Source organism: Mesorhizobium sp. HAY1-8B (genome assembly GCF_056868045.1).
In genome coordinates this window covers 1979556-2034256 of the sequence record NZ_CP200321.1, presented here as the reverse complement: position 1 = coordinate 2034256, position 54701 = coordinate 1979556, and the positions used below count along the sequence as shown (strand labels likewise).

58 protein-coding genes, 2 tRNA genes and 3 pseudogenes (1 of these 63 only partly in view) are annotated in these 54701 nt (G+C 59.7%); 30 read left to right on the top strand and 33 right to left on the bottom strand.

Features of this window, described 5'->3' with window-relative positions:
• Nucleotides 1-141 precede the first annotated feature (141 nt).
• From AC1VON_RS09910 to AC1VON_RS09895, 4 genes are all read right to left on the bottom strand, one after another.
• Nucleotides 142-609: a hypothetical protein gene (locus AC1VON_RS09910; protein ID WP_483121819.1), complete on the bottom strand. Its 468-nt coding sequence runs from the start codon at nucleotides 607-609 to the stop codon at nucleotides 142-144.
• Entirely contained in the window at nucleotides 606-896 is a 291-nt protein-coding gene (locus AC1VON_RS09905) for a hypothetical protein (protein ID WP_483121817.1), read from the bottom strand. Before AC1VON_RS09905 ends, AC1VON_RS09910 begins: the two co-directional genes overlap by 4 nt.
• Before the next feature lie 115 nt (nucleotides 897-1011).
• Nucleotides 1012-1452 carry a hypothetical protein gene (locus AC1VON_RS09900; RefSeq protein WP_483121816.1) on the bottom strand — a complete coding sequence of 147 codons (441 nt, stop codon included), beginning with the start codon at nucleotides 1450-1452 and terminating at the stop codon, nucleotides 1012-1014.
• A gap of 567 nt (nucleotides 1453-2019) precedes the next feature.
• A complete protein-coding gene (locus tag AC1VON_RS09895; RefSeq protein WP_483121814.1) occupies nucleotides 2020-2343 on the bottom strand; it encodes a hypothetical protein in 324 nt (107 codons plus the stop codon).
• Between the two features lie 863 nt (nucleotides 2344-3206).
• Between AC1VON_RS09895 and AC1VON_RS09890 the strand changes: the two genes are divergently transcribed.
• Complete coding sequence (locus tag AC1VON_RS09890) at nucleotides 3207-3818, top strand: cell envelope biogenesis protein TolA (protein ID WP_483121812.1); 612 nt, start codon at nucleotides 3207-3209, stop codon at nucleotides 3816-3818.
• A gap of 186 nt (nucleotides 3819-4004) precedes the next feature.
• Here the strand turns inward: AC1VON_RS09890 and AC1VON_RS09885 are convergent, their stop codons facing one another.
• Together AC1VON_RS09885 and AC1VON_RS09880 are read right to left on the bottom strand one after the other, a co-directional pair.
• Nucleotides 4005-5492 carry a site-specific integrase gene (locus tag AC1VON_RS09885; protein ID WP_483121810.1) on the bottom strand — a complete coding sequence of 496 codons (1488 nt, stop codon included), beginning with the start codon at nucleotides 5490-5492 and terminating at the stop codon, nucleotides 4005-4007.
• A gap of 176 nt (nucleotides 5493-5668) precedes the next feature.
• A tRNA-Thr gene (locus AC1VON_RS09880) sits at nucleotides 5669-5743 on the bottom strand.
• A gap of 162 nt (nucleotides 5744-5905) precedes the next feature.
• On the opposite strand from AC1VON_RS09880, the gene AC1VON_RS09875 reads away from it, so the two are divergent.
• The 9 genes from AC1VON_RS09875 (at nucleotide 5906) to yacG (ending at nucleotide 11557) form a co-directional block, all read left to right on the top strand.
• The gene (locus tag AC1VON_RS09875; protein ID WP_172352262.1) at nucleotides 5906-6082 is read left to right on the top strand and encodes a hypothetical protein; all 177 of its coding nucleotides are present in this window, start codon (nucleotides 5906-5908) and stop codon (nucleotides 6080-6082) included.
• A gap of 129 nt (nucleotides 6083-6211) precedes the next feature.
• Nucleotides 6212-7504, top strand: a complete 1293-nt coding sequence (murA, locus tag AC1VON_RS09870; protein ID WP_483121808.1) for a UDP-N-acetylglucosamine 1-carboxyvinyltransferase — start codon at nucleotides 6212-6214, stop codon at nucleotides 7502-7504.
• Nucleotides 7505-7712: 208 nt separating this feature from the next.
• On the top strand, nucleotides 7713-8147 hold the full coding sequence (locus tag AC1VON_RS09865) for a DUF2948 family protein (protein ID WP_172352264.1): 435 nt from the start codon (nucleotides 7713-7715) through the stop codon (nucleotides 8145-8147).
• 7 nt (nucleotides 8148-8154) lie between these two features.
• The gene (gene hisD / locus AC1VON_RS09860; protein WP_483121805.1) at nucleotides 8155-9447 is read left to right on the top strand and encodes a histidinol dehydrogenase; all 1293 of its coding nucleotides are present in this window, start codon (nucleotides 8155-8157) and stop codon (nucleotides 9445-9447) included.
• Nucleotides 9448-9453: 6 nt separating this feature from the next.
• Nucleotides 9454-9939 (top strand): UPF0262 family protein, encoded by a 486-nt coding sequence (locus tag AC1VON_RS09855; protein WP_056565905.1) that lies wholly within the window; start codon nucleotides 9454-9456, stop codon nucleotides 9937-9939.
• On the top strand, nucleotides 9927-10397 hold the full coding sequence (locus tag AC1VON_RS09850) for an arsenate-mycothiol transferase ArsC (RefSeq protein ID WP_172353107.1): 471 nt from the start codon (nucleotides 9927-9929) through the stop codon (nucleotides 10395-10397). The genes AC1VON_RS09855 and AC1VON_RS09850 overlap by 13 nt, the downstream gene beginning before the upstream one ends.
• 97 nt (nucleotides 10398-10494) lie before the next feature.
• Nucleotides 10495-10713 (top strand): translation initiation factor IF-1, encoded by a 219-nt coding sequence (gene infA, locus AC1VON_RS09845; RefSeq protein WP_006200926.1) that lies wholly within the window; start codon nucleotides 10495-10497, stop codon nucleotides 10711-10713.
• Between the two features lie 23 nt (nucleotides 10714-10736).
• Complete coding sequence (locus tag AC1VON_RS09840) at nucleotides 10737-11363, top strand: Maf-like protein (protein ID WP_483121801.1); 627 nt, start codon at nucleotides 10737-10739, stop codon at nucleotides 11361-11363.
• Complete coding sequence (gene yacG / locus AC1VON_RS09835) at nucleotides 11360-11557, top strand: DNA gyrase inhibitor YacG (protein ID WP_172352267.1); 198 nt, start codon at nucleotides 11360-11362, stop codon at nucleotides 11555-11557. The genes AC1VON_RS09840 and yacG overlap by 4 nt, the downstream gene beginning before the upstream one ends.
• Before the next feature lie 32 nt (nucleotides 11558-11589).
• Here yacG and AC1VON_RS09830 read toward each other — a convergent pair whose 3' ends face one another.
• The gene (locus AC1VON_RS09830) at nucleotides 11590-12795 is read right to left on the bottom strand and encodes an ROK family transcriptional regulator (RefSeq protein WP_172352268.1); all 1206 of its coding nucleotides are present in this window, start codon (nucleotides 12793-12795) and stop codon (nucleotides 11590-11592) included.
• Nucleotides 12796-12963: 168 nt separating this feature from the next.
• Between AC1VON_RS09830 and AC1VON_RS09825 the strand changes: the two genes are divergently transcribed.
• The 4 genes from AC1VON_RS09825 to AC1VON_RS09810 all read left to right on the top strand — a co-directional run bounded on the left by AC1VON_RS09825 (nucleotide 12964) and on the right by AC1VON_RS09810 (nucleotide 17004).
• Entirely contained in the window at nucleotides 12964-14133 is a 1170-nt protein-coding gene (locus tag AC1VON_RS09825; protein WP_483121798.1) for an SGNH/GDSL hydrolase family protein, read from the top strand.
• A 111-nt stretch (nucleotides 14134-14244) separates the two neighbouring features.
• Nucleotides 14245-15198, top strand: a complete 954-nt coding sequence (locus AC1VON_RS09820) for a sugar ABC transporter substrate-binding protein (protein WP_483121796.1) — start codon at nucleotides 14245-14247, stop codon at nucleotides 15196-15198.
• Complete coding sequence (locus tag AC1VON_RS09815; RefSeq protein WP_206681875.1) at nucleotides 15198-15986, top strand: ATP-binding cassette domain-containing protein; 789 nt, start codon at nucleotides 15198-15200, stop codon at nucleotides 15984-15986. Before AC1VON_RS09820 ends, AC1VON_RS09815 begins: the two co-directional genes overlap by 1 nt.
• A gap of 100 nt (nucleotides 15987-16086) precedes the next feature.
• Nucleotides 16087-17004: an ABC transporter permease gene (locus AC1VON_RS09810; RefSeq protein WP_483121794.1), complete on the top strand. Its 918-nt coding sequence runs from the start codon at nucleotides 16087-16089 to the stop codon at nucleotides 17002-17004.
• Nucleotides 17005-17027: 23 nt separating this feature from the next.
• On the opposite strand, the gene melA is transcribed toward AC1VON_RS09810, so the two are convergent.
• A complete protein-coding gene (gene melA / locus AC1VON_RS09805; protein ID WP_483121793.1) occupies nucleotides 17028-18398 on the bottom strand; it encodes an alpha-galactosidase in 1371 nt (456 codons plus the stop codon).
• Nucleotides 18399-18803: 405 nt separating this feature from the next.
• Here melA and AC1VON_RS09800 point away from each other — a divergent pair.
• Both AC1VON_RS09800 and AC1VON_RS09795 read left to right on the top strand, forming a co-directional pair.
• Nucleotides 18804-18879: transfer RNA gene (locus AC1VON_RS09800), tRNA-Phe, on the top strand.
• 161 nt (nucleotides 18880-19040) lie between these two features.
• A complete protein-coding gene (locus AC1VON_RS09795) occupies nucleotides 19041-20228 on the top strand; it encodes a tyrosine-type recombinase/integrase (protein WP_483121791.1) in 1188 nt (395 codons plus the stop codon).
• A 77-nt stretch (nucleotides 20229-20305) separates the two neighbouring features.
• On the opposite strand, the gene AC1VON_RS09790 is transcribed toward AC1VON_RS09795, so the two are convergent.
• Entirely contained in the window at nucleotides 20306-20710 is a 405-nt protein-coding gene (locus AC1VON_RS09790; RefSeq protein ID WP_483121789.1) for a hypothetical protein, read from the bottom strand.
• A gap of 245 nt (nucleotides 20711-20955) precedes the next feature.
• Between AC1VON_RS09790 and AC1VON_RS09785 the strand changes: the two genes are divergently transcribed.
• The gene (locus tag AC1VON_RS09785; RefSeq protein ID WP_483126299.1) at nucleotides 20956-21162 is read left to right on the top strand and encodes a helix-turn-helix domain-containing protein; all 207 of its coding nucleotides are present in this window, start codon (nucleotides 20956-20958) and stop codon (nucleotides 21160-21162) included.
• Nucleotides 21163-21199: 37 nt separating this feature from the next.
• Here the strand turns inward: AC1VON_RS09785 and AC1VON_RS09780 are convergent, their stop codons facing one another.
• A complete protein-coding gene (locus AC1VON_RS09780; protein WP_483121787.1) occupies nucleotides 21200-22348 on the bottom strand; it encodes a type I restriction-modification system subunit M in 1149 nt (382 codons plus the stop codon).
• 217 nt (nucleotides 22349-22565) lie between these two features.
• On the opposite strand from AC1VON_RS09780, the gene AC1VON_RS09775 reads away from it, so the two are divergent.
• Nucleotides 22566-22679: a hypothetical protein gene (locus AC1VON_RS09775; RefSeq protein ID WP_483121785.1), complete on the top strand. Its 114-nt coding sequence runs from the start codon at nucleotides 22566-22568 to the stop codon at nucleotides 22677-22679.
• A gap of 113 nt (nucleotides 22680-22792) precedes the next feature.
• On the opposite strand, the gene AC1VON_RS09770 is transcribed toward AC1VON_RS09775, so the two are convergent.
• Nucleotides 22793-23476, bottom strand: coding sequence for an outer membrane protein (locus AC1VON_RS09770; RefSeq protein WP_483121783.1), 684 nt, complete (start codon nucleotides 23474-23476; stop codon nucleotides 22793-22795).
• Nucleotides 23477-24477: 1001 nt separating this feature from the next.
• Between AC1VON_RS09770 and AC1VON_RS09765 the strand changes: the two genes are divergently transcribed.
• Nucleotides 24478-24696, top strand: a complete 219-nt coding sequence (locus AC1VON_RS09765) for a hypothetical protein (protein WP_483121781.1) — start codon at nucleotides 24478-24480, stop codon at nucleotides 24694-24696.
• A gap of 562 nt (nucleotides 24697-25258) precedes the next feature.
• Here the strand turns inward: AC1VON_RS09765 and AC1VON_RS09760 are convergent.
• The gene (locus tag AC1VON_RS09760; protein ID WP_483121779.1) at nucleotides 25259-25555 is read right to left on the bottom strand and encodes a hypothetical protein; all 297 of its coding nucleotides are present in this window, start codon (nucleotides 25553-25555) and stop codon (nucleotides 25259-25261) included.
• A 145-nt stretch (nucleotides 25556-25700) separates the two neighbouring features.
• Here AC1VON_RS09760 and AC1VON_RS09755 point away from each other — a divergent pair, with 145 nt between their 5' ends.
• The 3 genes from AC1VON_RS09755 (at nucleotide 25701) to AC1VON_RS09745 (ending at nucleotide 26702) form a co-directional block, all read left to right on the top strand.
• Entirely contained in the window at nucleotides 25701-25892 is a 192-nt protein-coding gene (locus AC1VON_RS09755; protein WP_483121777.1) for a hypothetical protein, read from the top strand.
• Between the two features lie 45 nt (nucleotides 25893-25937).
• Nucleotides 25938-26144: a hypothetical protein gene (locus AC1VON_RS09750; protein WP_483121776.1), complete on the top strand. Its 207-nt coding sequence runs from the start codon at nucleotides 25938-25940 to the stop codon at nucleotides 26142-26144.
• 366 nt (nucleotides 26145-26510) lie between these two features.
• Nucleotides 26511-26702, top strand: a complete 192-nt coding sequence (locus tag AC1VON_RS09745; protein ID WP_483121774.1) for a hypothetical protein — start codon at nucleotides 26511-26513, stop codon at nucleotides 26700-26702.
• A gap of 332 nt (nucleotides 26703-27034) precedes the next feature.
• Here AC1VON_RS09745 and AC1VON_RS09740 read toward each other — a convergent pair whose 3' ends face one another.
• A complete protein-coding gene (locus tag AC1VON_RS09740; protein ID WP_483121773.1) occupies nucleotides 27035-27244 on the bottom strand; it encodes a hypothetical protein in 210 nt (69 codons plus the stop codon).
• A 513-nt stretch (nucleotides 27245-27757) separates the two neighbouring features.
• Here AC1VON_RS09740 and AC1VON_RS09735 point away from each other — a divergent pair.
• The 4 genes from AC1VON_RS09735 (at nucleotide 27758) to AC1VON_RS09720 (ending at nucleotide 30693) form a co-directional block, all read left to right on the top strand.
• On the top strand, nucleotides 27758-28150 hold the full coding sequence (locus tag AC1VON_RS09735; RefSeq protein ID WP_483121771.1) for a cyclic nucleotide-binding domain-containing protein: 393 nt from the start codon (nucleotides 27758-27760) through the stop codon (nucleotides 28148-28150).
• Nucleotides 28075-28422, top strand: a complete 348-nt coding sequence (locus AC1VON_RS09730) for a Crp/Fnr family transcriptional regulator (protein ID WP_483121769.1) — start codon at nucleotides 28075-28077, stop codon at nucleotides 28420-28422. Before AC1VON_RS09735 ends, AC1VON_RS09730 begins: the two co-directional genes overlap by 76 nt.
• 80 nt (nucleotides 28423-28502) lie before the next feature.
• Nucleotides 28503-28739 carry a DUF6894 family protein gene (locus tag AC1VON_RS09725; protein WP_483121768.1) on the top strand — a complete coding sequence of 79 codons (237 nt, stop codon included), beginning with the start codon at nucleotides 28503-28505 and terminating at the stop codon, nucleotides 28737-28739.
• Between the two features lie 682 nt (nucleotides 28740-29421).
• The gene (locus tag AC1VON_RS09720; RefSeq protein ID WP_483121766.1) at nucleotides 29422-30693 is read left to right on the top strand and encodes a phospholipase D-like domain-containing protein; all 1272 of its coding nucleotides are present in this window, start codon (nucleotides 29422-29424) and stop codon (nucleotides 30691-30693) included.
• 796 nt (nucleotides 30694-31489) lie between these two features.
• Here the strand turns inward: AC1VON_RS09720 and AC1VON_RS09715 are convergent.
• Nucleotides 31490-31990: pseudogene (locus AC1VON_RS09715) on the bottom strand (sigma-70 family RNA polymerase sigma factor).
• Nucleotides 31991-32252: 262 nt separating this feature from the next.
• Here AC1VON_RS09715 and AC1VON_RS09710 point away from each other — a divergent pair.
• Nucleotides 32253-32618, top strand: coding sequence for a hypothetical protein (locus AC1VON_RS09710; protein WP_483121764.1), 366 nt, complete (start codon nucleotides 32253-32255; stop codon nucleotides 32616-32618).
• Between the two features lie 362 nt (nucleotides 32619-32980).
• On the opposite strand, the gene AC1VON_RS09705 is transcribed toward AC1VON_RS09710, so the two are convergent.
• The 5 genes from AC1VON_RS09705 to AC1VON_RS09685 form a co-directional block, all read right to left on the bottom strand.
• Nucleotides 32981-33223 (bottom strand): hypothetical protein, encoded by a 243-nt coding sequence (locus tag AC1VON_RS09705; RefSeq protein WP_483121762.1) that lies wholly within the window; start codon nucleotides 33221-33223, stop codon nucleotides 32981-32983.
• 988 nt (nucleotides 33224-34211) lie between these two features.
• A complete protein-coding gene (locus tag AC1VON_RS09700; RefSeq protein ID WP_483121760.1) occupies nucleotides 34212-34877 on the bottom strand; it encodes a hypothetical protein in 666 nt (221 codons plus the stop codon).
• Nucleotides 34858-35271, bottom strand: coding sequence for a phage holin family protein (locus tag AC1VON_RS09695; protein WP_483121758.1), 414 nt, complete (start codon nucleotides 35269-35271; stop codon nucleotides 34858-34860). Before AC1VON_RS09695 ends, AC1VON_RS09700 begins: the two co-directional genes overlap by 20 nt.
• Nucleotides 35272-35285: 14 nt before the next feature.
• The gene (locus tag AC1VON_RS09690) at nucleotides 35286-35696 is read right to left on the bottom strand and encodes a hypothetical protein (protein ID WP_483121756.1); all 411 of its coding nucleotides are present in this window, start codon (nucleotides 35694-35696) and stop codon (nucleotides 35286-35288) included.
• A 737-nt stretch (nucleotides 35697-36433) separates the two neighbouring features.
• Entirely contained in the window at nucleotides 36434-37435 is a 1002-nt protein-coding gene (locus AC1VON_RS09685; protein WP_483121754.1) for a helix-turn-helix transcriptional regulator, read from the bottom strand.
• Nucleotides 37436-37780: 345 nt separating this feature from the next.
• Here AC1VON_RS09685 and AC1VON_RS09680 point away from each other — a divergent pair, with 345 nt between their 5' ends.
• Nucleotides 37781-41329 carry an autotransporter outer membrane beta-barrel domain-containing protein gene (locus AC1VON_RS09680; protein ID WP_483121752.1) on the top strand — a complete coding sequence of 1183 codons (3549 nt, stop codon included), beginning with the start codon at nucleotides 37781-37783 and terminating at the stop codon, nucleotides 41327-41329.
• A gap of 172 nt (nucleotides 41330-41501) precedes the next feature.
• On the opposite strand, the gene AC1VON_RS09675 is transcribed toward AC1VON_RS09680, so the two are convergent.
• The 10 genes and pseudogenes from AC1VON_RS09675 to AC1VON_RS09630 form a co-directional block, all read right to left on the bottom strand.
• Nucleotides 41502-41669 carry a helix-turn-helix transcriptional regulator gene (locus AC1VON_RS09675; protein ID WP_483121750.1) on the bottom strand — a complete coding sequence of 56 codons (168 nt, stop codon included), beginning with the start codon at nucleotides 41667-41669 and terminating at the stop codon, nucleotides 41502-41504.
• 128 nt (nucleotides 41670-41797) lie between these two features.
• A pseudogene (locus AC1VON_RS09670) lies at nucleotides 41798-42773 on the bottom strand (Ti-type conjugative transfer relaxase TraA); the annotation flags it as partial.
• Nucleotides 42774-43784: 1011 nt separating this feature from the next.
• Nucleotides 43785-43991 carry a hypothetical protein gene (locus AC1VON_RS09665; protein ID WP_483121748.1) on the bottom strand — a complete coding sequence of 69 codons (207 nt, stop codon included), beginning with the start codon at nucleotides 43989-43991 and terminating at the stop codon, nucleotides 43785-43787.
• A gap of 83 nt (nucleotides 43992-44074) precedes the next feature.
• Nucleotides 44075-44374, bottom strand: a complete 300-nt coding sequence (locus AC1VON_RS09660) for a DUF1236 domain-containing protein (protein ID WP_483121747.1) — start codon at nucleotides 44372-44374, stop codon at nucleotides 44075-44077.
• A 1138-nt stretch (nucleotides 44375-45512) separates the two neighbouring features.
• Complete coding sequence (locus tag AC1VON_RS09655; RefSeq protein ID WP_483121745.1) at nucleotides 45513-45959, bottom strand: hypothetical protein; 447 nt, start codon at nucleotides 45957-45959, stop codon at nucleotides 45513-45515.
• Nucleotides 45959-46702 (bottom strand): annotated as a pseudogene (locus AC1VON_RS09650) (SOS response-associated peptidase); the annotation flags it as partial. The gene AC1VON_RS09655 and the pseudogene AC1VON_RS09650, both read right to left, overlap by 1 nt.
• A gap of 75 nt (nucleotides 46703-46777) precedes the next feature.
• On the bottom strand, nucleotides 46778-46966 hold the full coding sequence (locus tag AC1VON_RS09645; RefSeq protein WP_483121743.1) for a hypothetical protein: 189 nt from the start codon (nucleotides 46964-46966) through the stop codon (nucleotides 46778-46780).
• A gap of 27 nt (nucleotides 46967-46993) precedes the next feature.
• The gene (locus AC1VON_RS09640; RefSeq protein ID WP_483121741.1) at nucleotides 46994-47212 is read right to left on the bottom strand and encodes a hypothetical protein; all 219 of its coding nucleotides are present in this window, start codon (nucleotides 47210-47212) and stop codon (nucleotides 46994-46996) included.
• 106 nt (nucleotides 47213-47318) lie between these two features.
• Nucleotides 47319-47480 carry a hypothetical protein gene (locus tag AC1VON_RS09635; protein WP_483121739.1) on the bottom strand — a complete coding sequence of 54 codons (162 nt, stop codon included), beginning with the start codon at nucleotides 47478-47480 and terminating at the stop codon, nucleotides 47319-47321.
• A gap of 1451 nt (nucleotides 47481-48931) precedes the next feature.
• On the bottom strand, nucleotides 48932-49153 hold the full coding sequence (locus AC1VON_RS09630) for a DUF768 domain-containing protein (RefSeq protein ID WP_483121737.1): 222 nt from the start codon (nucleotides 49151-49153) through the stop codon (nucleotides 48932-48934).
• A 138-nt stretch (nucleotides 49154-49291) separates the two neighbouring features.
• Here AC1VON_RS09630 and AC1VON_RS09625 point away from each other — a divergent pair, with 138 nt between their 5' ends.
• Entirely contained in the window at nucleotides 49292-50044 is a 753-nt protein-coding gene (locus AC1VON_RS09625) for a Crp/Fnr family transcriptional regulator (RefSeq protein WP_483121735.1), read from the top strand.
• A gap of 118 nt (nucleotides 50045-50162) precedes the next feature.
• On the opposite strand, the gene AC1VON_RS09620 is transcribed toward AC1VON_RS09625, so the two are convergent.
• The 3 genes from AC1VON_RS09620 to AC1VON_RS09610 all read right to left on the bottom strand — a co-directional run bounded on the left by AC1VON_RS09620 (nucleotide 50163) and on the right by AC1VON_RS09610 (nucleotide 54047).
• Complete coding sequence (locus AC1VON_RS09620; protein ID WP_483121733.1) at nucleotides 50163-50882, bottom strand: nucleoside/nucleotide kinase family protein; 720 nt, start codon at nucleotides 50880-50882, stop codon at nucleotides 50163-50165.
• Nucleotides 50883-52646: 1764 nt separating this feature from the next.
• Nucleotides 52647-53480 (bottom strand): ATP-dependent DNA ligase, encoded by an 834-nt coding sequence (locus AC1VON_RS09615; RefSeq protein WP_483121731.1) that lies wholly within the window; start codon nucleotides 53478-53480, stop codon nucleotides 52647-52649.
• 162 nt (nucleotides 53481-53642) lie between these two features.
• Nucleotides 53643-54047 carry a hypothetical protein gene (locus AC1VON_RS09610; protein WP_483121730.1) on the bottom strand — a complete coding sequence of 135 codons (405 nt, stop codon included), beginning with the start codon at nucleotides 54045-54047 and terminating at the stop codon, nucleotides 53643-53645.
• 186 nt (nucleotides 54048-54233) lie between these two features.
• On the opposite strand from AC1VON_RS09610, the gene AC1VON_RS09605 reads away from it, so the two are divergent.
• Nucleotides 54234-54548, top strand: a complete 315-nt coding sequence (locus AC1VON_RS09605; protein ID WP_483121728.1) for a DUF7662 domain-containing protein — start codon at nucleotides 54234-54236, stop codon at nucleotides 54546-54548.
• Between the two features lie 24 nt (nucleotides 54549-54572).
• On the opposite strand, the gene AC1VON_RS09600 is transcribed toward AC1VON_RS09605, so the two are convergent.
• A protein-coding gene (locus tag AC1VON_RS09600) for a hypothetical protein (protein WP_483121726.1) crosses the window boundary here: on the bottom strand, nucleotides 54573-54701 show its 3' portion. It continues 93 nt past the right edge of the window; the window shows 129 of its 222 coding nt (coding positions 94-222); its start codon lies off the right edge, out of view — the gene reads right to left on this strand; its stop codon occupies nucleotides 54573-54575.

The window sequence follows — 54701 nt, the reverse complement described above, 5'->3', positions numbered from 1 at the left end:
TGCGATTGCCGTTGATGGAGCGTCTCGGTGCGATATCCCCAGTCCCAGGGGCCAAGGCTGATCTCACAGATCTGCCTTGGCCAACGGCACGGGTCAAAGTTATAGCGCGTTGAGCGACGGGTGTCGGTCGGATTGTCGAGGCTACTTCGTGGCCGGCTTGGAGGGTTTGTGCCGAGGGTCCTTCGGCTGAGTCATACCGCGCGGGGCAGCCCGGACGACTTCGCGCTCCGCCGCTGCGATCGCAGCGGCGATCGCGTCCTCACGCCAGGCAAATTGCTCAGAACCCCTAGCTGCGCGCGCCACGAGCCAGACATCGTCGGCGGGAGCGATCAAACTGGGCAAATGAAAACTGCCACTGGGATACCCTTCAGTTATGCCTCTCATCCGCTTGAGCAGCCGGACTGCCATGGCGTCATCCGTCGCGTTAGGACGGCTGTCATCCTCTTTTACTGCCTCGGCTTCTTGGGCTCGAAACTTAGATACCTTCTCTCGATAGGCTTCCTCCTTCGCGCGCAGTTCGACCATGCTCTTTTTGAACGAGTTTTTGGAAATGAAAGAGGCCGCGACGACGATCGCACCGGCCGCGCCGAGAAGCAGGATCATCATCATTTGAACGCCTCCTCGAGAATCTCCCGTCCGTTGTAATGTAGGAACATTGCCCAGATTAGGCAAATACCGATCGCGAACCCCATCTCCACATAGTCGTTCAGCGCCCACGTTTTGGTGCCAACGACGTAACTAACGAGCGGGCTGAGAAAGCCGCCTGTGACAAAGCCAGTCGCAGCCCTGTCCCATGAGGCCGCTCTAAACTTGCCCATCTCCAATTTCAGGATTCTTGACCTTTCAAGCTCTGCCTTCTCGGCCGCCAACTCGACCGGATCTTGATCACTTGCCATGGAATCCCCTCAAAGCCCTCTCAGAATAGCCCATACGCTGGATTGGCGCGATAGAGACGTTCCTGGCGTTCTCTCGCAGCCTGCTCCTCGGCTCTGCTCTCTGGCCCAATCCACGTCATCGGCAAAAGATATCGCCCAGAGCTGCGTCCAGGTGCTCCTTGATGAGTTGCATGGCGAACCGGTTCTGATCCATGCACTCGAAACCATTCAGCCATTCGCTTATACAGCTCGCACCTTGGCGACGTTGGTGGCTGTAGCCGAACGCAGCGGGCCGTGCGCCCTGTAGTAATAGATTTGGCAGACCATGGTTGGAGTTCATTGAAGTAGGGGGTTTGGTCGCCGCTTCCTCAGTGTCTCGCCGGGCTCGGCGAACAACAGCCTCGTAGAAGGCGCCTTTCATCGAATCCGGCTTGGCGATGCGCGGTAGCCATAAGGCGAACATCCCACGAGGGGAGGTGGTTCCCGAATTTTTGATCTGGTGGCGCCAAAAGGTATCCGGATAGAAGGACCGAGGCTCACCTAGGACTTCGATCCGCTGGATGAAGCTTGCGATCAAAGTCGATTGGTTCCTGGGGCGCAAGACGTCCGGAAAACTGCAGGTGGTCTTTAGGTCGGCTTGAGGTGGTATCGGGAGCAATATGGCTCACGCGCACCGCTTGATAGAGTGACCCTCGTCGTTATCTGGACCGACCCTCACCCATCCCATGGCTGTTGCCGACAACAAGCTGAGCCATCTCGTCCCTTCAGCGCTGTTTCCTGCGCACGGACCTCTCGCATCTGCTTTTGGAAGCTCCATTTCGAGATATAGGAAGCTCCAACAACGAGAACGCCGACTGCCGTAACCATCGCAAGCATCATTTAACCGCCTCCTTTACGACATGCCGTTGTTTTTGAATTCTGTGAACAGTCAAAGACGATAGCGGCTACGTTCTGAAAGCACGTTTGCCGAGGCGCGCGCGCAGACTATGCTCGCCCAACTGCAATTGCGGGAGCACTGTCGATGTTTGGTTCGACATTTCGGCAAACAGGTGATGCTGAACGAGATCCTGTTTGGAGTGATCGCTTGGCGCGGGGAAAGCGCTGGAGCGCTTTGCCCAAAGCCCACCTCCTGCGAATACCTTCCTTAGTCGCCCATCCAACGCATTGCCCTGCGTTTGTCGTTGAGACGCTTCTCCGGCGGCCATGCGGTAATGATGTGCTTGCCGTCTGACAGCACGTAAACCCGTTCACCTAGGCGAGCGATTCTGACTGAATAGATCGCTGTCCTTTTCGACCGTCTCTCAATCAGCTTGGCGTAGCCATGTTTGATGTCGTGAACGATATCTGAGAATTCGCCTGGCCCCAGGACGATTCCGTAACGGATCAGGAGCTGACGATGAAAATGCCAGTGCCTCGCTGGAATTGATGCACCATTCCAACGAGGATTGAAGTGGGGCTTCTTGCTCACTGACCACCTCGACGGTCACTGAAGATCAGTCGCAGCTTTTGGATACGGTCGAGCGTTGGAGACGGGTCTGTGTCCCCACTTGCAAGCCTGATGAATTCGATCCACCCGAGTTCATTTGACGTGATGGCTCTTTCCGAAGTGCGCCTCTGACAGACGACGACGGAGACTTCGTCGGCGGCGCCGCTCATTTGCCGAAGATCCCACGGAGAGCGGCCCTGGATCTGGATGTGAGGCTCGGATCCGAATAGTCGGAGGCCTTTCGGATTTCCTCCAACCAGGCGGTCTCGTTTTCAGTCACGAGGGTCCCGAAGATCTTGCGGATGGCGAGTTCGGTTGTATCGCCGCCAAGCTGTTCAACGGCCATCATGAAGAGCAAGGCTGGATCGCATTCGAGCGCTTGGCCAGAGCCGGGACGCGGTCGAGCGGCAACTTGCTAGAGCCTACCTTGATGTTCGTCAGCATGTTGTGCTGTGCGAAGCCCGCCTCGCCTGAGATCAGCGACTGCGTCTTACGCGCCTTCAGCTCTAGAATGCGTCTCTCGACGAATTTTGCCAGCCTGGTTTCAGAATACGGCCTATTTGTCTCGCGTCTAACCATTGTTTCATTCTCTTATTTTCGCAATCGTCTTGCTTGCTACAGACATATAGCAGTATATCGATGGATATATTAACTAATACTGCGGACAAATGAGTTGCATTCCCTTTCGCCACGCTAATTCTTGGTGGCGATGTGCCTGTGACGACAGCTGGGGCCATTTTCGCATTTGCTCCGCACGGGCGGGGCTGCTTGACTCGCGGCCCGCACGAGCTACGTCCATCGACAGCACAATCCAAGCGGTGGCGTTTTGCGAGGGTCTCTATCGGATGGCGAAGAAACTCAAAGTCTATCAAACCTCTATCGGCTTCTTTGACCTTGCCGTGGCCGCGCCGTCGATGAAGGCAGCAGCAGAGGCTTGGGGGACTGATCCCGACATCTTTAAACGCGGCTTCGCGAAACAGACGGAAGACCCGAAGTTGGTGGAGGCAACGACAGCCACGCCAGGCGTGGTTCTGCGACGGCCAGTCGGCTCGCATGGACAATTCACAGACAACGCTAAACTTCCGAAAGCGCCCGAGGCGGTTCAGCGCCTCCCTGACGATCGTGCGCAACGCGGGGGCGTCAGCAAAAAGGGCAAGACGAAATCCGATGGGAAAGCGGAACGGATCGAGGCGGCTGCTCTCGAAAAGAAGCAGAGGCGTGAAGCCCTTGATCTCGCCAAAGCCGAAGCGGACCGCGCGCGCGCAACGGAGCGACGCGACCGCATGATCGCCAAGGCCAACGCCGCTTTCGAACGGGCCGGCTGTCGCCATAAGGACACCATGAATTCCATTAGGCAGCGTCGAGATAGCCTAGACAGAGAGGAAGCCGACGAGAACGAGAGATGGGGACGTGAGCAGCAGGCTCGTGATGACGCGTTGGACCGGGCAAGAGAGTAAGGCCGCGAGCCGGTCAGCTGTTCTGCCCCTACCCGATGGTAAGAAATTGGCCCAAATCGACCTGCGGTCAATGTGCCCCCGCAACATCTCTGCTATTGGCCGCGCTGCCGACGGCGTGCAGACACTTTGTAGAAGGCTACCCTGGTTCAGGTCGCGTTAACGGCACAAACATGGAGCTGCGAGGGTCTAAGGGGATAAGTTGTAACTGGGGAACTTGTCCAGAGCCGCCTTCTTAGCGGCAATTGTCACGTCGCCGTAGTCGTCGCCGGCAGTTTTACCTGCATGCCCTTGGATCGCATCCAGAATTCGCCTGGAAATCCCCAGCTCTGTCCCAACTGTTTTGAATCGATGCCGCCATGCATGGTTGGGTGGAACACCTTCGGGTATTAAGTCCAGGCGCTGAAGCCACTGGCTCACGCGACCGGCGACGGTGCGTGCCGCGGTAATCCCATCCTTGCTGTTTGTATGAAACAGGGGGCCGTCGGGCGCGGCATCGACGAAATTCACGAAGCCCATTTCGACTATCTGCAGGTGCAGCGGCACGTCCCGGTAACCACCTGCCTTTACGGTGCCAGCATCTGGGGTGATGCGCATGATATAGGTCTCACCTTCTTTGCGGAAGTCTTGCTTTCGCAGCTGAGTGATTTCGGCAATGCGCGCGCCGGTGAAGGCACAGAGGAGCGGAGACCATCTCTTCGCTGCTGATGTTTGTGGCGCTTCAGTTGTTCGAGGATTGTCCGTTTTGGTGGGAACATAGTCGCGGGCTGTGCAGAGAATCGCAATCGCTTCAGGCAACGTGAACCCCTTCTCACGGCTGAGTGACTTCCTCGGCACGCCTTGCCGAACCCGCTCGGCGACATTCGATTGCAGGCGGTCGTTGTCTACAGCCCACGACAGGACAGCGCGCAGAGATGCAAGGTCGACGTCGGCCACCGTCTTGGCCGACAATGTCTTTAGTCGCTCGTCGCGCCACTCCATGACATTCTGTTTTGTCAGGCGTCTTGCATCATTGTGGCCGACGAATTTCGCCAGGTTGGCAAACACCGGCGTCCAGCGCCTTTCGGCCTCCCTGCCCTTTCCAACTGCCTTGCGTGACTTGATATAATCCACCAGCAATCCCTTCAGCGGAACGGGTGGCAGTTCATCCTCAATCGGCTTCGTCTCGGCGATGAGGGGGTGGGTCGGCTTGCCTGTGAAATCGCCCTCATCCCTTTCGGCGACACGGGATAGGGCCTCGTATTCGGAAATGCAGATCGCACGCGCCAGTGTGCGCCACTCTTCGGTTCCAAACTCGGCAGTCGTGTTTCCGATCACCCTGAAACGGTCAATCCGATTTTCGACCAATTCGGCAAGATCCCGATCGTTCAATTGACCGGCCATGCCCCGTCGCAACTGGGCTACGTTGCCATCGTCAATAGAGACGGAGGCCCACTGCGGACCGGCATTTCTGAGCCGCTCATCTTGAGCAAGCCGATCATTGTAATTGCGGAGGGCGATCTGGTCGAACGACAACGGGTAGCGGCCGATCACGACGGGTCGATTGCCCGCTTCCGCTGCACGGCGTTCCGCCAGGGCGATTCTGTGCTGTAGGGCAGCAACGGCGCCTGGAAGAGCCTTAAGTGCAGTTCTATAATCGCCTCCGAGCGGCGTTCGAAGTTCGCTCTTGCCATCCATAAAGGCCCTCAGGTCTTTCGGAATGACTAGTCTTGCGAAATAGCGACCGTCTCGATCAAGGAGATTTCGGACTGGCCTCCGCATGTTTTCCCGCCATTTTGTTACATGTTTTGTAACATCAGAATGGACAAGAAGCCTTGCATGTCAAGGGTTCCAGCGATTTCAATGGGATAAGATGGTGCTGCGAGAGAGGATTGAACTCTCGACCTCTCCCTTACCAAGGGAGTGCTCTACCACTGAGCTACCGCAGCCGCCGATGGCGGGGCTTCTGCCATATCGAACCGGCAAGCGCAAGGCCAAGAACAACGCTTCTGTGAAAGCCTTTGCCGGATAGCTTTTAATGACATGGCGGCGCCACAATGTTGGCTATCCCTGAACAACAGGGTTGGCCGGCCGCCGGCCGGGACGGGACGATGAGCGACAAGACGATATCACCGAAAAAGGGCAGCACGGACCGCAAGGGCCGGCTCGCCGAGCAGTTGCGCGCCAATCTGCAGAAACGCAAGGCGCAATCGCGCTCGCGCCGTACAGGTGAAGCCGACCAGAGGCCGGACGGGCTCGGCACGGCCAGGGAAATACAAAAAGATTAACTCAAATCGGCCACTCTTGGACCGGAGCGGGCGAAATCCTATTTCTTGAACCAGATTGGCCAATGGTCTAGACGGGCCGATACTCAAACGATTGAACCGGCCTTTTTGAGCCGAGAGGGACGTTCTTCCATGGATCGCATCAGAATTGTCGGCGGCAACAAGCTCGTCGGAAGCATTCCGATCTCGGGTGCGAAAAATGCCGCTTTGCCGCTGATGATCGCCTCGCTTCTGACCGACGACACGCTGACGCTGGAAAACGTGCCGCATCTGGCCGATGTCGAGCAGCTGATCCGCATTCTCGGCAATCACGGCGTCGACTATTCGGTCAATGGCCGCCGCGAGAAACAGAACGAGGGCTATTCGCGCACCATCAATTTCTCCGCCCGCAACATTGTCGACACGACGGCACCTTACGAGCTGGTGTCGAAGATGCGTGCGTCTTTCTGGGTGATCGGCCCGCTGCTGGCCCGCATGGGCGAAGCCAAGGTGTCGCTGCCCGGCGGCTGCGCCATCGGCACGCGCCCGGTCGACCTGTTCCTCGAAGGTCTGCAGGCGCTCGGCGCCGATCTCGACGTCGACACCGGCTATGTCATAGCCAAGACCAAGAATGGCCGCCTGGTCGGCAACCGCTATGTCTTCCCGAAAATCTCGGTCGGCGCTACCCATGTGCTGATGATGGCGGCATCACTGGCCAAGGGCGAAACCGTGCTGGAAAACGCCGCCTGCGAGCCCGAAATCGTCAACCTCGCCGAATGCCTCAACGCCATGGGCGCGAAAATTTCCGGCGCCGGCACGCCGACCATCACGATCGACGGCGTCGACGCGCTGTCGGGCGCGCGCGTGCGCGTCATTCCGGACCGCATCGAGACCGGCACCTATGCCATGGCTGTCGCCATGACCGGTGGCGATGTCGTGCTCGAAGGCGCGCGTCCCGAGCTGCTGCAGACCGCGCTGGACGTGATTTCGCAGACGGGAGCCGAGATCACACAGACCAATTCCGGCATCCGCGTGAAGCGCAACGGCGCCGGCATTTCGCCGGTCGACGTGACGACCGCGCCCTTCCCGGCCTTCCCGACCGACCTGCAGGCGCAGTTCATGGGCCTGATGACCATGGCCAAGGGCAAGTCGCGCATCACGGAGACGATCTTCGAAAACCGTTTCATGCATGTGCAGGAACTGGCCCGGCTCGGCGCCCACATCACGCTTTCGGGCCAGACGGCGATCGTCGACGGCGTGGCGAAGCTGAAAGGCGCGCCGGTCATGGCCACCGATCTTCGCGCGTCCGTCTCGCTGGTCATCGCCGGCCTTGCCGCCGAAGGCGAGACCACCGTCAACCGCGTCTATCATCTCGACCGCGGCTTCGAGCGGCTGGAGGAGAAACTCTCCAATTGCGGCGCGGTGATCGAGCGGATTTCAGCTTAGGCCAATCGGCGCGATTCCAAGCGTCCTGCAAAGCCGAATATTGGCGAAATCCTCGGTGAAGGCATCCTTCTCCCCGTCACGATACGGGGAGAAGTGGCCGGCAGAGCGATGAGGGGCAGCGCAAACCGAAGATATTGGCGCGGTTGCGCCGATCGCCAAGACCGCCTAACAGAAGGGCTGAACCGTCAACTTCAGGTGCGAAATCCGCATGGCAGCCCTCAAGCTTATCGCGCTCGACGACCAGGATCTGAGCATTGTTTCGGCTCATGTCCAGGACGCCGTCCTGAAAGTCAGTGACCTCGAATACCTGCCCTCGGCCAAGCGCTTCGTGCTGACCATGAACCGTTTCGTCTGGGAGGCGAAGTCGAGCCTGTTTCGCCAGCACAATGAGCGGCGGCAGGCCGTTCTGCATTTCGATCGGGTGCTGGGCGCCAAGACCAATGGCATTGCCCGCGACAAGCCGGCCGAGGTGCTGTCCCTGCTGGCGATCAGCTTCATCGAGATCAGCAAGCCGGCAGGCATCGTCGAGCTGATCTTTTCGGGCGGCGGCACCATCATGCTCGATGTCGAATGCATCGAGGCCCGCCTTGCCGATATTGGCGGCGCGTGGGAAGCCACGTCGCGTCCCGTCCACAAGGCTTGAGTGCCCCATGGCCATCACACTTGCCCAGTCCGATGCTGATTTCGAGCAGCGTTTCGCCGCCTTCCTGACGACCAAGCGGGAAGTATCCGCCGATGTCGAGGCCGCGGTGCGCGCGATCATCGCTCGGGTGCGCGCCGAGGGCGATGCGGCGCTGATCGACTATTCCAGTCGGTTCGACCGTGCCGACCTGAAAAGCGTCGGCATCGCCGTATCGAAAGACGAAATCGCCAGCGCCTATGATAGGGCCGATGCACAGACGATCAAGGCGCTCGAATTCGCGCGCGACCGCATCCGTGCCTATCATGAGCAGCAGCTTCCGAAGGACAATCGCTATACGGATGCCGCCGGAGTCGAACTGGGCTGGCGCTGGACGGCGATCGAAGCCGTCGGGCTCTACGTGCCGGGCGGCACCGCAAGCTATCCAAGCTCGGTGCTGATGAATGCCATACCGGCCAGGGTTGCCGGCGTCGAACGCGTCGCGATCTGCGTGCCCGCCTCCGGCGGCGCCATACCGCCGCTGGTGCTCGTGGCGGCCGATATCGCTGGCGTTTGCGAAATCTATCGCGTCGGCGGCGCCCAGGCGATCGCCGCCCTTGCCTATGGCACCGAAACGATAAAGCCGGTGGCCAAGGTCGTCGGCCCCGGCAATGCCTATGTCGCGGCGGCCAAGCGGCAGGTGTTCGGCACGGTCGGCATCGACATGATCGCCGGCCCCTCGGAAGTGCTCGTGGTGGCCGACGGCAACAACAATCCTGACTGGATCGCCGCCGACCTGCTCGCCCAGGCCGAACACGATGTATCGGCGCAATCGATCCTGATCACCGACGATCCGGCCTTCGGCAAGGCAGTCGAACAAGCGGTCCAACGCCAGTTGCAGAGCTTGCCGCGCGGCGAGACCGCCGCGGCGAGCTGGCGCGATTTCGGCGCGGTGATCGAGGTCAAGACCATCGAGGCCGCGCTGCCGCTGGTCGACCGTATCGCGGCCGAACATGTCGAGCTGGCCATCGACGATGCCGAAGGTTTCCTGTCGCGGATGCGCAATGCCGGTGCCGTCTTTCTCGGCCGCCACACGCCGGAAGCCATCGGCGACTATGTCGGCGGCTCCAATCACGTGCTGCCGACGGCCCGCTCGGCGCGCTTCTCGTCGGGCCTGTCGGTGCTCGACTTCGTCAAGCGCACCTCGGTCCTGAAACTCGGGCCGGAGCAGTTGCGTGTGCTGGCGCCGGCGGCGATCGCGCTCGCCAAGGCGGAAGGGCTCGAGGCGCATGGCCGCTCCGTCGCCATACGGTTGAACATGTAGGCTGAGATGACGGGCCCCGATCAAACCCGCGCAAAGCTGATCGATGTCGAACTCGATGAATCGATCGGCCGTTCGACGCCCGATGTCGAGCACGAACGGGCGGTGGCGATTTTCGACCTGATCGAGGAGAACAGTTTTCAGCCCGTCAACGACAGCGGCGCCGGTCCCTACCGGCTGAAACTGTCGTTGGCCGAGCAGCGTCTGGTCTTCGCCGTGGCGCGCGAGGACGGCACCGCGGTGGTCACCCACATCCTGTCGCTGACGCCGCTCCGGCGCATCGTCAAGGACTACTACATGATCTGCGAAAGCTATTACGACGCCATCCGCTCCTCGACGCCGAGCCATATCGAGGCGATCGACATGGGCCGGCGCGGTTTGCACAATGAAGGTTCGCAGACGTTGATGGACCGGCTCTCCGGCAAGATCGACATCGACTTCGACACGGCGCGACGGCTGTTCACGCTGGTCTGCGTGCTGCACTGGCGGGGCTAGCCCTGGTACCCGGCGCCCTGCCCCGCTCCATCCTGTTCCTGTGCGGCATGAACGCCGTGCGCTCGCCGATGGCCGAGCAACTGGCGCGCCGGATGCTGCCCGCCACCATTTTCGTCGCCTCGGCCGGCGTGCGCGCCGGCGAGCGCGACCCGTTCGTCGACGCCGTGCTTGCCGAGGAGGGTCTCACGCTGGGCGAGCGTCATCCAAGGACGCTGGGCGATCTCGAGGACGACTATTTCGACCTGATCGTCACGCTGGCGCCGGAGGCGCACCATGCCGCGCTGGAGCTCACCCGCTCGCTCGCCGTCGAGGTCGAATACTGGCCGACGCAGGACCCAACCGGTGCCAGCGGCACGCGCGAGCAGATCATGGCGGCCTACCGCGACGTGCGCGAGCGACTGAAGTTGCGCATAAGCCGACGTTTTTTGCCTCCAGAAGCAAAAAACGCGACGGATTAAGCGTGTTCACAAGCGCTCGATTATCATATAGGTTCCGCCGAAATTCCGGCCTGGGCGCGCCTGGGCGCCGGAACTGCCATCCAAGCAAAGGTATCGAATGCCGAAGGAAGAAGTCCTCGAGTTTCCGGGTGTCGTGACGGAATTGTTGCCCAACGCGATGTTCCGGGTGAAGCTCGAAAACGAACATGAGATTATCGCCCATACGGCCGGCCGCATGCGTAAGAACCGCATCCGCGTGCTGACCGGCGACAAGGTTCTGGTCGAGATGACGCCATACGACCTGACCAAGGGCCGCATCACCTACCGCTTCAAGTAAGATCAAGGCCCGGCCGGAACGCGATGAGCATTTTGCAGAAGCTGGTGCTTGCCTCGGGTTCGCCGCGCCGCATCGAACTTTTGCAGCAGGCCGGCATCGAGCCGGACCGGATCCTGCCAGCCGATGTCGACGAAACGCCGCTGCGTGCCGAGCATCCGCGTTCGCTCGCCAAGCGGCTGTCGAAGGAAAAGGCCGAGAAGGCGTTCGCATCGCTCAAGACCGAGACGGACTACGCGCCAGGCTTCGTGTTGGCCGCCGACACGGTTGTCGCGGTTGGGCGGCGCATCCTGCCCAAGGCCGAAACACTCGATGATGCCGCCAATTGCCTCGGGTTGTTGTCCGGTCGTTCGCACCGCGTCTATTCCGGCATCTGCCTGATCACGCCAGGCGGCAAGCTGCGCCAGCGGCTGGTCGAGACGCGGGTGCGTTTCAAGCGACTGCCGCGCGAGGAGATCGACGCCTATGTCGCCTCGGGCGAATGGCGCGGCAAGGCCGGCGGCTATGCCGTCCAGGGCCTCGCGGGGGCCTTTGTCGTCAAGCTCGTCGGCTCCTACACCAACATCGTTGGGCTGCCGCTCTATGAAACGGTGGCGCTGCTGTCGGGTGAAGGCTTCAAGATCCATCAGAACTGGCTGTCCGCGCGGCCATGAATTCCGACTCCAAGATCACGCCGCTACGCCCAAAGCGCCCCTGCCCCGAATGCGGCAAGCCATCGGCGCGCGACACCTTTCCGTTCTGCTCGACGCGCTGCAAGGACATCGACCTCAACCGCTGGCTGAAGGGCGCCTATGTCATCAAGGCTCGCGACGACGAGGAAGAGCCGGACACCGACGAGCCGCAATAAGGCCTGGCCATCAGCGCGGGACCAGACTTCGATCAGGCTTCTGCCGAGCCCGCGGGGCCATTGGCGTCCGATTGCAAGAAGAATCTGTCGAGGAGGGGAATGCAGGCCGCCCCAAGGCCGGCTGCCTGCCGGTCCGAAGTGCCCTCCCTGACGAAGAGAGCCGCAAGATCACTGGCGCCGATGGCCGAGAGCTTTTCCCTGATCTCGCGCACCAGCTCGGCTCTCACCCATTGCGGCATGAGGCCGTCCAGAACGATGCCCCTGAATGTGGCAAGCGCCGACGCCGAATGGACCGCCATCGATATGCTGGACGAGGTTGCCTCGATCCATTTCCTGAGCTCCGGGTCGGGGGCGCGAGACCCTGGCGCCAGACCGACATCGTCAACCGAAACCGATGTGCCGAGCGGTGCCACACCGCCGCTCGCAGATGGCACCAGGATGCGTCCGATTCCAGGCCTTGCATCGCGCCGCGAGAAGCCGAGGCGACCATGTTGGACAATGCCTCCGTCAAGCAAATGCCCGATGAAGATATAGAGGAAGTCGGGCGCGCCCCCGGCCAGTCCATAGGCCAGTTCCGCGCTGCATGCCGCCACCGCGTCCCGATCGAGATAGATCGATAGATGTGTTTCCTTGCCCATTTGCAGGGCCAGGTCCTCAAACTCGGCCCACGCGCTCTCCGGACCGTCCGTGCCCTTGCCGTTTGCGACCGCCGCGAGAATATCCGAAGCTACCGCTATGCCGATGTCCTCCAGCCGCGCGTGCTGGGCTGCGGTCAGGCGCGAGCGCATCTCGGCAATCGCCGTATATGCGATGCGTGCTATTTCACCCATTTCGCCCGCGCCGTAGGACAGCCTTCGCTGCTCTAGAACCCCGCCGACAAAATCGACCAGTGCGATGTCCGCATGGCGCAGCCCCAGCCGCAGGCCAAGAAACAGCGCTCCCTCGGGATTGATCGACATCGGGACCGACGGCTGTCCGACCTTGCCCTTGACGGGCCTTCCCGCCGACAGCAGTCCTTCCGCCTCGAGGGAGCGGACGATGACGGACGCGGTCTGCTTGGTTAACCCGGTGATCTCGGCGATCTGGGCTTTGGACAGTTGACCGTGAATCCTGATCAGCGACAGGGCAAGACGTTCATTCGACGCGCGGAGGCCGACCTGGTTCGCGCCCCTGTAAGCTGGATAGATACCGTTTGGGCTCGTTCGGGCAGAGCTTCCGCCCCCTATACGTCCGGTCACCGTGAATACCCCAATAGGACGCGCCCGCCGACCTGGATGTTGGCAGACGCAGATACGACCCTTGGCAAGGATTTGCAGGAGCGAGTAAATAAGTCAATCAAAATTACCTATTGACTTGATCCGCGACCTGAAAGTAGCTGGCATGGACCAAAGACGAGGGAAGCGAAGATGGTACGCGGCGACTGGATCGCAACATGGACTGCCAGCCCTATGAATGTCTGGGGCGCCGACATGGTGATCCCGGGGTTCTACAACCAGACGGTTCGCGAGATTGCCCGCATCAGCGTCGGTGGCCAGCGGTTAAGGATACGGGTGTCGAACGAGTTCGGCAGCGCACCGGTCGTCATCAACGCGGCGCATGTCGCACTGGCGGGCGAGGACGGAGCCATCCAGCCCCTGACGAGCCGCCCCCTCACCTTTGGCGGCGACGCGACCGCCTCGATCGCGCCGGGCGCTCCGCTGTTCAGCGATCCCGTGGAATTGGCGACGCCCGCGCTGTCCCGGCTTGCCCTGAGTTTCTATGTGAGCGGCCACCTTCCGGTGGAAACCCACCATTACGAGGCACAGCAGACGGCATTCATATCCATACCGGGGAATTTCGCGGCCTCCGAACTCCTGCCGCTTCAGCAAACCACCACCAGCCGCTACTTCGCTTCAGCCATCTACGTCGACGCAAAGGAAGGATCGCGCGCGATTGCCTGCTTCGGCGACTCCATTACCGACGGCTACGGTTCGCAGATAGACGGCGACAGGCGGTGGCCGGACATTCTGAGCGAGCGGCTCAGCGCCAGCACCGCGACGCAGGACCTGGCCGTGCTCAACCTTGGCATCGGCGGCAACCGGCTTCTGAGCAATCGCCGCGGCACGAAGGCTTTGGAGCGGTTCGACCGCGATGTGCTCAGCCTGCCCAGGGTATCGCATCTCGTCATTCTGGAGGGCGTCAACGACATAGGCTGGCCCAACACCGCGCTCGCGGGCGCCGATGAGGCCGTAACGGCAAGACAAATCATATCGGCGATCAGGCAGCTTGCCGCGCGCGCCGAGACTGCCGGCATTCGCGTCATCCTGGGGACCCTGACCCCATTCGAAGGAACAACATCGGAATCGCCGGTCGGCGATTTCTACACCCCCGAGAAAGAGAAGGTTCGCGCCGCCGTCAATGCATGGATCCGAAAGGCCGAAGGCGTTCACGGCTTTGTCGACTTTGATGCCGCCGTTCGCGATCCTGGCCGGCCAACCAGGCTCCTCCCAGCCTATGATTGCGGCGATCACATCCACCCGAGCGACGCGGGCTACAGGGCCATGGCACAAGCCATCGACATGGCCCTGTTCGAGTAATGGCATATTTAGTAAGTCATTCTGACTTATTATTGACACATGCCAATGTTTGTTGCATAACGTCCTCGAACGCTGGCGAGCCGTGGCTGCAAGCGTCAATGGGAGGATTTCATGCGAACCAATAGTCTGCGGTTGCCGCGCATAGCGCTGGCATGCGCGTTGAGTGCCTTCACCGCCTTCGGACCAGCGGCTGCTGGAGCGGCGGACCTTTCCTCGATTCTTTTCGTCAATCCGCTGCCCAAATATCCGGCGTGGCGACTGATCGGCGATTGCGTCGCCAATCGGGCGAAGGAACTGAACATTCCCACGACGGAATCCGGCCCGACCACCGGCAATCTCGATGCCACCGTCATGATTCAGCAGATACAGCAGGGCATCGCCAACAAGGCGGGAGCGATACTGACCTTTCCGGCGACGGCGGGATTTGTTCCCCTGCTCCAGCAGGCGGGGAAGGCCGGTATCACGGTCGGCACGTTCTATGGTGCTTCCGGAACGGAATCCGGCTCGAACGTGAACATCGGGGCAAACTTCACCCGGGTCGGCGAAATCTTTGTCGAAGCGATAGCAAAGCGCGAGGGCCCGCAGCATGTCGGGCTGATGGCGCAGGGACCAAGCGGCGCGGCCAAAGCCTTCGTCGACGGGTTCACCGCGGCGGCCGCGAAGACCCAGAACGTCACCGTGTCCGCTGTGGTCTACACCAATGACGATGCCAGCAAGGCGCTTGACCAGGCCAATGCCCTTTTGACGGCGCATCCCGAGGTCAACGTCATCGCCTCGCATATGGGAACCGCCACGCAGGGCGGGACCGCCGCCATCAAGTCCAAGGGCCTGACCGGCAAGGTCGTATTCGTCGCCAATGGGACGGCAGGTGGCGGCGAGCAAGGACTTGCCGACGGCACCGTCTACAAGCTGATGCTGCAGGATCTTTGTACGGCGGGGTCCAAAATGGTCGATTCCGTCGCGGCCATCGCTCACGGCGAGACGGTTCAACCGCAGATCGATGTTGGCGTGCGCATGTTCGACGCGAGCGACTACAAGGAATATCTCGCCAAGGGATGGCAGTGATGGCATTCGCCCAGCCGGACATTCCGGCACCCGCGCTGGAGATGCTCGGGGTGGGCAAGTCGTTCGGCAACGTCAAGGCGTTGTCGAATGTCGATATCACCGCCGGGGCGGCCGAAATCCATGCCATTGTCGGCGACAATGGTGCGGGCAAGTCGACCACGCTCAAGATCATGTGCGGGATTTTCCGTCCGGATCAGGGGCAACTGCGACTGGGCGGAAAGTCGGTTGAGATGCGCGACGCGTCGGAGGCCCATCACCTCGGCATCTCGGTTGTTCATCAGGACCTCGCTCTTGTCGAATGCCTGGACATCGCCACGAACATGGCTTTGGGAGCCATTCCGCGCAGAGGACGCTTCCGGCTAGACCGCCGCCGCATGGAGACGGAAGCCGCCAAGGTGCTGGACGAGCTGAAGATAAGGGTCGGCTCGGTCCGCACCCAGATCGGACTGCTTTCTGGAGGCGAACGTCAAATCGTCGCCATAGCCCGCGCGGTTCGGATGGATCTTCCGATCATGCTTCTCGACGAGCCTACCGCGGCACTGGGAGTCCGGGAGACGGCCCATGTGGGAGAAATCCTCGGCGAGCTCCGGCAGCAGGGGAAGGCCGTCATCTGCATCAGCCACGACATGGATTTCGTGTTTCGCAATAGCGACAGCATCACTGTCATGCGGCTGGGGCGCTCGGTCGCGACGCGACGCACCAGGGATACCAGCCGCGATGAAATCATCGGACTGATTACAGGTGCGATCCAGGGCGACACTGCCAGTTCCGATCCAACCTTTGCCTGAACGAGGGAACCAGACCGTGGCCAGCGAACGGGCAGAACACCAATCTTCGACAGCCTCGCAAGGTGTCCTTTCAACACTGATGTTGCGCCAGGAAACGACATTGCTGGCGGTCATCGTGGCGGTTGGAATCGTTGCCACGCTTCGCAACCCCGCATTCCTCAACCCGGCAAATCTCACCGACATCGCCCGCGCGGCGGTGATCTATTTCGTCATGGGCTGCGGCGCTTCACTGCTCATGATCGGAGGCGGGCTCGATTTCTCCGTGGGCGCCGTCTTCACGCTTGGCGGCATCACCTGCGCCTGGTTGCTGGTGTGGGGAGCGCCCTGGCCGCTTGCGGTCCTGGCGGGCGTGGCGGCTGGCGCCGCCGTCGGATACGTCAACAGCGTGATCATCGAGCGGCTGCACGTGCCTCCGATCATAGCGACCTTGGGCACCTTCTTCATCGTCGGCGGGCTATGTGTCCAATTCACTGGCGGAGAAGACATTGTCCCGCTGCCCGAAACGTTTCAGGCCCTGGGTCAGGGAGCCGTGCTCGGGATCCCCTACATCGTTCTCTATGCCATCGCGCTGGGGCTGCTCTTCTGGTTCCTGCTCGAACAGACGCCGTTCGGTGTCGAGACACGCGCGCTGGGTGGCAATCGCAAAGCCGCGATCGCCAACGGCCTCAAGGTCAACAGGCTCGATACGATCCTCTACGTCACCGCCGGCGCCACCGCCGGCCTTGCCGGTGTCATCTACGCGGCGCGCGTTGGAAGTGGCCAGGTTGCCGCCGGTGGGCCCTCGGTCACACTCTCGGTCGTCACGGCCGTACTCATAGGCGGTATCAGCTTGCTCGGAGGCTTGGGGACAATCACCGGCGTTGCGGTTGGGGCCCTGTTGCTATCGGCGATCGATAACGCCCTCATCGTTGCCAGCGTGCCGCCCCAATACAATAGCATCATCATCGGCGCGATCCTTATCTGCGCAGTGGCGGTTGATCACATGCGCAGGGAACGTCTGTACAAGCGCCGTCGGTGAGGTCTTTCCCGGAGCTCGTCCGATCAGGCCGCGTGGGTTTTGCGGCTTGTCCGCGCCCAGGCCGGCAGCCAGTCGCCGTGGGCAGCCAGGAGATCATCGACCAGTGACCAGATCTGGTCGAGATCGAGCTCCGCCGCCGTGTGCGGATCCATCATCGCCGCGTGGTAGATGTGCTCGCGGTTCTCACTCACCAGCGCCCGCACCGTCAGTTCCTGGACATTGATGTTGGTACGGATCAGCGCCGTCAGCTGCGGCGGCAGGTCGCCAATATAGGTGGGCTGGATGCCCGAGGCATCGACGACGCATGGCACCTCGACGGCACAATCGCGGGGCAGCGAAGTGATGCAGCCATTGTTGCGGACATTGCCGTAGATCACCGACGGTTCGCCGGTCCAGACCGAATTCATGATCGAGGAGGCATATTCCGGGGACTGCTCGACCTCGATGCGGTCGGCCGAACGATAGGCTTGCGCCTGGCCCTTCCAGCGCTCGATCTGTTCGATGCAGCGCTTGGGATATTCGTCGAGCGGGATGCCGTATTTCTCGATCAGGTCCGGGCGGCTTTCCTTGATGAAATAGGGCGTGTATTCGGCGAAATGCTCCGAACTTTCGGTGACGAAATAGCCGAGCCTGGTCAGCATGTCGTAGCGCACCTTGTTGGGGCAGCGCGGATTCCAGCCGGCTTTTGGCGCGCGGCCTTCGCGATAGGCGCGAACGAGATCCGGATAGAGATCGCGATAGGAACCGTCCGGCTGGCGATGCTCGAACTTCAGATAGAACGACATGTGGTTGATGCCGGCCGAGCGATAGCGGATCTCCTCGTAGGGAAGATCGAGATCGTGCGCCAGTTCCATCGCCGTGCCCTGCACCGAATGGCAGAGGCCGACCTGCCGGATGCCAGGGTATTTCTCCGATATCGCCCAGGTGTTGATTGCCATCGGGTTGACATATTGCAGCATGATCGCCTGTGGGCAGACGGTGAGCATGTCCTCGCAGATCGTCCACAGATGCGGCACGGTTCTCAAGCCGCGCATGATGCCGCCGACGCCGAGCGTGTCGGCGATGGTCTGGCGCAGGCCGTATTTCTTCGGCACTTCGAAGTCGGTCACGGTGCAGGGCTCGTAGCCGCCGATCTGAAAGGCGACGACGACGAAGTCAGCACCGACCAGCGCCTTGCGCTGGTCGGAATAGGTCTCGGCCTTTGCTTTGACGCCGAGCGTCGCGATCAGCTTGTCGACGACGACAGCGCTTTCTTCCAGCCGCTGCGGATTGATGTCCATCAGCGCGATTGTCGCTCCCGACAAGGCCTGCCGCTGCAGCACGTCGCCGACAATGTTCTTCATGAACACCGTCGAGCCGGCGCCTATGAATGTGATCCTGGGATTTCTTGCCACGCCAATCTCCGGCATAAGTTCAGGCTTGATGCGGCTTCGACTATGCCGCGCTCAAGCCGCCGCCGTCCAGCCTGGGCGAACTGGACGACAGCCTGCGGCGCTGGACATCGCGCTTTCGCCTGCTGAACTCGAGTGCGATCTTGATCGCATGGTCGCGCCTGGCGCGGTCGGTGAAGAATGGCGGCCGGGACGGAGGCTAACTGGCCACAAGAGGCCGGGCCTCAGGCCATTCCGGCGATGCAAGCACCCGAGGGAGCCGCCTTTCGATGGCATCTCTTTTCCTGCCAGAAATCGACAGCTGGGCGCTGGACAGGCCGAATTCCCGTGCTATAACCCACGCGCTTTCAAGGGGCGCCCATGGCGCCTCATGAAATCCGGTTCACGAGAATTCGTTTGCCGGAACAGGCCCAGATAGCTCAGTTGGTAGAGCAGCGGACTGAAAATCCGCGTGTCGGTGGTTCGAATCCGCCTCTGGGCACCATTTCACTTTCCCAGCGCTTCTCACGACGTCTCACCAATCGATACAAATCAATGACTTAGCCTAGTTTGGCGGTTTATGGTGACCCACCGCGTGCCGTTGCAACGCATCGGTTTGTGGGTAACGATTTAGGCGTTACCCATTACCCGGGAGGTCCGTTACCCATGTCTCTCTCTGACTTCGCCTGCAAGAACGCTAAGCCCAAAGACAAGCCGTATCGTCTTGCTGATGGCGACGGACTTTATCTGCTCGTCCGGAACAACGGCTCCAAACTCTGGCAACTGCGGTACCGCTACCTGGAGAAGGAAAATATCCTCTCCTTTGGAAAATACCCGCTGGTGTCACTTCTCGACGCGAGAGGAAACCGCGACGACGCCAAGAGGCTGTTAATCGCCGGCATCAACCCCTCCACCAGACGCAAAGAGGAGAAGGTTGCCGCCATCACGGAAGCACGCACCACATTCGCCTTGGTCGCCGAGGAGTATGTCACGCGGATGGAGGAACGGGACGCTGCGGCGGCTACCATCACTAAAACCAAATGGCTTCTGGAAGATCTGGCCGGCCCACTCGCCAAACGCCCCATTAACGAGATCACTCCAGCCGAAATTTTCCAACTCCTCCAGAAGATCGAAAAGAGTGGTCGAAGAGAGACAGCGCGGCGTTTACGCGGCGTGATAGGCAGCGTCTTCCGCTTGGCCATTGTCACCTTACGGGCAGAGGCCGATCCAACCCTACACCTTCGGGGCGCTCTCCAGCCGCCGAAAGTCAACGGTCGTGCCGCTATCACCGATGAAAAGAAGCTCGGCAAGCTCCTGATGACGGTCGACGAATACGACGGCTGGCCAACCATCAAAGCCGCCCTCCAGTTTCTTGCCCTCACCTGTGTCCGTCCCGGTGAAGTACGGGGCGCCACGCGCGACGAGTTCGACCGAAAGAAGGCCGTCTGGCATATTCCAGCCGAGCGCATGAAGATGCGTGCTCCGCACGACGTGCCACTGTCCAAACAGGCGCTTTCGGTTTTGGAAGAGGTCTGGCAGCTCTCAGAGGACGGCGGCCTGGTCTTTCCTTCGATCCGCTCCACAAAACGGCCGCTTTCCGAGAACGCCATGAACGCTGCGCTACGACGTATGGGCTACGGAAAGGACGAGGTGACCGCCCATGGTTTCCGGGTGACCGCCAGCACCATCCTCAACGCCCGCGACTACGATCCAGACGTGATTGAAGCTGTGCTGGCGCACCAGGACAAGAACGCCATCCGACGGACCTACAACCGAGCGACCTATTGGGAGCAGCGGGTCACGCTAATGCAGGAGTGGGGAAATCTGCTAGACGCGTTGAAGGCGAACCATTAGTCTTAAACGCGTTCCACTATCGGATCGCTGTTTTCAGTGTTGGCGTTGACCGCTGCCGATATTGGTACTTGAGCCATTCACCCGTGCGCCTCCAAGGCCGCGACGAGCTTGGTTGCTTCTTTCCGATGCCGCGCCACATCCGCGCGGGTAGCAGCCCGGTTTAACCGGTAGGCCGGCAGATCGCCAGCAATCGCCTTCAGGTCGCGCAGAACGGACGCGATGTGCGGCCATGGAAAATCCGTCGGGTCGCCAATGTCTCGGTCGGCACCAACAATCATTTCCAGTTTTGCCACGATACCCACGAGAGACTGAGCCGCGACGTTGGGAATCGAATCCTGAAATCGGAGTGCCTCGGTCATCGCAAACACCTCGGCCTCGCGAACCACCGCATATTCCGATCCCTCCTCCGACGCGGCCACCGAAGTTCGACGCGTTTTCTGTTCTCCATCTGTCAATACCGGAATTCCGGGATTGACCATCATTCGCGTCTCCAACCGCTGCTGCACCCGACAAAGGACCAGCGACACGTGGCGAGCGCGGTGCCAGTCGGTCCACAGGCTCAATGCGGGATCTGGAGAGTTGCCGCTAGAGACTGCAATTTGGCGAAAACCATTCATTCGGATGACCATTTCCGTTGACGACGGGGTTTCCCTCCATAGCATACTGAATGACGAATAGGAACTATCGTTCCTGGAATGATCGTTCCATTCCCGAGTTATCTCTTGGGATGGACCTCAAGGAAACCTTGGCTATCAATTTACGGCGGGCAAGAAGCAGCCGACATCTAACGCAAGAGGAATTGGCCGAGCGATCGGGCCTGAGCGCGCGCTACATTGGAGCGATTGAACGCGGCAGTGTATCGGCCAGTGTCACGGTTCTCGGCCGGATCGCGGACGCGCTCGGAATGGACCCAGAAGCCCTGATCCGCCGTTGAGGTAAGGCGTGCGCATAGCCGCATGCGAGCTCGCAATTTAGGAACACCGTAGCGTGCGGGCGGCGGCGCGCGTCGGCTTCGGACTCATCTTGGATGGTCGAGATGGATGTGCGATCTCAGGAACTGCCATTGATTCGCTCATGCCAGTAGCGGCTTCCGCCCCCATTACCGCCGTGCAAGCGAACGTCGATATTGATCGAAAACGGACGTTGAAATTGGACGTTTCTCGATTTGCGGCCCGACCCCAGCGCTTGGTTGGCAAGAAGCTCAAATCAACCTTTGGCGAGTGGCAAGGGAGGAAGACCAAGCTCCTGCAAGAATGTGTTGTGCTTCGCTGTCGCTTCGCGAATTTGCGTCTCGATGTGGACCAAGTGTTCATGGGTAGCAACAGATCGATTTCCAGCTCCTCCTGGGCCGTGCTGATGTAGCGAGATATGTTGAGGTTGAAACCCTCCTCAGCAATTCGATCCATGCCCACGCGCTTGGAGTAGCGCTCCTCTTCCCTTCGAAATTGGTAAGTTTCGATGATCTTGTCGATATGCTCGTCCGTAAGCTGGTTCTGGCGCTTGCCCTTCGCAAAATGCTCCGCAGCGTTGATGAAGAGCACGTCGTCGGGCTTCTTGCACTTCTTCAGCACAAGGATGCAGACCGGGATGCCCGTCGAATAGAACAGGTTTGCAGGCAGTCCGATGACCGTGTCGATGTGACCATCCTTCAGAAGCTTGGTTCGGATGCGCTCTTCCGCCCCGCCTCTGAACAGCACCCCGTGCGGGAGGATGATGGCCATCAAACCCTCATCCTTCAGATAGTGGAAACCGTGCAGCAGGAAGGCGAAATCGGCGGCCGACTTTGGCGCGAGGCCGTAGTTCTTGAACCGGACGTCGTCGCCCATCGCCTCAGTCGGCTCCCAGCGCAAACTGAAGGGCGGGTTGGCCACGATGGCATCGAATAAGGGCTTCTTAGCGGGGTTCAACTCGCGCAGGATGTCCCAGTCATTGGCCAGTGTGTCGCCGTGGTAGATTTCGAACTCGGTGTCCTTCACGCCGTGCAACAGCATGTTCATGCGGGCGAGGTTGTAGGTGGTGATGTTCTTTTCCTGCCCGAAGATTCTGCCGATGCCGTGCGGCCCCATGCGCTTGCGCACATTCAGCAGCAGCGAGCCAGAGCCGCACGCGAAATCGAGCACGCTGGCGAGCCGTTTTCAGCCTCTGATAATTGCTTTGACGGTTTCGACCTAGCCATTGCGACACCTTTTAAGAGTCGCCCCACCTAAGAACAGAAAAGGAACAATTCCTTGCCCGTCAAGCCATGTTATGGAATCTATGCCGCATGAGCGATGAACTAGCCAAGCTTGCCGACGGCATGACGCCGGCGCCGCGAGAGCGCGCGAAAGCGCGGGACACATGTGCGAACACGCCGGTTGCACGAAGCATGCCGGCTTTGGCTTTTCCCGACCCCGCCAAGCCACGCATTGGTTCTGTTTGGATCACCGAGACGACGGCGAGCGGTATCTGTGAGGGGCGGCCGGAATCCGGGATGAACCCAGAGTCCCGCGAGCTAGGCATTAACCCGTATGGCCGCCCATCGCCCCTCTGACATTGCCTCACTGCGGCCACAGACCGCCGATGGCTCAGAATTTGTAGTTCACACCGAAACGCACCGTGTTGACGGAACGATCAACCTTCATGCGGTATCCATCCTCATTCGTTGACGTCACGTCGCCGAAGTCGGCGTATAGATATTCGGCCTTGGCCGTCCAGTGGTCGTTGAGCGCGTATTCTGCGCCCGCGCCAATGGTCCACCCCGCCTTGGTGCCACCGAAATCCGGCCAGCTGTCCGTCGGGTCGCCGTTCTCCGTCCACTGATGCTTGAAATGGGCTACTGCGAGACCGCCCGTGATGTAAGGCATGAACCGATCGAACGCATAGCCGGCGCGAGCGCGCACGGTGCCAAACATATCCATGTTATTTTCGAGAGTTACCCGCCCGGAATCCGGCGCATCAAAGCTGCGCTTGTTCGACGTGTAGGCCAGGTCGGCTTCGATGCCGAGCACGATGTTGTTGGATAGTTGCTGGTTGTAGCCGATGACCCCACCAACTAGAACACCGTCCGAGCCGGCATCGTAGGTGTCACCACCCCAATCGTCGTCGACATCGTGCCAATCGCTCTTGGTTTGCGACCAACCTATGTTTCCGCCGACGTAAACGCCTGACCAGTTGTAGGCAGCGGCGCCCTGCTCGATCACCACATCGGCAGCTGATGCGGACGTAGCCAGTCCAAAAACACAGACAGTGGCAAGTAGAAATTTCTGCATAGAAAACAGCTCCCCGTTACGAATCTCTATGTAGCCTGTGATCGCAAAACAAGGAACGCCTTAAGAATGGCACCTCGCGATTTGCATTGTTGTGTTGCGCGTATACCACGGTAGCCGCCGCCACGAACAACGCGTCCGACTATCTTGCGATTGCAAACCCGAGGGCGCGCTTTCGCTCCCAGCTAGTTCCCCACGGCCGTCCGCACCGGCCCTGTGCCCACCGGATGCCTACTCCGCCAGTGCCTATTGGCGCCGTCTGATCTAAGCAAGCGCGCCGGACAATCCCGCCGTCCCATATTGGGCGCATGGTTTGGCACGACAATTGCTTAGAGCCCTCTGTGGTAGCGTGAGGGCGCTACTTCGTATTTGCGTGGCACCAGGAGGTAGGCAATGCGGATAGTGGTAGGACCTGCGAAACGAGAAGGCGCTGCTCGGACGATTTTCCATCGACCGTTGGGCGATGGCGATTTCAGGTCCGAAGGGGATGGGGCGGTCGTCCTTTCGATAGATGCTGCCGGTATCTATGCAAAAGGTTCGCAATACCGATACCAGATTGAGTTGACGCTTGATGAACTCAACGCCCTCGGGAGCCGGCCGGAGGCCGCAGGACAATGAGGAACCGTCCGGCCGGCTCGTGGCGATCATCGCTTTGGACCACCTGAGCAACAGGCAGAAGCGCGACACGACCCAGCCGTAAGCCGAGCTGCCGTTGCTACGATTCGGGGAGGCCTGGTGCAACAAATCCGGAGGCAGCACGTTGCGCGTCGGTTAGAACGCGGAGCGCAGTCGTGCCGAAATATCATGTCGAGGAAATGGATGGCGATGCTGTCACAGCGACCCACATCGTTAACGCGACTACACCTTTGAGGGCGGCCCGCGAAGCAACCGAACGAGAGGTCACGTTGCGGACGAGCGAGCCTATATGGATCCGGGTCACTGACGAAAAGCGTGGTCACATCTTTGAATACAGTTTCAGCTTATAGAACCGCAGGGTCTATCTGATGACGAAGCTATCCGATTCCGGCCCGCCGATCCCCGGCAAGCGTCATGGCAGCGAGCCAGAGCGGGAAGAGGACAATTTCTATCCTTGCCCCTATTGCGGCCAGATGGTCAACCAGCGCGACTTGCGCCAGGTGATGTGGCACGAAGGCCCGGGCCATGAGCCGTTGGCGTCGGAGGATGGCGCAACAATCCTGTTGTTCCCCGGCGTCCGGAAATAACTAGCGCGCGCACGTGATAAAACAAAAAGCCCGCCGACCGGAGCCAGCGGGCCTTCAGAGCAGGAATTGGGTATCTCAGCCTGGGCTTGGGACAACGATAATCACTGAAGGGCCGGGGCCTGCCGTAACCTTCGAAAGACGTTCGCGCTTGATGAGCGCGGGCTTTTCATATGACTTTTTCATGTGGTGTCCTCGCTTTTTCCCTCAATGAGAAATGTGTTTGAGCCGGCCATTTTTGTCAATCGGGAGCGCCGGCCAATGACGGCCCCCGCCACTGGAGAGCCCGCCACCGCGTTTAAGGGAGTGGCGGGCCTGGCCCGCAGCCCGCGGAGCCCCGCGACGAGCACCTTCCGGGGTAGCTAGTCGCCCTGTGCAAACCTGCGATTAGAAACGAAGTTCCGCCCAATACGCAAAAAAGCCCGCCACCTTCCGGCAGCGGGCAACCGAGTACACGGATGAACAAAAAAGGCCCGCTGTCCTTGGGGGAGCAGCGAGCAAGTCCAGGAAGTGCGCTGGGATCATCCAGCATAGGTCAACGAGCGGCGGAGGGCTTGGTTGCTCCTCAGTTGGCAAGGACGTTTTTCCGAATGTCAGCTACCAACGGATCCATATCGGAAAGAGTGTAGAATTTGACCTTGTGCTCTTCCATCATATTGAACACCGCTTCGACGAATGCCGGTCTCTGTCCTTCGACATCGGCGACAACGATAAGCCGTTTTTGATCCGCCGTATCGATTGCGTATGTGCTCGCTTTTTCAATGGCCGAATCCGGGTCTTCGCGTAGGGAGACCCCGTTGATTAAGTTGTAGGAACCGTTTTGGTAGCCGTAAGGCGCCTTTATTGTTACGCCTTGTGGCAAGACAACGGGTTCGGGGTGCGGCTTTTGCGAGGAAATTGCGGCGCTTGTTGGAGTTGCTCAATTTCGAGCGTGGCTTCGTACGATTCCGTGACTTGACGCCACGGACGGTGGTGATTTTATACGGCCTCCGTGTGGAGTGGCGGCCATGGGCGGTGATCCAAAGAATGGTGTCTCGATCGAGCATATTGACGGGCAGTGGGCGGTGCAGCTCATCGAGGAAGACGGCACAATCACCCAGCGCCTATTCGAGAGCGAGGAATTCGCCAGAAATTTTGCGGCTGGTCAGCGGGTGAGGCTCAATCCGGAACCGACCCCCAAGGCAGCGAACGACCCCTAACAATCGTGGTTTGTTGCATGAGCGGGGTATGATACCGGGGAAGCGATGGCGAGCGCCAAGTACTACGTCTTTAAAGAAGGTGACCGCTGGAAGGTCCGGTACGACGACTCGGAGTACGATTACATTTCGAACATCGCCGCCGTAGTGGCAGCAATCAAGGCCGCAAGAAGTGCCGCGTCGCATGGCTACGAGGCAGAGGTGCTACTGCAAGGTGTAGACATGGAGTGGCGAACGGAGTGGGCGAGCGAATAGCGGTCCTGGCGGTCCTTCGAAACCATTCGTAAACCATGCAGGCACGGTAAATTTTTTATTGCGAACCGATCAGGTTGCGGAAGGTTGTGGGCGGGTCTGCAACAAAGAGGCCCAGCCAATCCATGCACCGCTTGCCCATCTTGCCCGCCCTGTTGATCTCTTTCGGGCTTGGCTACGGAATTTGCGTCTGGGCGACATCGGATAAGCCGGTCAGCTTCTTTCAGGCCCAGGCATCCCCGCTGCATATGACTGAAGCTGTCAGTCACCTTCAGTATGGCGGTCTGAGCGTGGCCGAGAAGCCTTGATGGCCGGTCAGGAACTGCGTGACCTTGGCCGCGTTACGCCTCCAGCCATATGGAGGAACACATGGATGACGATCTGCGCCTGAAGCTGAAAGAACTTAGCCAAAGCATGCAAATCAGAGCTACCGAACTGGCTTCGCCTGGAGGCAATGCTGACATTGCTGCCCTGATGTCCGGAATGGCGGTCACGCTTGAAGCGCTTCTGGTTCTTGCGGAAGAAAGCAAGATGCCGCGCTCCGGCCCTTCGGAGATGTGATCGTGATGAGCGAATTTATCGTGACGACCATTGACGGAAAGCAGCTTCGCGGCCGGAGCGAGAATGCTCGCCTGTCTAGTTTGGTCGACCAGCTGAGTTCCAGAGGTAGCTTTGAGTTGCTCATCCTCTCGACAGAACCCGGTCGAGCAGGCCGCGAAACCAACACCATATTTTTTCGGCACGGGATTATCTCGATCAGCGAGAGTGGCTCCGAAGCTACGATGCCACTAGGCTGAGAGAGTAAACTCAATCGGTTACAAAAAACCCGCCTGACTGGGGCGGGTTCGCGGCGCATTTCTGCAGTTGGTCGGTAGGGTGTTTCGCGTTGAAAGTCAACGGCGACGACCTGTCAAAAAATTGAAATGCTGTGCACAGGCTCTCAGATCCTGGCGCAGCACCGGCGCCATTTCTCGATCGGTGGCGCCGTGCTTCGCGGCGATTTCCTTTGTCGTCAGCCCGCCGACACAATAGTCGATCAGCCGATCGGCGGGTACCCGGCCCATTTCCTTGACAAAGCCCTTGAGCCGGTCGATCGCGGCCACCCGTCCATCGGATAAGTCCCGCGCAGGTAGCCAGGCCGAACGCCGTCCACACAGGCAACGACGCTGCACCGAAGCAAATGACTGCCGTCGCTTGCTTAGGACTTTCCGGCGAGGAAGCACTCCACCTTACGCACAGCCTGCTCGGTTTGTGATCTGACAATTTCGCCGACAGGGCCGGCCACCGTGCCTGTGCCATGTCTTGCCGGGCCAGCTTCCTCCGTGATTGCCTCGTAGGCGTCGGCGGCAACCTGTTTGGCCTCATCAAGACCCTTATCAAGGATGGGCTCGGAGGCGTCGCGAAGCTTGTCGCGGTGAGCTCTCGTTGCTCGTCCTCGACAGTGCTATAGGGCAGCGCCGAACCGATCGCGGCACCCAGGGCAAGCCCGGCGGCCGCCAGTGCCAACAGCTGGTTCTGTGTCGCGCACGCGTTTGCGGCTTTATTATTGCAGCTCGGAACTTTTGTGGCCTACGAGAGTTCGAAAACGTCAATCCGTTAGGTAGCCGCTAGCCTCCATGTCATCCTTGGATGTCCTTATCCGTAAGCTCCAAACGATCTCAGATATCCGAGCGGCCGATGTGGACATCCTAAGAGGCATCGCGATCCAGGAGAAAGAATTCCCGGCCAATCACGACCTGGTGCGTGAGGGCGATCGCCCGGTCCATTCGTTTGTCGTGCTGGACGGCCTGATTGGATCAACCAAGCACACGGGCGAAGGAAAGCGGCAAATCACCTCGTTCTTTGTGCCTGGTGACATACAGACCTGCATGGTCTGCACCTCTCCGTCATGGACTGCAACTTTTCAACACTTAGGGCTTCCAGACTGGGATTCATGCGTCACCAAGCACTGCGCGCGATTTGCGAGCAGCATCCTCGGATCGCGACGGCGTTTTGGCGCTCGACGCTGATTGATGCCGCGATTTACAGAGAGTGGGTCACCAATGTGGGAAGGCGCGACGCTTCCACACGCATGGCCCACATCCTTTGTGAGCTCATTTTTCGGCTGCGTTCGGTCGGACGCATCCAGGATCACGTCGCCGATCTTCCTATCACCCCGGCGGCGCTGGGCGATGCGTTGGGTTTGTCCACGGTTCACGTCAACCGGACGCTGCAGGAGCTAAGACGCAGTGGGCTCATTGCCACCTCAGGACCAAAAAGTGCACGCTCTAGACTGGCCTAGCCTGGTGCGCGCAGGAGATTTCGACGCCACTTACCTGCATCAATGGAAGCCCGAGGCTTGATGGGAACTAAAGGTCTCCGATGGCACGATTTTTTTTCGACAGCGGCGAGCTGAACTTTGTCTTCGAAGATGAGATAGGTGTCGAATGCGCCAGCATTGCCGAAGTGCGACGTGTAGGCTTCGAGGGTCTTATGGATCTTACGAGAGACGCATTGAAGGAAATAGATGGCCAGAATTTGTTTATCGAGGTTCGCGATGAAAGTGGCGATAGGATTCTCAGGCTAAGTCTCGCACTTGAGATCAAGCTCCTGCGATGACCCACGCTTTGGCCGCTGCCTTCAGGCGCCGGCAGTCGAGCGCGCAGGGCTACCGATATCCTGCTGGCGCCGGCGGTCGCGCGGCCAAGCGCGGCCATCGCAGTGCCCCGCCGTTGCCACTTGGCAGCCGCCACGCACACTATGATGCCTTGGGCAGATGAGAGGCGAACCTAGGTCCCGTTTCCCCACCTATTTCGCTGACGGCTGTCGGCGGTCTCCGCGTCACCGGGAGCGGCTGCTTGGCGCCTTTATCCCCAATCATTGCGACCGCGGAGGTGAGCGAGCAATGCCGTAGAGCCACGCAGGCACCCGCGACACCGTCATGGCCTAGCTGGTCATTGAGACTGCACCTCGCTCAAGACGCGTATGCGACCGCAATCGCTTATGGGCCACCGACGACAAGATACCGCATGCCGCAAATGCGAGCCCGCTCCCGCCATTTTCAGGGCCTAGGAGGCTGCCCGCGCCTGAGCGCCCAACTGACCAAGCCACGCCTGGAGAGGGAACTTGCATCATCGCCGAGAGTTCTTGCCCTGCTGAACTAACTCCAGCGGGCTAAGTCCTGCACCAATGGCATCCTTATAGCGCATTCGATCGCAAAGCATGCACAAAACGAGGAACGAACTTGGGGCCTTCCGGTTTCGTGTCAAAGGCAGGTCTGAAAACTTTGCCGGCAACACATTTGCGCATAGCGCTTGTTTGGGTCGCGATCGCTGCCGTCGCCAGTGCGACGACTGTTCTGGTCATCAATCTGACCCCTGAGGCGCGAGTTTTACGATCAATCGTACCGCACAGCTTTGACGCAGCGGACCCTCAATTCGCCAGGACGATGAGCAGCTTCTCGCAAGGCCATATATTCGGCTCGAATGCTGTACAGACCCTGGTTAACGGGGACGAAATCTTTCCTTCAATGCTGCAGGCAATAGGAGCTGCGCGTTCCACCATCGACATGGAAACCTATATCTATTGGTCCGGAAAAGTCGGTTACCAGTTTGCATTGGCGCTGGCCGCCAAAGCCCGTGAGGGGGTCGAAGTCCGGGTTCTGGTTGACTGGGTCGGCAGTCTGCCTTTCGACGAGGATCTGATCCGTATTATGACAAGTGCTGGTGTGAGGTTCGAGCGCTACCGGCCCCTACACTGGTATACTCTTGATCGCGTGAACAATCGCACCCACCGTAAGCTGCTGATCGTGGACGGTGGCGTTGCCTTCACCGGTGGCGTTGGCATAGCCGACAACTGGCAAGGCAATGCCCGCAACCCAGACGAGTGGCGTGACACGCATTACCGAATTGAGGGACCTGCGGTATCTGCTTTCCAGGCGGCGTTTGCGGAAAACTGGCTGGAGACAACGGCTGAGACCTTGCAAGGCGGAGCCTTCTTTCCACCGCTCGGGCCACAAGGGGCGCTCGACGCGCAGCTCATCCTGTCTTCCCAGCCTAACGGATCAGAAGACATGCAGCTTATGATGTTGACGGCGATAGCTGCTGCCAGCCATCACCTCCGCATAGGCATGGCGTATTTCGTGCCGGACGACATTGCAATCAAGCAGATTCTGGACGCCAGGAGCCGCGGCGTGTCGGTCGATGTCATCGTACCCAATTCCTTGACCGACGTGCCGCTGGCCCGAAAGAGCTCGCGTTATTTCTGGGGCAAATTGCTCAAAGCGGGCGTCCGGATTTTCGAATTTCAGCCGACAATGTACCATCCCAAGCTACTGATCGTCGACGACGTATGGAGTAGTTTCGGCTCAGCCAATTTGGATGAACGCTCCTTGCATTTGAATGACGAGGCCACCCTGAATGTTTACGGCAAGGCTTTTGCCAAGACGCAAATCGACTTGTTCGATCGAGACCTGCAGCGTTCCAGGCAGATCAGTTGGGAGGAATGGCAATCGCGTTCGTTGCACGAAAAGATCACTGACTGGTTTGCGAGCCAGCTAAGATCCCAGCTGTAGGGGACGGCATTGGTAAAGACGGGTGGGGAATTGTCATCGCCTGTCGAACGATCGGCAGCAGGGCTAGAGCAATTCCAGGAAAAGTGTGAGCGGTTTTCCGTTCGGAATTGCGCCAAAACAAAGAGTTAGAGCGGTTCGCCGTTTCCGTGTAACGGTGAGCGCTCTAGAAACCAGTCTTCGGCGCGACATCGGATCTGGTTTTCGCGCAAGAAAAAGGCCGGACCCATGGTCCGGCCAGGTATGAAGGTTGGAACCTTCAGAGGGGAACGCACCAGACGAATGGGAGGAAAAACATCCGGCGCATCGGGCATATAGGTCAGCAAAGTGACACTTCAACGACATACCGATGGGCCACTACACTTGACCATATTGGTACACGCAAGCTTGAGTGCGAGATGGCTTTGCCGAAGTCACATGGCTGATGCAGCCATGTCGGCCGGCGATTTGCGAATCCGCCGACTCTTTCGTCCCACGTTGACCTTTTGGCGGGCAATGAGCGTCGAGAGCCCAGGACGTGCACAGCTCATGCGTTCGCTTGTCGCGTCCGACGGGTAAAGGAGATATGCCGCGCCGCAGAGCGCCGCCGACGCATCTCCAGAATGCGTCAGGGTCGCGCCTGATCAAGGCCGGTCACGAGCATCCCGATCGATTTCGTCAGACACGTAATCGCCTGCGTCCGGGTCAAAACCGGTCCAACCTCCGGATTCGTAGGTCCTGCGACGTTCGACCAGATCGACCGACCCGCTTCTCAGTATCTGCTCGGCGTTCGGAACGAGGCTGTCGTCCACCTTGGCAGTCACCAGGGTGCCGCTGCGGCGAACAGGAGCTCGAGGAGGTTGGCGCGCGCGCGATTGAGCCTGCTCTTGACCGTTCCGACAGCGCAGCCGCAGATATCTGCAGTCTCCTCGTAGCTCACGCCCAGGACGCCAATGAGCATCAGGACCTCGCGCTGGTGTTCCGGCAGCTTCTGGATAGCGGCATGGACCTCCTTGCTCTGGACAGTCTATTCCTGTGTCGCCTCTGAAATCGGTCTCACCGACGCGCAGCCAAGCAGGCCCGGTGCCTCTCTCGCGGCTACTTTGATGCGTGTGTAGTAGGTGTTACGCATGATCGTGAAGAGCCAGGACTTCATGCGAGTGCCGGGTTCGAACTTGTCGATGTTGGCGAGTCCCTTCGTCAAGGTCTCCTGGACCAGTTCGTCGGCGTCATCGGGGATGCGGCAGAAGGTACGCGCGAAAGCCCGCAGGGCAGGTATGAGGTCAACGATGGAAACTTCGTTGGTTTCCTGTTCGGCCAAACGGTAATCTCCGGATGACACTGTTGAGCTGTCCCCGAGCAAGGAATGGAATCCAAATCTGGTTCTTAATGCGCGGAAATTTGGATCGTTCCTCGCCCGAACGCGACTCCGAAAAAATTAACCAAGGGGGGGTCGCAGTGAAACCCACTGAGGTAAGTCCTGGGCAAAAGGGTGCGAAGGGTCGACAAATGATGCGATTGGAGGTCGCCGGGACGAGTAGCCGGTAGCGGCGAGGCGCTCTACCGTTAGCGTCCTTCTCCCGTTGTCTTTTGAGGACCTCATCGATTCCGACGAGTTTCTTGGCGGCGCCCGCAATAGCCGTGGACACGACCGCTGGCGGATCGCTCGCTGGAAACGAAGCTTCCAGACCGGCCTGCAGCTGGTCTTCAAGGGTCCGGGGCTCCTCGGAGCGACCGTGTGTTCTTCGGGTTTCGATGTTCTCCAGCGCCTGTTTGCTGTGGGGCGAAGCAGTCGCCTCTCTGATCCAGCCATAAACCTGTTCGATCGCCAACTCCTTGAGCGTTTCGAAATCGGGCCGATCATCGTTCATCGCTTCGGTCTGGTCGATCATGGCCTTTTCGAACCGCAGAAGACTGTCGGCTCCGCAGGCATGGGACAAACGCAATAGCGCCTCGTGGAGCATTATAGGAGCATAAGTCCCGGTAGCTGAACAGTCATCATCGGCGGCGCCGGTGATCAGCCCGAGCCCTAGAGCCCTGGCGATGCCTGCCTGTGCTCAACTGGCTTGTGAGCGAAGTCTTTGCTGCCTTGCCCACTCATCTCGAGCGTATCTTGGATGACGGCCACAAGGACGTTGCCATAACCTAATCCCCGAGTTGAAAGTCGCGTCTAGTCGACGACGCGAACCTCGAACGATGGATTTTGTTCCTCATCGGTGAGGCAAAGTGGCGCCAACTCAGGCTGTCGCTGAATTGGCTGCCCAATTCGGCGCAGGGCAGCCATGGGAAATAGAGTGTCGAGTCTTCCTATTTATTGCAATTCTGCATGTTTGACGTTGTCGTGCCACTGGCGGGTGTTGTTATCGACGTCATTGCCAGCGGCGTCCTTGCAGCGATCATCCATGCCGTTCGGTGCATTGGTTGATTTCGTGGAACTCGGATCCACATTTGTCGTCGAAGGCGCTGAGCCGGCGCTTGAGGCATTTGTGCCACTAGCGGTCCCGGATGTTGCGCCCGAGCCATTGCTGGAGCCGGAGCCGTTCGACTGTGCCATGGCTGAGGTAGCCAAGACCATGGTAAGCAGGGATGCCGGAAGAAGTTTGGTGACTATCGCTAAGTCTCCTGGTGGTTGTTAAGTGGCGCCTCCCAACAAGCCGTTTCCTGATATGTTCCTTGACCCGTCCTATCAATCACCGCTGAGCCGCGGCGAGCACGTAGCACTGTGAGGCCCATGAGTTGGTTTCGACGCGCCCATATGACGCCAAGAGTTTCAAGCGGGAACCGGCAACGAGCTCGTTCGTTTGCTGCATCGAGATCTCGCAAAGGAGGCGACAATGCCAGAAGGCCTTACGCGCGGAGAAGAGCAGCGCGGGACTAGAAGGGTACTGATGTGGGGCGCCGTGTTAGCCATCGCTGTATTTGTAATATTGTTGCTGATTTTCGGCTTAGTGCCTGCGGCGCGCCCCTAGCGGCTGTCGCGCCCCTAGCGGCTGTCAAGCGGACGACCTTGGCCATTTGACGGTGACGACGGCAAGTTAGGCGCTAGCCAGTTAGGAGCGATCGGTCAGCGAGCAAGTTGAACTGATCGCGGTCATGCGACCTGCGAACGGCTAGGTGGAACCTAATAACTTCTGGCAGCTTTTTTGGAAATGGACGACAGAGCCGCCCCTGAAAAATTGGTCCCGACCCCGCCGCCAAAATGGCAAGGCGGCAAGGGCGTTCTGACAGCGGCCTCCATTGTCGTGGTTGTCGTTTGCGTGCTTGCCGCCTGGTGGTTGTTCTTTTCTCGATGACCGATGGTCTCCTCGCGAAAGGCACGACCCACAGCGCAGACTCAAAATCACGGATCTGAGCCGGCCAGCGCGTGCAGCGGCCAGGCCCGCACGCCGAACCGAGAACAATTGCCGGCAGCGAGCGAAAGACAGATGCAATACGCCTGTATTGTCGAATTATTTGAGTGAAGCGATTCTTGCGACGCGATTTGGGTCGGGACCTAGGCATCATTGAGCGGCATGCGGTGCATTGCCTGACACCGTCAAAAGTCACCTGTCGGTAGATTTGTCGCTCTCGTCATGGCGAACGAAATATTCGCTGGCAACCGCCAGGACCGCCAGCAAGGCGGCGCCATATCGCGCGAAGCCGAAGGCCTCAGCCGCCGCAATCTTTGCGCCGCGCTTATGCTCACTGACAAATTGGGCCGCCACGTCCCGGATTTCGTCGGAAGCCTTGCCAAACAACGCCTCTTCTTTGTCTGTTGGCTGAAAAGCCCGGCCAATGACATGGCCGAGCAACAGCCCTGCGGCTGAGCCGGCTATCACATTCGCCCGATCAAGGCTTGTCACCGCCCGGCGCGGGCCTGCGAAGTAGCGGCTGGGTTCTGCATCGGCGCGCCGGCCGCTTGCCAAAGGTGCAATGTCCACGCCAGCATCGCCGGTGGCGACATTGCCGCCAGCACTTCTTCTTCCGGCATCGAAGACAGCAAAGGCGCCGAGGGCAACAGCCGCCGCTGTGCCGCCATTCTCCTTGACCGCATCCGAGACGCCACCCAGCACCCCGGCGACTTTCTGTTTGGCGTAATGAGCGGAAACGTCGACTAAATGCCTGGGTTGCAGCCGGCGGCTCAGCTCGCTCACCGGGCCGAACAGCGCTTGCCGTTCAGTTCGGCTCTGCACCAGGATGTCCCGGATCTCACTGCTGGGTTGAGCCATAGCGTATCCCTTGCTTCAAGGCTGCGAGGTCTGTGCGTACCTGATTTACGGTTTCGACAGGCGTGATGGTCCATCCGATCAGCGCGCGCTTGGCCAGGTACAGGGAGATCAAACCTCCACCGATCAAAACGAGGCCGAGGATGAGACAGGCGAACATCGGGCCTACACCGAAGAAGATCATCGCAAGGATAAGGAACTGAACTAGGGCGAACGCCGCCAGCATAAAAAACACGGCAGCCGCCATTCCACATGCGCCGGACGACACCAGCGTCATGGACTTGGCTCGCATTTCCGCCTCAAGCAAGCGCAGATCGAGGCGCATTAGCGAAGAAAAGCGATTTGCCACTTCGCCCAGCAGGCTCCACAAGGGCCGGCGATCCATTCCGTCATCCATGCGAATGATCCTTCTCAGGACCGATCGGAACTTCGCATGATCCGCGTCAGAACCACGCCCGCCAGGATTCCGATCCCGAAAAAGGCGGCAGGCTGACGCTGCGCGAATTTCGTGACGGAATCGAGCAACTCGCCAACGTTGCGGTCCCTGATATCGGTAGAGATCCGCTCGACACCTTCGGCAGCACTGCGCACCATGCTTGCAACCTGCGGCGATTGCTTTTCGATGCCGTCCGCCGCGTCCTTGACGGAATGGGCGATATTGGCGATGGCGTCGGCGCCCGCCGTCTTGTTGGACTCGACAGCGTCTTTGAAGGCCGCGGCGGCATCAGAGGCGACAGACCCGGCATAATCCTTGGCATCGCTGGACACAGAGGCGGCGGTATTTTTCAATTGCGAAGCGGTGTCCGCCGCGCTTTGCTTCAATTTACCAAGAGCTTCCTTGCTGGTGTCGGCCCGTTCAGCGCCCGTGCCTCCGTGAAAGCCATTCTCGTTGGCGGTGCCTGATCCGGTGAAATCGTCTGTGGTTAGCGTGTTCATGATATTTCACTCCCGTTGCTGGCAGTTGAACTTCGCCATGATCAAGCGGTTCCTCCCGCGCACGAATAAAGCGCTCGATCGTTCGATCCTTGCGCAATGCCCGCACTAAACATGCGCGATGGCAGTCTCAGCCTGCAAGCCGGCAACAATCCCCAGCAGAGCGCCGACCTGCCATCTCGCCGGGCAACGCCAGCTGAATGAACTGCAATGACTTGGGGATCGCGTCTAGTTCCTCGACAAACGGTCGTTCAGATTTGCTGGATGGCGCCAGAGGCGCCGAAACCTGAGCGTCGGGCGCCGTTGATTGAAAGCGGAGGACTTAGGCATGACCAAACCTCCCTGTCTGGCAAGTGCTTTACGGCGGTGGAACGGCTCCCTTTCACTTGCCAGATCGTTTCCGAAATTAGGGTCTTGCGGCCAATGTCGATCGCACCGGCCGCGCGAGTGGAGGGCAGCCAACTACACCGGAACGCTCACGGACAACGGCCTCGATATCGGCGGGTATGCGACCATAGACGGCGCGATAACGCGGCCCCTCACGAGATTCAGCGTCCAGACGGCGGTCGTCGGGCAGGTGAATGTCATCAACACCAGCGGCCTCTCGAAGCGCCGTAGAACAGATCTTAAGTATCGGCTGCATTTCCGCCGGCTGTACCGCTCTCGTCATCTCTGGCTTCGGACGGCGTCTTGCCAAATCGGCGGCGGAAGACCCGGTTAAAGTAAGACACGTCAGCGAAGCCAGCGGACTGGCCGATGTCCATGACCTTGCGCAGGCGGTTCGCTGGATCGGTCAACAGTTTACGCGCGTGAAGCAAACGCTGCTCCAGTAGAAAGGCGGTAAAAGTCGTGCCGTCCTGCTCGAACAGGCGCTGAGCTTGGCGGGCGCCGATGCCGTAGCGATGGGCAATTATGTCGATCGAAAGATCGTGCTGCTCGAGGTTGGCGAGGATGTCGGCCTTCATTAGCGCGAGCCGCGCCTGCGACTGGCCGCGGTGGCGCGCGACCTCAGCGTCGTCCGGCCGCATACCGAGCGCCATGCTGACGAGATCGACCAGATGCTGGCCCATCAGCATGCGGCCGTACGCATCCAGATGCGTCGCCATCTCCGTTGCCAGCGCGGCGTAGCGGCCAACGGTGTTGGAAAGAACTGGATTGATGAGGCGCGGCCGATACAGGAGCTCCTCCGCTCTCGGGCTAAGGCCTAGCAGGGTCTTGCGGTCGATGACGATTGCCGTGAACTCCTCCCGAAGAATACCCGCTGACGCCTGCGCGAGTTCGCCCAGCAAAAATGCGGATCGGTCGATTTCCAGCACCTGATCGCCATGCAGGAAAGGCATCGGCTGGCGAGCGTGGCAGACGAAAGTGAAGGCATCTTCGCCGTCACCTAGAACCTGGGGCGAGCGGCCAATCTTCGCTGGCGAGCCTGTGGCGGTGGCAACAATCGCAGGCGCCAAATTGGCGATGCGCACTCGCATGTCGAGCAACTCGCTGCCGCCCGGATCAATGTCCATGTTGCAGACACCGCGACAAATCTCATCGCGCCATTGCTCGTAGCGCGGGCCCTTGGCGAGGCCCTGATAGGCGTTGGTGAAGGCCACAGGCGATTCGATGGGAACGTCGTGCATGAGTCGTACACCGTCAGATTCTGGACCGTTACGCCCAACAGGGGCGCCGTGGAAGCGCAACTTTCCGACATGACGCGCCAGACCAATGATTTGTCGCAAGAGGCCGCGCTCTCCGACTGCTTCGTGTTGCTAAACCGCCGCACCCGTACAGGTTTCCGCGGGGTTCGATAACAAAGTCGCCGCCGACCAGACCTTTGACGCGTGCGTCCAAAGAGATTTGATCCGACCTGCCCTATGCATCGCAAGTCCGATTTCGGACACGATTTCACACAGTTCAGATGCGGGGATTTCATGCATATCGAAAGGGTCCGTCGACCAGGATCAAAAGCGAGTCGGCGCAGGATAATGCGCTCTGCCGCATCGACGATTGCGGTTTGCGCTTCCATAGGCCTTGTGGCTGCGCCTTCAATGGCAGCACCAGTCACCTGGACGGGTACGGTCAACAGCGACTGGTTTAACCCACTTAACTGGAATCCAGGATCGCCAACCGGCGCAGATTCTGTCTACATCGACCCCGCGCCGTTCAACGCGTTGCTTTCCGGCAATACCGCGACCGTGACCGATGTGAACGTCGGTAACAATGCCACGGCAACCCTGCAGATCTTCAGCAACGGCGTTCTTGACGTTTCGGGAGACGCCTTCGTCGGCATCGCCACTTCAGCCAACGGCACACTGACCGTCAGCGGGGCGGGATCATCCCTCGCCGTAGGCCACGCCCTCATCGTCGGCGACTTGGGCACCGGCTCGTTTCAGATGCAATCCGGCGCGACTGCAACGGTGGATAAGCTGTTCGTGGGCAACATCTACGGCTCGAGCGGCGACGTCTCGGTGGATGGTACCGGCTCGATTTTGAAAGCAAAGTCGAACCTTGATGTCGGCAGCGCCGGGATCGGCACAATCGATGTCACAAATGGCGGTGTCATGAACGGCGGCACCGGCCCAACGAGGCTGGGGGTCCTCGCGAGCGGACAAGGCAACCTCGTCGTCAACGGCGCGGGATCAACGTTTAATTCGACCAGCGACCTGAATGTCGGCGTCGCGGGCTATGGCAGCCTCACCCTTGAAAGCGGCGGCGTGATGAACGCCGGCGCGGTAACGCTGGGCGCGCTTGCTCACTCGCAGGGCCAAGCCTACGTTAACGGCGCCGGCACCCAGTGGAACGGTGCTCCTGGCGCTGCGCTGATCGTTGGCGACGCCGGCACAGGCAGCCTGTCGATCGGCGCAGGCGGCGCGGTGCTGACCGACAGCGCCGTGATCGGCAACCAGGCCAGCGGCAACGGCATGGTGACCGTCGATGGCGCGGGATCAGTGTGGACCAGCGCCAACGGCTTCATCATCGGCGACGGCGGTATTGGCGCGATAATTATCCAGAATGGCGGCGCGGAATTCAGCAGTGGGATAGCAATCATTGGCGCGCAGGCCGGATCGAGCGGCGCCGTCAATGTCGACGGCACCGGCTCCAGTCTGACCATGAGCGGCAGCACCAGCGAGATGGAAGTGGGTGCGGCGGGTACTGGCCTCCTCAAGGTTACCAATGGTGCCACGGCAACGGTGTCCAACCTGAGTGTTGGCGGTCTGACCGCCGGCATCGGCGGCGACGGCACCGTTCTGGTCGAGGGCGCAGGCTCCAAGCTCACCACGGATGCCATCGTCGTAGGCGGGAATGGCGCGGGGAAACTTACGGTCAGCCAAGGCAGCACACTGGTTTCGACACAGGGCACCTTTGTCGGCAGTGTCTCGGGTCAACCGGCCATTGTCACGATCGACGGTCCCGGCTCGTCTTGGGCGACCAATTTGCTCTTCACGGGGTTCGGCGGCGGCGGAGCCGTCAACGTCAGCAATGGCGGCGCCATTTTGGCTGCGAGCACCATCATAGGGTATCAGAACTCGACAAGCTCCCTCGGTATTAGCGGCCAAGGGTCGTCGCTGAGCACGCAGGATCTTACGGTCGGCAACATAGCCGGCGGAGACGGAACTTTGACGCTAAGCAACAGCGCCGCGCTCACCGTCACCAACCCCATAGTCATCGCCAGCCAGGCCGGTTCAACCGGCACGCTGAACATCGGCGGCAGTTCCGTCTCCTCGGCGCAGGCGCCGGGCACGATCAACGCGCCCGGGATCGCCTTCGGTGACGGCGACGGCGTTATCGTCTTCAACCACACCAGCAACAATTATGTATTTTCGACGCCTGTTGCAGGCTTCGGCACGCTTGTCCAGGAAAACGGCACGACCATCATGGGCGGCGACGACGGTGGCTTCACCGGCCATACGCAAGTGATCGGTGGGACGCTACTGGTCAACAACGCGCTCGGCGGCGACGTGCTCGTCAAGACGGGCGGCACGCTTAGCGGCAACGGCACGGTCGGCACCGTCGCCATCGAATCCGGCGCGGCCATCGCGCCGGGTAGTAACACCACCGGCACGCTCACGGTGAACGGGGATTTCACCCAGCAAGCCGGGTCGACCTACCAGGTCGACCTCACGCCAACCGGTTCAGATTTCCTCAACGTCACCGGTGTAGCCGACATACAAGGAGGCACCGTATACGCGGACAAGGCGAGCGGCTTCTATACGCCTGGCTCGCACTACATCATCATGACCGCTGAGGGCGGCGTCACGGGTGCCTACGATGCGCTCGCCCAGAACGCGCCCTTCGTCGATCTGTCGCTGAACTACGATGCGCATGACGTCTATCTCGACATTGCCTACAACAACGCGCAGTTCTGCACCGTCGCTGTCACCCGCAATCAGTGCGCCACCGGCAATGGCGCGCAGAGCCTCGGTCAGGGCAACAATGTCTTCGACGTGCTGGCCGGCCAGGCCACCGACGCTGCGGCGCGTCACGCGCTCGACCTTCTGTCTGGCGAGGCGCATGCGTCGCTACGCGGCGCGCTGGTCGCCGACGACGCAATTGTCGCCGATCAGGTGACGCAACGCATCCGCTCTGCTTTCGGCAACGCCGCCGCGAAGGGCACCCCCATTCTGGCCTACGGCGAGAATGGCATCGACAACGAGGCGACGGCGGCAATCGGCACCGAGCTTGCTCCGGCCGCGACCGGACGGCTCGCGGCCTGGGGTTCGGCATTCGGTGACTGGGGCCATATGTCCGGCGACGGCAACGCCGCTGGCATTTCAACTTCGACCGGCGGCTTCCTCACCGGCATCGACGGCGCGGTCGGCGACGACTGGCGCGTCGGTGTCTTTACCGGTTACAGCCAGGATCGAGTCAACGACCCCGCACGCGCCTCCGCGGGCGATGCCAAAAGCTACCATCTCGGTGTCTATGGCGGCACGCGATTGGATATCGCCGGCGGCTCGCTGGGCCTGAGGGCGGGCGCCGCCTACAGCTGGCACGACATCTCGACCAGCCGCGACGTGGTGTTCCCGGGCATGGCCGAAAGCCTGACAGCCGATTACAACGCCGGCGCGACGCAGCTCTTCGGCGAGCTCGGCTACGACATCAAGGCCGGGCAGCTCGCGCTGGAGCCATTCGCCGGCCTCGCCTATATCGGCCTGCATACCGACGGGTTCAGTGAAAAAGGCGGCGCCGCCGCCCTCACCAGTGCGTCTTCCGACGACGACGTGACCTTCACCACGATCGGCCTGCGCGGTTCGGAGAGCTTTGCGCTCGGCTCCGTTACGGCGACCGTGCGCGGGACGCTGGGTTGGCGTCATGCCTTCGGCGATACGACGCCGCTCGCTACCCTCAGCTTCGCCGGGTCGGACGCCTTTACAATCGCCGGCGCGCCGATCGGCAAGGACGCAGCCCTGCTTGAAGCCGGATTCGATGTGGCGCTTACCCCAGAGGCGACGCTCGGCGTCGAGTATCGCGGACAGCTCGCCAAGAAGGCCGGCGAGAACGGGTTTGATGCGAACCTGGCAGTGCGGTTCTAGTCCGATGAGGCAAGCAACCCGTGCTCAGACGGTATCCAAAACGCTTTCCGGGAAAGCATTACTAACAGCGAGGTGCGGGCGCAGCAGCTCCTTCGGGAGGACCGGAGTCTCCTCGCCTCTCACCGGGGAACGCCGGGATTCTTTCGCGGATCGGACCCACGCCTCCCACGGCTCAAATGTGGACCGGAGTGCTGTGACGACGCCAGTCAGCTCCGTTGACGCTGATCTTGATCTGAGCAGGGAACGTGTCCTCGGTGATCTTGCGATAGAGGGTTGAACGGGACAGGCCGGTCCGGGCAAGAACGGTTTTGAGGCGTATGATACGATCCGGCTCGGACATAGCTTGCCTGCACCTCACTGGTTCTTACTGATTTCTGCTGGAACAGACAGTACGAACCCATGCCGGAGGCAATCAGGTTTATCGTCTCAGCCGGGTGCGGAGTGGAAACGGCGGCAAATCGGCATGCCCTAGATCCCAATGCTCCGCCCCTTGCCGATCCCACGGCTGAAGGCGAGTTCCGCGCCCAAGCGACGACCCGATTCCACGTTGATGCCAAGCTCGCGTTTGCGGTTTGCCAGTAGGGATTCGAGCTGAGGATCGCGTTCAACGCTCTTGGCCATATCGGACATTGCCGAACGCGTCGACTTGTAGCCGGACATGTCGCCAGCCTGATATTGCTGCCGTCCCGTCCGGTCGAGCTTTTGCCAACGTTCCACGAACCGGTCGGCGCGACGGCCTGGATCAATATCCAGTCCGGTCCGGATTTCCGTTTCAAGCTGGAGAGCAAGCACGACGCGGCCGGCGCTCGCCTCGCGGACCAGTTCGGGGTTTTTCACAATATCCGTGTCGCGCGGCACTCCCCTGGCAGAACGACGGGCCAGCATCTTCGATCCGTACCGCAAAATCTTCCCTTCCCGGCCCAGGTCCGTGTTCCAGTATGGGCTCGCCTTCTCCAGGCGAGCGCAACCCGTCAAGCAGTCCGCCGATTCTGTCGCGCCACTTCTCGGGAACAACCCGGCGCACGATCTCGACCACCCGCTCGCGGAACGTAATGCCGTGCCGCTCGGCATGCGCTGGGTCGATCTGCTCGTAATCCGACGCCATGTCCTTGGCGCGGTCGCGTGACAGTGTCCGGACGAGCCCTTCTCTGGCGGCAAAGTCATCGCCGCCATAATGCAGGTCCATGCTGTCTCGATGCCGCGAGAGTGCGACCTAGCTGCCATGTGCATCCATGCCCCGCGTTGCGAGCACATGGGTCCGGTCGACGGTCATGCCCTGCACCTTGTGAATGGTCGCGGCATAGCCGTGGTTGACATGGGCATAGTCTTTCAGATCGAACCGCACCGACCTGCCGTCGTCGGTGCGCGCGGCCATGCTCTGTGTGCTGACCTCTTCGATCACACCGAGCGTCCCGTTCTTGACGCCGAGGCCGCGCGCGTTGCGACCAAGGAAGGGCTCCGCGCGCGTCCTTCCCTCCTGCAGGGCCAGACCCGCAGTGCTTACCGGCAACCTCTCATTGGCGAAACCGAGCGCCGGCGGCGGTTGAAGCGCACGTCCTTTAAGCCCGACTTGCTCTAGCGGTGATGGCGGCACATTGGTGAGCAAGCGGGCTAAACCCGGTCGGGATTTGTTGGGCCGGGCGAGCACATTTGGCTGACTTGCATAACTACGACTGAAGTCCTACCTTGGCCAAAGGGTCCATGGCCGGCAACATTTCCCCCAACCAGCCGTTTCGACAAGACCGCCAATCATACTTGATCGTCGGCGGGAATTATGTCGGAGGATTGGGTGCGGCTGGGTGAAATGATTGCGAACACATGCGGAGTATTCCTCTTAGTAAGCTTTCTAGCTGCGATGTTCTTGGTCTTAGGGAAGCCGCTGTGGCCTACACAGAAGGTGCGAATGGTCATCATTCTGCCGGTCGATAGCATGACCACCACGGCTTATAAGCGCGCCCAACTCCCTGGTGATTTCGATCTGAGCCTGGCGCCACCCAGACCAGATAGTAGCATGAGGCGGAGGGGCTTCGCCCCTAACGTGCGGCACCCAGCAAGCTCCGGGAAGGTGGACACCGCAGCCAAGCCCTCCTCACCTCGTTGATCTATGCTGGTTCATCCCAACTACTCCGGGACCTTGGCCCGCTAATCTCCCTCAGATCAGCGGGCTTTTTCGTTTCAGTAGGGTAGGTCGGCGTACTCGTAGAACGAGACGCGTCCGCTGATTTCATCAGTGACTCTTTGATAAAGCACGGCGGCCTATCATTTCGAATCATCCATTAGGGAAGCCTAACGTATTCGAATGAGCAGGCACGCTGTATTTTATCGATGCTGGGTTGATTCCCTGGCCACTCCCACGACCTTGCCCGCTGCCGCCAAGGCGGCGGGCTTTTTCATTTCTGGCGTGGTAGGCGCAGCAATAAGTCGGTAACTATTGAAGCTGTTGTGAATGGGTTAGCTACCCATTCAAGGCATCTTGTTCGACGAGGAACGATGCTGCGATCAGATCGTCGCCAGCAATTCGGCCGCGACCGTCATCCATGACGGCAGCGACTTTCTGGAAGGTCTTTATTTCGGCGTCAGTGATGCGTGCTGCCCGCACTCTCGCCTGGAGATCAGTCAATCGCGCCATAAGCGCTTTTGTCGTCTCGACTTCAAGGTTCATAATCTTCGTTGTCCAGTTGAATGGCGCTCGGCATGCATAACCCGTCGCCATAGGAAGGCGGCGGGCAACGCTAGTTCGAAGTTTCAATCGTAGACTTTGACAATCTTGCGGGTACTCGGATCCACCAGGACCGTGCGGTTGTCGACCACCACATAGCGGTATTTGACGTTGGGAACCTCGTGGAGTTCGACCGTGTCGGGCAGAGCCGTGCCGACGTTCAGCTCGACACCAGGTATCTTCACGGAAGCCAGTGGTTGCTTCTTCACGTATTCGCGCACGACGGTGTCCTGCTCCGGCGTGATGACAACGTCTTGGGCCGCAACAGCGCCGACGCCAGCCAAAAGCAATAGCGCCGCAGCGGCGCCGGTAAGGTGCATCCTCATGGTTTTTCTCCTCTTTCGAATGGCGACAGCACGACCGCTGTGCGCCAGGCATACGAACACGAAGCATGGAGGAACGTTCCTCCTAACGGACTTCAGTCCGACTACGACAGGACCAAAGTCTGGCCCGCAAAGGGCAATGGTCCTACCACCAGGGTTAGGCGGAACGGTACGCCCAGCGTAGTTGCCTCTCAAATTCGGAGAAAGCAGATGGATAAAAGTGTTGGCCAAGCGCGCTGGTTGCTCGCACCGATTTTCGCGACAGCCGTCACCTTTCTGGTGATGGGTATAGTCCTCGGCTGACATGTCATGGATCGGCACAGCTACGTCCCTTCGTGCTGATAGGACCCGCGAGCCGCTTCCGCGGCTGGCGGGTCCTCTATTTTCACGGTGGGATGGTTTTCGCTCATGCAACCTTGGAGGTACTATGGATCGGCGAACTTTCCTGACTGCGGTGTTTGGCATCGCCGGAGCAGCTGCGCTTGCAAGCGCCGTCCGCCCAATTAACGCAATGGCCGGTGTTCCGAGCGCGGGAAGCGGCATCCTTGATGAACTGGAAACGCCACAAAGACAGGACCTCGACGAAGGAGGCCAAGCGCAGGTGGACCAGGTTTCCCACCGGGACTGGCACTACGGCCGCCGCCGTCGCCGGCGGGGTTGGAGACGGGTTGCCGTAGTTACTGGCGGCATGGTCGCCGTCGCGTCCGGTGCTATCGCAGACGTGGTCCTTCGGTCATCCTGCGATTTTAGCTAGTTTACTCCTGCACGTGGCCCGTTCCGGCTCAAGCGCCGAGAACGGGCCGATATGATGTTAATTGGTGAGCCGAAGAAAATGACATTGGCTCAGAGATCGAATGAGAGTGGCAATGCAGGCGCTCCTGCAAATGACAACCATGCTCATATCGCTGGTTCGGACGCTGCCTCGTTGCATGACGATGAAGACATTGTCGCGCTAGTCAAGCGGACTGAGCGCAGGGCTAATTTGGTGCTTCTGGGAATGGGCGGGTGGTTGATGCTCGTCCCCGCCATTTATGTCGTTCTGACCCACGGGATATGAGCGAACGATCTCCGGTTTCGCGAAATCACCAAAACGCGGCGGGCATCTCGCGCCTAACCCGCCACCGCGAGAGTGACTTGTGCGTCAGCCGCTCGTGCCCCACAGTTGACTGGCCATGAGCGAACAGCAGACCCCGAATAAACTCTTTGCCCGAGCCGTCTCCACGATTTTCGCTTGGCATAGGCGGACGCCTTCGGGGCGTGTCCGCCAGGTAGTCGGTAAACGCCCCTTGTCGTTCGTGCTGATTGACCAGAACCACTCGCCCTTGCTCGGCCCGTGTTGCTCACCCAAGAGGCGGCCAACGCTCGCGCCCAAGAACGACGGCTCGAAATCATGCGGGCGTGCCTCGCCTTGGATGATGGTCCTGCCCCAATCGAGCCGGAGCCGCGCGCCACGATCGCGGACAAACCGAACAGCGTCGGCGATGGTGGTGAAAGAGCCCATGGGCTCGCCGTCCTCCAAGACCTCATAGCGATCCTCCGAAGCGTCGCGGACCTTCAACCGATCAGTAGGCATCATGCCTTCTAACATCAGACGTCGAATAGATCGTCTGGACCATGGCCCTTCACGTCGATGATATCGGTCCGGCCGATCTCGTCGATTATGTCAGGCGTGTTGTTACAGGGGCTGCCAACCTTGCTGCCGATAGGCCACATCTTCATGAGGTCCGACGGGAACGGCTTCTTCAAGTCGCGTGGATCGGGCTCAGGTGCAAGCCAGCGCATGTAATCCGCCGGCGCGAGGATCACCGGCATCCGGTCATGAATGGTCGCCATCAGACTGTTCGGCTCGCAGGTGGCGATTGCGAAGGTGCGGATCAGTTCGCCAGTGATCTTATCGGTATACTCTTCCCATATACCGGCCATAGCGAAGGGCTCGTCATCCTTCATCGCGATCGCATACGGCCGTTTCCTCTTGCCCGAGGCGTCCAGCTTCTGCCATTCGAAATACCCGTCTACTGGCACCAGGCAGCGCCGTGAGGCGTACGCTTTGCGGAACATGCCATTGGTCGCGACGGTCTCGCAGCGTGCGTTGACGGGCGGCGGCCGACCGCCCCCGTCACGAGCCCAGCCAGGGACGAGCCCCCACCTAGCCGAAACGAAACCGGCCAGGGACGTAGACAGTTCCTCCCGGATGATAATCGGGTAGTTAAGGCTTGGCGCGCCATTCCAGATCGGGAAACCATTGCCCATGCGCTCGACGTCGCCAGGATGGGCGAACTCGAAACGCCTCACCATGTCAGGGATTGTGGTCTTGACGAAAACACGTCCACACTGCGATCACCAGCCTGTCGTTGCGGAAAGACCAAAATGGGAACGCTTCGTGAACGAGTCAAGCGTGCGCAGCGATCAGGACAGGCGGGCCTTTTCCTTGCGGTTGGCAGTCATCTTTTGTGAATGGGCTTCCCGGATGATCCTAGCGGCCTCGTCTATGGTGATGCCGACCTTGCGGGCATAGTAGGCGGCTTCCGCTCCCAGCGCGCCATCTACTGGATCTTTGATCGCCAGCTTTGCCTTACGCTTCGCCTTCTTGCCCATATCGCGAATCATAGCACATTCGCTGCCTTAAGGCGCCCCACCGTCGCGATTGTCCATCGCTTCGGCGATGACTTCGAATACGCTGGGCACTTCCTCGCTGATCTCGCTGGCTGCAATGCCTTCCTTGTCAGCCGCCTTCAGCGCACTTTCAGCAAGGACGCCGATTGCGATCGGATCATTAATGATCCTGTCGGGTAGCTTTTCCGCCATCCACTTGTCGAGAAAGTCTATGCCGCGCGTGCTCAAGCGAACATCCAAAGCGCGGCCGAACCCACCGCCAAGAACAAGAGGGGCGCGACTGCAAGCAGCATGCTGGCTGTGGCAGCGGAAGGCTCTGGATAGGACGACATGATCACAAAGCCCACGACAGAAGAAGCAGACCAAAAGCAACAGGCAGGATCGCCGCCAAGGCGCCCTCGATCATCAGCAATTCGTTATGTTTGAACACGTGGACCTCGCCATCCTGGATTTTGGGTACAATTTCCAGCTCGCCGGCCAGTTCCCGTCCCTCCAAGCGTTTGGCTAGAAGCAGGACCTAAGTCCGTGCGCCGATCAGCCAGAAGGCCCGCCCCGGAACCTATTCCGGCCTGTTTGCTTGAATCGGGCCGGTGGGGCACTGGCTTGGGAGGATGAGATGGGTTTAACCGCCGAACTGAGTGACGTCCTGATGGAATTCAACTGTCCGTTGTGTTCACAACCTATCGTCAGATTTGGTTCCTGGCTCCGCACGATCGGAACCTTCAGATGCGACGGGTGCAACGCGCTGGTGCGCATAGGCTACGAACAGAAGCTGTCCATTTTTGCAAGATATCTGAAAAACCGGCAACACCCTGGCAGCGGCAGGCCGCCAGAACGCCGACCTCCACATATCCCCGCCCGATCTGCTGTCGAATGACCAGCCCAACTTGCGCCAAGCCTCGGCACGAGCCTATGGAGCCCGAGTCGGCCGTGCCTCAGATTTCCTTTCCGAAGAGTTCAGTGCCTGTCTTTCAGGAAACGAGCTTCGCGAACGAGCGAGTTCCAGTCCGTCTCAATCAGCTTAATCAGGTCGCGCGCAACTTTTCTGAGGTACCCACCTTTTCAGACAGCCGCTTAGCCAGAGCTGGGGCCAAACCGGCTGGACAACGAGTGTAGGGCGCGGCCAGTAGCACCGACCAATATCTTTTTCATTGCGGCGGCTGTCCGCGAGGATCATAGAATCCGTTGCCAGGGCTTTTAGGGAGGCTACGATGGACAGCGCCACGCCTCGCATTGAAGTGGTTGAGGCCTGTGGAGAATGGTTCGTCCGCATAGTAGCCGACGACGAGGAACTCACCCGCAATCGTTAGCAGTAGCCTATGCGGAATGGCAGCGGATACGCCTGGGACTTTCCAAGATCACCCGGCTGTAGGTGCTTGTCTAGAAAAGCCCGCCCCCGCGAAAACAGTGACGGGCGCTTGTTTTGTCCGCTCGGCGGAGGGCGCCGACACTGACCGCCTACGCTAAGCTGGCGCGCGGGCCATGAATTAGCGCCAGCAGACCAGAGGCAACATATGTGCGGACGATACACCCGATATCTCATGATCGGAAATCCACCGGCTCTTCAGGCTGACCGCGCCGGCCGAGACCGGCCGCAACGACGAGCCGCGCTACAACATCTCCCCGAACGGAATCTCACTGGTTTTGCATTGAGCACCGCGGCAACTGCGATCGGTACCTGTGAGATTCATGATGGCGAAACGACCAAATATCAGATGTTGTCAGCCGTCGTTGCCGTCAGGGAAGACCAAAATGGGAACGCACTGGGAACGAGTCAAGATTGCCTTCGCCGCCAATCCTCGGACCGCTCATTGTTGAATGCGATCGCTTCCTCGAGTGACGCAAACGGCCGAGCCGCTATCGAACCGTCCGGCTTCATCTCGACCGCCAAGAAAGGCAGGCCATTGGTGGGCGGCGGGTAAATAATGAAGGCCGGTGCAATCTGTTTCAATCAGGGAGACCCGGGTCGAAATGGACGATCGCGTCGAGGATGGTGCGGTAGAGACTGTCGACCTCTTCGTCTATCTCGGCCCGCTTGATCCCGATCGCCTTGGCGTCGGCGAGCAGCTTGAGCGTGAGTTCGTCCACGGAAATAACGTCTGCATTCGCGGTCTCGGGAACATTGTTCGCGATCCACTGATCAAGGAAATTGATGCCGCGTGTGCTCATTCAGCCTTAAGCTCGCTCGGCGAATTGAGTTCCAGCAACACCTGCTGGGTCGCCTCCTTAAGCCGCAGCGGAGGGGGGCGGCAGTGAAGATGCGGCGGGGATTGGTGCCCGTTCATGTCAAACGTGCTAGGGTCAGCGATGTCCAGTTTGACAACGCCGCTGATCCGAAAGCTCGAAAGCCTAGGTCGACTTTCATCAGATGAACGCGAGAGCGTCGAAGCGATGCCGCTTTTGGAAAAGGCGTTGATGCCTGGTGAGCAGATCGCGCTGGAAGGGAATGTACCAAGCCACTGCTGCTTGGTCGTTGAAGGACTCCTGCGGCGATACAGCACTTTGAGCAACGGCACTGTGCAAACACTCTCAATTCACGTCGCCGGCGATATACCCGATCTGCAAGGCCTGCACCTTAGAAGCATGGATCACACTCTCGCCTCGATCGGTAGAAGCAAGGTTGCCCTCATCGCGCACCGCGACATCCTCGAAGTTCTCCGTAAATCACCTCGTCTGGCAAATCTATTTTGGCGGGAAAGTTTAGTCGATGCAGCGGTCGCGCGCGCCTGGGTCAAGGTGTTGGGTGGACATGATGCGTTCGGTAGGTTAGCCCACCTCGCTTGCGAGCTCTACGTGCGCATGAACGTCATGGGCCTGGTAAGGGGCAATTCTTATCCCTTACCCCTAACCCAAGTTCAGCTTGGCGAGACCCTCGGTGCGAGCGTCGTTCACGTAAATCGCATATTGAAGAAGATGCGCGCCGACCGCCTCTTGGAACACAAGGGCGGGCGACTGATTATCATGAATTGGGAGCGCTTAAGTGAGGCGGCGGACTTCGATCCAGGATATCTAAACCTACGGGACCAGGCGTATTTGGATCTCAGACCTGCAGCTGGCTAGCCCTCCTTCATTCATCGCGGAAAATCCTGTAGCGAAGCATGCCGTAAGTTTTCCTCGCCGCGCAAGCGCTTCACCCGGCCGATGATGCCCGGCTTGACCCATTGCGTCGCCGGCCGCTTCATGCCCTTCGGTCATGATGTTCTAAGACCCGCCCAATGATCTTCTGGAAATCGTGCGGTTCTGCACCGTTGACTTGTATCAAGGGCCATCCGGCCTGGCGCAAGCACCTTCCGATCTCCCTCGATAAAGCGGCTTGCCTCAACCCATTATCCACGCCAAGTTCGAGGAGAGCCTCGAACATCGGTTGCCGTGCATGCCGATCTACAAGGCGACGACGCAAGGTTTCCTGCGGCGCATCAAGTTGGATAAGCAGGTCCGGTCTGGGCAGGAACGAAAGGCAGTCACGAACGCCGTCGATGTTTCGCCTTCGCGCCAGCACAGCCAGCGCGCACACAGCCTGGATCAAGCCCTCTTCGAAAACGAAGTGACCATCCGATTCCTCGGCCTGACGCCAGGACTCGCAAAGAAGGGCGATATCAACCTTCATGCGCCATGACCATGAGAGGCTTTGCACGGGGAAGGCTGCCAGAAGCTGGGCCGCCACTCCATCCTTTGGCAGAGTCGACAGCAAGACAGGACCGGACGTGGCAATCTTTTTGCCAATACGTCCAATGCCGTGGCGCACTTCCGTGCGGTCGTCTTTAGGAGGCCCGGATTCAATCTGGCGATAACCGTCCACCGTCTTCACATTGAAGCCGTGCTTGGCCATCGCCCTGCATAGGCGTGGACGAAGTGTGGTCTTGCCTACACCAGGCGGTCCAAACAACTCGATGATCATCCCGGGACGTTAGCCAGGTCAGAAACCGCACCAACGTTCATTTGAATGACCTTCAGGTCCGAAAACCCTGAAAGGTGGCGCGTTTGCTGACGGAACGATCTGGGGCTAGGACCTAAGTCTGCTGCTGACCAGCCGGAAGTCCCAACCCGGAACATATGCCGGCGCTCTAGCTTGAGTCGTTTCGGCGGGGCGCCGGTTTGGGAGAACAATAGAATGGGTTTATCCGACGAACTGCAGGATGTGCCGATTGAATTCAACTGTCCCGCCTGTTCACACACTATCGTAAGGCCCGGTGCGTGGCTGCGGACGATCGGAATTCAGATGCGAGGGGTGCCAAGCGATGGTCCGCATAGGCTATGACCAGAAGCTGTTGATTTTTGCGAGACAAGTGGAAGTTAGCAAGAGCCTAGCGGCGGGTGGCCATCTCGCGAGCCGCCGCGTCTAAATCTCTGCCAACAGGGCTGATGCCTCATGATTAAGCTTTCAGACATGGGCCACTTCCTTGCAAGCGGCACGACGGGGAGCCGGCACGAAGAGAGACAATTTCTATTCCTGCCCCTACTGCGGCCAGATGATAGACCAGCGCGACTTACGCGAGGTAACGTGGCACGAAGGCCCGGGCCACGAGCCGCTGGGAGCCGGAGGGGGGAGCAACAATTGTGATGTTCCCCGGCGTCCGGAAATAACTACCCGCGCGCACACCTGATAAACAAAAAAGCCCGCCGGTTGGAGCCAGCGGGCTGATACTGTTATCTGGCGACGTCAGTCGATCTCGGGCGGCGGCGGCGGCGGAGAGACCGCCTGCGCCACAACGCTCGACAGTTGCTCACGCTTGGTGAGTTCTGGCTTCTGGTAAGCTTTCTTCATAGGTGCCCCCCCGTTGTCCCCGGGGTCAACCGGGCAGCCCTGTTGCTTGGCTCACAAGCACCAGCTCGGCTGCTAGCCAAAAGCCTGATGCCATAAAAAGCCCAATAACGATTGCAAATACTGCCAGCCGCATGCCGCGCCCCTCAGTCGGGCGCCTAGTAACATGTCAGCTAAAGACAAAAAAGCCCGTCACCGCGAGACAGTGGCGGGCTCTTGTTTGTACGCTCGGCGGAGGGCGCCGAGCACCTCAAAACTCCACCGAGCGGAATCGGTTCCAACAAAAAAGCCCGCGCCTGGGAGGCAGCGGGCCAGTTTGGAGTGCGCTGTAATGGGAACAGAGCACGATACGAATGCGAGTGAGAGCCTGCCGGTTCCGCTGGCTCTCCAGCAATGGATCGGTGGACCAAAAAGGCCCGCCATACTTGGTAGCGGGCAAGTTTGGCAGTGCGCTGGGATCATCCAGCGCCGATTAACGAGCGGCGGCGGCAGGGTTGGTTGCCACCGGCATTAACGTTGCAACGCCGGTAAATATTGTCGTGAGGACCTACATCGCCAACGCTGTAGAGGTCCTCGGCGTCTTTGCGGAGAATATTCCGATCGCCTTTGTGAGGATCGATTATGTAGTACCCAGGCGCGCCACAAGCGGGCGAAAATCGAGGCTTGGCAACGCCAGTGTCATGAATTTCTGAAGAGCTCTAGCAACGGCGCATTGCGGCGGGCCAAGCGAGAACCAGGGCCAGTGACAAACGGCCGCCGCCCCCCGGCTCGCCCCAGCAGTTCGACCTCGGATGGATCAAAATTACCAGCCTCATGGGCCTTGTGTCGCATTGGCATAGGTCTCTCCTCAGCAACGGGAAGCCGCAATAAAAGCACAGCGTCTGCCCGAGGCAAGCCGTCTCAATTCTCTTCCCAGTAGTCCAGCAGTCTCGCATGTCGCAGCTTCTCTTCGCCCTTGAGCGTCTTCACGCGCCCGACCAGGCCAGGTTTCAGCCACTCGGCCTTTTCCTTCTTGTGTCCTTTGGGAACGGGACCGCCAACCTTGCCCTGCACACGGTCCCAAAGCGCTTGCCTCTTGTCGGCCCTGAAGCTTACGAACGCGCCGCCTTTGTAGTGGCCCTTTTCAGCCATGATCACCTGGGCAGCCTTGCCGGGATCCCGCTGCACGCCAATGATGTCCATCTGCTTCTCTTCGAAGCATTTGATCTTGCGCCAGGCCACCGTAGGGCCGCTGCGATACGCTCTGTCCTTCCTCTTGGACACCACGCCTTCAAGTCCGGCCTTGTCGACGAGATGATAGACCGCCGCGCCAGTGCCCGGCAGCGCCTCGCTAAACTGTATTCGCCCGCCTTCCGGGATCATGCCTTTCAGGATCTCGCGTCGATCGACCAGCGGCATGGCTCGCAGATCGTGACCATTGAGAAGCATCAGGTCGAACGCGACAAGATACAGATCGGGGGAAGGCCGGCGGCGACCAATGATGCCTTGCAGCGCGTGGAAATCGGACAGCCCGGCCTCATTGATCATGATGGTTTCGCCTTCGAAGATGAAGGTTTCGGCCTTGATCGCGGCGGCTTCCTCGACAAGGTAACGATACCGAGCCGTCCAGTCGAAGCCTTTCTTTGTCAGCATCGGAATCCCGTCTTCGTCTTTGATGACCTGGTGGCCGTCAAACTTTATCTCGTGGCTCCAGTCGTCACCCTCAGGCGGGGTATCGTAAAGCTCCGGATCCATCGGCTTGATGAACTGCCAACGCGTCCGCTGACCCGCACAGACCGCGATTCAATAAGCTTACGCTAAAATAGTTCCGGACATTTTAGCTAAGTTGAATGTTTTATTCACTGCAACATGATGCAGCGAATGTCGCGTGCGTCGAAGGTTGGAGACGAGATCACCTCATCCGTCGCGAAGATCGGATTGCGCCCGTGGGAACTGCACTGTTCCCAGAGCCTGTCGCCCACGCGCGCAGGCACCCTTCCGGCTTGTCGGGATCGGCAGGCGGATCATCCGGGGGATCGTTGGCGGCGGGTTTGTCCCTCGCCTTCGACCTGGCGGGCTTGCCTGCGGTTCGGCGCGGTCCACCGACACCGCGTTCGCCGGTGCCGGGCGTACCTGCCGGGAAGCCGAAGCCGGCCACCTGGCTGACAGGGCGCCGCGTACCATGCCGATCAGAACGCCGTCGGCGACCTTCTCGACGTTGCCGCAGCTTACTTGCGGCGCGGCGCCCTCGATCTGGGCAATGTTCGAGACGACCTCCCGGCCGTCATCGTTCGGAACGATAGCGGCATATCGTGTCGACATTGGTCGGTTCCTTCTTGTGTTGCGGTAGGGAACATCGGTCTGATTCTTAAGTTGGGGCCAAGAAGCCCCTGACTTAAGGACTCACCGTGATGAATGTTTTATTGCTTGATTTGATCGAAGAGATGGCGGCGCTGCTGCCGCACGAAACGACAAAGTCCCTCCCGGAAAGTGCGCCGAATTTCCCGAATGATCTTGACCCCGTCATCCGCGCTGTCCCAGCCGCAACGGACCTCCCGAACAAGCCAAGGCATCGTGGCGATGAGTAGATTTGAGCCTTGGCGCAGCCTGCTGAAGACGCTGGACGCGCCAGAAATCGTCGTGTCTTTCGAGCAGCTGGATGAAATCGTGCCTTTACCAAAGGCTGCTCACATGGACCCTAATTGGTGGTCGAACGACAACAGGGGAGACAGAACGATCCAGGCTGAGGCGTGGCACCAGGCTGGGTATCGTGCAGTCGCCGATCTCCAGAAGAAGGTCGTCTTGTTCAAAAAGTTAGCCTAAGAGCAAAGCATGTCAGCGCAACGCTCAGAAAGGATAGAGTTCCCTACCCGTAAAGAGGAGCAGAAGGGCACTGGGAAGCTTGTTATGTGGGCCGCGATCGCCGCCGGTTTCATCTTCGTAGGCCTGATCGCTTTCTTCGTTCTGACCGGCGGG

Excerpts from the sequence above, each read along its gene's own strand:
- AC1VON_RS09755 (WP_483121777.1), top strand. The coding sequence starts at position 25,701 with ATGGGCGGTGATCCAAAGAATGGTGTCTCGATCGAGCATATTGACGGG.
- AC1VON_RS09725 (WP_483121768.1), top strand. The coding sequence starts at position 28,503 with ATGGCACGATTTTTTTTCGACAGCGGCGAGCTGAACTTTGTCTTCGAA.
- AC1VON_RS09705 (WP_483121762.1), bottom strand. The coding sequence starts at position 33,223 with ATGGCACAGTCGAACGGCTCCGGCTCCAGCAATGGCTCGGGCGCAACA.
- AC1VON_RS09750 (WP_483121776.1), top strand. The coding sequence starts at position 25,938 with ATGGCGAGCGCCAAGTACTACGTCTTTAAAGAAGGTGACCGCTGGAAG.
- AC1VON_RS09675 (WP_483121750.1), bottom strand. The coding sequence starts at position 41,669 with ATGTCCGAGCCGGATCGTATCATACGCCTCAAAACCGTTCTTGCCCGG.
- AC1VON_RS09765 (WP_483121781.1), top strand. The coding sequence starts at position 24,478 with ATGACGAAGCTATCCGATTCCGGCCCGCCGATCCCCGGCAAGCGTCAT.
- AC1VON_RS09735 (WP_483121771.1), top strand. The coding sequence starts at position 27,758 with ATGTCATCCTTGGATGTCCTTATCCGTAAGCTCCAAACGATCTCAGAT.
- AC1VON_RS09615 (WP_483121731.1), bottom strand. The coding sequence starts at position 53,480 with ATGGATCCGGAGCTTTACGATACCCCGCCTGAGGGTGACGACTGGAGC.
- AC1VON_RS09655 (WP_483121745.1), bottom strand. The coding sequence starts at position 45,959 with ATGTTAGAAGGCATGATGCCTACTGATCGGTTGAAGGTCCGCGACGCT.
- AC1VON_RS09785 (WP_483126299.1), top strand. The coding sequence starts at position 20,956 with ATGGACCTCAAGGAAACCTTGGCTATCAATTTACGGCGGGCAAGAAGC.
- AC1VON_RS09695 (WP_483121758.1), bottom strand. The coding sequence starts at position 35,271 with ATGGATGACGGAATGGATCGCCGGCCCTTGTGGAGCCTGCTGGGCGAA.
- AC1VON_RS09910 (WP_483121819.1), bottom strand. The coding sequence starts at position 609 with ATGATGATGATCCTGCTTCTCGGCGCGGCCGGTGCGATCGTCGTCGCG.
- AC1VON_RS09770 (WP_483121783.1), bottom strand. The coding sequence starts at position 23,476 with ATGCAGAAATTTCTACTTGCCACTGTCTGTGTTTTTGGACTGGCTACG.
- AC1VON_RS09645 (WP_483121743.1), bottom strand. The coding sequence starts at position 46,966 with ATGGGCAAGAAGGCGAAGCGTAAGGCAAAGCTGGCGATCAAAGATCCA.
- AC1VON_RS09875 (WP_172352262.1), top strand. The coding sequence starts at position 5,906 with ATGAGCGACAAGACGATATCACCGAAAAAGGGCAGCACGGACCGCAAG.
- AC1VON_RS09665 (WP_483121748.1), bottom strand. The coding sequence starts at position 43,991 with ATGAACCTTGAAGTCGAGACGACAAAAGCGCTTATGGCGCGATTGACT.
- AC1VON_RS09825 (WP_483121798.1), top strand. The coding sequence starts at position 12,964 with ATGGTACGCGGCGACTGGATCGCAACATGGACTGCCAGCCCTATGAAT.
- AC1VON_RS09680 (WP_483121752.1), top strand. The coding sequence starts at position 37,781 with ATGCGCTCTGCCGCATCGACGATTGCGGTTTGCGCTTCCATAGGCCTT.
- AC1VON_RS09855 (WP_056565905.1), top strand. The coding sequence starts at position 9,454 with ATGACGGGCCCCGATCAAACCCGCGCAAAGCTGATCGATGTCGAACTC.
- murA (WP_483121808.1), top strand. The coding sequence starts at position 6,212 with ATGGATCGCATCAGAATTGTCGGCGGCAACAAGCTCGTCGGAAGCATT.
- AC1VON_RS09815 (WP_206681875.1), top strand. The coding sequence starts at position 15,198 with ATGGCATTCGCCCAGCCGGACATTCCGGCACCCGCGCTGGAGATGCTC.
- AC1VON_RS09625 (WP_483121735.1), top strand. The coding sequence starts at position 49,292 with ATGTCCAGTTTGACAACGCCGCTGATCCGAAAGCTCGAAAGCCTAGGT.
- AC1VON_RS09840 (WP_483121801.1), top strand. The coding sequence starts at position 10,737 with ATGAGCATTTTGCAGAAGCTGGTGCTTGCCTCGGGTTCGCCGCGCCGC.
- AC1VON_RS09865 (WP_172352264.1), top strand. The coding sequence starts at position 7,713 with ATGGCAGCCCTCAAGCTTATCGCGCTCGACGACCAGGATCTGAGCATT.
- AC1VON_RS09700 (WP_483121760.1), bottom strand. The coding sequence starts at position 34,877 with ATGGCTCAACCCAGCAGTGAGATCCGGGACATCCTGGTGCAGAGCCGA.
- AC1VON_RS09795 (WP_483121791.1), top strand. The coding sequence starts at position 19,041 with ATGTCTCTCTCTGACTTCGCCTGCAAGAACGCTAAGCCCAAAGACAAG.
- AC1VON_RS09905 (WP_483121817.1), bottom strand. The coding sequence starts at position 896 with ATGGCAAGTGATCAAGATCCGGTCGAGTTGGCGGCCGAGAAGGCAGAG.
- AC1VON_RS09790 (WP_483121789.1), bottom strand. The coding sequence starts at position 20,710 with ATGATGGTCAATCCCGGAATTCCGGTATTGACAGATGGAGAACAGAAA.
- AC1VON_RS09630 (WP_483121737.1), bottom strand. The coding sequence starts at position 49,153 with ATGAGCACACGCGGCATCAATTTCCTTGATCAGTGGATCGCGAACAAT.
- AC1VON_RS09885 (WP_483121810.1), bottom strand. The coding sequence starts at position 5,492 with ATGGATGGCAAGAGCGAACTTCGAACGCCGCTCGGAGGCGATTATAGA.
- AC1VON_RS09685 (WP_483121754.1), bottom strand. The coding sequence starts at position 37,435 with ATGCACGACGTTCCCATCGAATCGCCTGTGGCCTTCACCAACGCCTAT.
- AC1VON_RS09730 (WP_483121769.1), top strand. The coding sequence starts at position 28,075 with ATGCGTCACCAAGCACTGCGCGCGATTTGCGAGCAGCATCCTCGGATC.
- infA (WP_006200926.1), top strand. The coding sequence starts at position 10,495 with ATGCCGAAGGAAGAAGTCCTCGAGTTTCCGGGTGTCGTGACGGAATTG.
- AC1VON_RS09660 (WP_483121747.1), bottom strand. The coding sequence starts at position 44,374 with ATGAGGATGCACCTTACCGGCGCCGCTGCGGCGCTATTGCTTTTGGCT.
- AC1VON_RS09610 (WP_483121730.1), bottom strand. The coding sequence starts at position 54,047 with ATGTCGACACGATATGCCGCTATCGTTCCGAACGATGACGGCCGGGAG.
- AC1VON_RS09890 (WP_483121812.1), top strand. The coding sequence starts at position 3,207 with ATGGCGAAGAAACTCAAAGTCTATCAAACCTCTATCGGCTTCTTTGAC.
- AC1VON_RS09820 (WP_483121796.1), top strand. The coding sequence starts at position 14,245 with ATGCGAACCAATAGTCTGCGGTTGCCGCGCATAGCGCTGGCATGCGCG.
- AC1VON_RS09605 (WP_483121728.1), top strand. The coding sequence starts at position 54,234 with ATGATCTTGACCCCGTCATCCGCGCTGTCCCAGCCGCAACGGACCTCC.
- yacG (WP_172352267.1), top strand. The coding sequence starts at position 11,360 with ATGAATTCCGACTCCAAGATCACGCCGCTACGCCCAAAGCGCCCCTGC.
- AC1VON_RS09775 (WP_483121785.1), top strand. The coding sequence starts at position 22,566 with ATGTGCGAACACGCCGGTTGCACGAAGCATGCCGGCTTTGGCTTTTCC.
- AC1VON_RS09620 (WP_483121733.1), bottom strand. The coding sequence starts at position 50,882 with ATGATCATCGAGTTGTTTGGACCGCCTGGTGTAGGCAAGACCACACTT.
- hisD (WP_483121805.1), top strand. The coding sequence starts at position 8,155 with ATGGCCATCACACTTGCCCAGTCCGATGCTGATTTCGAGCAGCGTTTC.
- AC1VON_RS09745 (WP_483121774.1), top strand. The coding sequence starts at position 26,511 with ATGGATGACGATCTGCGCCTGAAGCTGAAAGAACTTAGCCAAAGCATG.